The following is a 55,683-nucleotide window of genomic DNA, read 5'->3' as shown; positions in this document are numbered from 1 at the left end:
GGCGATAGCGCTGTGGTCGCCGTGGCCGTCGCATGCCGACGATCTTCCGGCCGTGCCCACGCTCACGCGCCATGTCACCGATCTCACCGGCACACTGAACGCGCAGCAGCTCGACCAGCTCGACGCGCAGCTGACCCAGCTGGAAAAGCAGAAGGGTGCGCAACTGGTGGTGCTGATGGTGGGCACCACCCAGCCCGACGACGTCGACGACTACTCGCTGCGTGTGGCCGAAGCGAACAAGCTCGGTCGCAAAGGCGTGGATGATGGAGTACTGCTGTTTATCGCCAAGAACGACCGGCAGGTACGTATCGAGGTGGGTTATGGCCTGGAGGGCGCCATTCCGGATGCGGCGTGCGCACGCATCATTCGTGAATACATCGCGCCTAAGTTCCGCAACAACGATTACGCCGGCGGGATCGGTGACGCGGTAGGCGCATTGACCTTGCTGATCAACGGCGAGCCATTGCCGCCGCCGGTGCGCGGCAATGAGGTGGAGCAGCGCGGCCGGCCGGATCTGCACGGGTTGTTCTTCTTCGCCATCGTCGCGCTGCTCTTCCTGCGCGGCATGTTCGGACGCGCGCCGGCCTTCGTGCGCGCGCCGCTCGGCGGCCTGGTGGTCGGTGGCCTGTTATGGCTGCTGGCGTCGGTGGGCATCGGCATTCTGGGTGGCGTGCTGGGTGGCCTGTTCATGCTGCTTCCGGCCGGCGCGGGCCGTTCCATCGGCGGCGGCGGATGGGGCGGCTGGGGCGGGGGTGGTGGGTTTGGCGGCGGCGGGGGCGGCGGTTTCAGCGGCGGCGGTGGCAGCTTTGGCGGCGGCGGTGCCTCGGGGAGCTGGTGATGACAAGCATCCAACGACTGCTCGCCAATCTGTGCGACGGCTGGTTCCAGTTGCCCCGGCGTTTTCCGCCGGCACTGCTCGACGATATGACCGCGGCCATTGCCGACGGCGAACCCACTCACTTGGGCGAGGTCCGCTTTGCGCTTGAGTCGCGCCTCTCGCCGCTGGCGGTGCTGGCCGGATTGGACGCCAGCACGCGCGCACGGCAGGTATTCGGCCAGTTGGGCGTGTGGGATACCGAGCACAATTGCGGCGTGCTGATCTATGTGCTGATGAGCGAGCACCATATCGAAATCGTGGCGGACCGCGGCATCGCGCAGCGTGTCAAGGCCGAGGAATGGACGGCTATCTGCGCGGCCATGCAGGACAATTTCGCAGCCGGTCAATGGCGCGCAGGGGCGCTGCATGGCATCACGCAGGTGCATGCCCTGCTGGCGAAGCACTTTCCCAGCCATGGCAAGGCGCGGCCGGATGAATTGCCGGATCGGCCGGTATTGCTTTGATCAATCGCTTGCCGGGCACGTGAACGTATCGTCGCGGTTGGGCAAGTCGCGCTTGACGCGGCCCAGTCGTGCGATCCGTATCACCAGCACCCGCCCGGGTTCGTCGCGCATGCAGAAAAACAGGCTTTTGAACGTGCTGCTGGCGCTTCCATCGGGATTGAACCAGACATAATTCGTGCCCGTGCCCGCTATCGTCAATCCCGCTCGATGAGCATCGCCGCTGTAGCGGGGCGTTCCCATGACTTGGCCCGGATGGTTGGAATCCGCCCGCCCGACCAGCCATCCAGCGTTCCATGCGCCATCGCTGCTGCAGTGTAGAAAATCGTGGCTCGGGCAGAAGATCATGCGTGCCTGCTCGTTCACGGCGAGGCTGCGCGCGTGTTGCAAGGCCACGATGTAATCGGCTTGCGCGCTACGCAATTGATGGCCTTCCAGCATGCGATGAAAGGTGGGTACGGCCACCGCAGTGAGTACCGCCAATACCGCCAGCGCTACCATCTGCTCGATCCATCCGAATCCCCGTGGCGGCTGGACGTTGCCGTGATGCTGCCGGGCGCCGGATCCGGAAGGCGGCGCGGCATGCCCGCGCATCGTAGGCAGGCCAGTCTCTTCCTCAGATGGAAAGGCGCAGTTATCGGGGTTCCAATGATTCATGCCAGCCATGCTAGGCCGCGCTCCCGGCATGTCCACCCGTTGCAGGGCGCGCCACCCGGTCAGGCCCTGCTGACAGGCCTTGTCAGCATGCAACATTTAAAATGCCTGCCCGCGCCCGCACATCACCTCCATGACTGATCGCGACCGTTTCGAACTCGTCTCCGACTACCGACCCTCCGGCGACCAGCCCGAAGCCATCCGGCGCCTGGTCGAGGGCTTCGAGGCCGGGGTGGCGGCGCAGACGCTGCTTGGCGTGACCGGTTCGGGCAAGACCTTCACCATCGCCAACATGGTCGCGCAGGTGCAGCGTCCGACCATCGTGCTGGCGCCGAACAAAACACTGGCTGCGCAGCTGTATGGGGAGTTCAAGGAATTCTTCCCGCATAACGCAGTGGAATATTTCGTCAGCTACTACGACTACTACCAGCCGGAAGCCTATGTCGTCGCGTCCGATACCTATATCGAGAAAGACGCCTCGATCAACGATCACATCGAGCAAATGCGGCTGGCCGCGACCAAGGCGCTGCTCTCGCGCAAGGATTCGCTGATCGTCGCCACCGTATCGGCAATCTATGGCCTGGGCGATCCGGAGGATTATCTTTCGCTGCGCCTGATCCTGGCGCGCGGCGAACGCATCGATCAGCGTGCCCTGATCCGCCAGCTCACCGAGCTGCAATACACGCGCAACGAGATGGAACTGCGCCGCGGTACGTACCGCGTGCGAGGCGAAGTGATCGATGTGTTCCCGGCCGAATCGGAAACCGAAGCCTTGCGCATCGAGCTGTTCGACGGCGAAGTGGAAAATCTGTCGCTGTTCGATCCGCTTACCGGCGAAACCCTGCGCAAAGTGCCGCGCTATACCGTGTATCCGCGCACGCATTACGCCAGTACGCGCGAAAGCGTGTTGAACGCGATCGACACGATCAAGGAAGAACTCAAGGATCGGCTCGAATATCTCTACAAGGAAAACCGCCTGGTGGAAGCGCAGCGGCTGGACCAGCGCACGCGCTTCGACATCGAGATGATGGCCGAGGTCGGTTACTGCCAGGGCATCGAGAACTACTCCCGGCATCTCACACGCCGCGCGCCGGGCGAGCCGCCGCCGACGCTGTTCGATTACCTGCCGGCGGATGCGCTGCTTGTGGTGGACGAATCGCATGTCACCGTGCCGCAGCTTGGCGCGATGTACAAAGGCGATCGATCGCGCAAGGAAACCCTGGTCGAGTTCGGCTTCCGCCTGCCCTCGGCGATGGACAACCGTCCGCTGCGTTTCGAGGAATTCGAGCGCCGCGTGCCGCGCACCGTCTTCGTCTCCGCCACGCCGAGCAAGTACGAACTGGAGAAGTCCGGCGACGCGGTGGTCGAACTGGTGGTGCGTCCTACCGGCCTGATCGATCCGGAAGTGGAAGTGCGCCCCGTGCGCACCCAGGTCGACGACCTGCTGGGCGAAGCCAGGAAACGCATTGCGCTGGGCGATCGGGTGCTGGTCACCACGCTGACCAAGCGCATGGCGGAAAACCTCACCGAGTACTTGAGCGAGCACGATATAAAAGTGCGCTACCTGCACTCGGATATCGAAACCGTCGAGCGCGTGGAAATCATCCGCGACCTGCGCCTGGGCGAATTCGACGTGCTGGTAGGCATCAACCTGCTGCGCGAGGGCCTGGACATGCCCGAGGTTTCGCTGGTGGCGATCCTCGATGCCGACAAGGAGGGTTTCCTGCGCTCCACCGGCTCGCTGATCCAGACCATCGGCCGCGCCGCGCGCAACCTGCGTGGCAAGGCCATCCTGTATGGCGACAACATCACCCGCTCGATGAAAGCGGCGATGGACGAGACCGCCCGCCGCCGCGAAAAGCAGGAAGCCTGGAACGTCGCGCACGGCATTACCCCCAAGTCGGTGGTGCGCCGGATCTCGGACATCATGGAAGGCGCGCGCAGCGAAGTGCCGGGACGCGGCCGCGGCAAGTCGCGCGGCCGTGGCGCCACGGCGGTCGCCGAACCGGCCGCCAACTACGCCGCCCTGAACGCCGATCAGGCCTCGACCATGCTCAAGCGGCTGGAAGCCGAGATGCGCAAGCACGCGGAAAACCTGGAGTTCGAGGAGGCCGCCCGCCTGCGCGACCAGATCCACCAGCTGCGGGAACAGGCTTTGCGATAGGTTTCCGGTTCCGCTAGACTATGCGGCTCGCACGGTCCGCCGGCGAGCCTCGGGCGGTTAGCTCAGCGGTAGAGCACTTCCTTGACATGGAAGGGGTCACAAGTTCGATCCTTGTACCGCCCACCACTTTCTAAGCCTTACGCATCAACGATTTTCGAGATGCTGTCAGGCTCATCAGTTTTCAGGACTGACCCCGCCGTGACCCCGGAAAGCTTGGGCACCAGTACGGCGATCTCCTGCATCCAGCGCCCGCGCAGCCTTGCTTAAATAGTCCGGGTCGAACCTGGCGTAAATCTCCGACGTGCCAGCGCGCTTATGGCCGATCTGCCCGGAAACCTCCCAGGACGGCACGCCGCGGCGCCGCAGCTCTGCGGCAACCGTATGACGCAACATCTTTGGCGCAAACCATGCGGCAGCCGCTCCAGTTCGAACGCGCGCCCACGTCTTCTTGATGCTGTCGATCCACCTGCCGCGCCAGTTGACGTAGTAGTCCAAGCGCCTTAGCTAGCATATTGGTCAATGGCACCACGGGACGGTACTGCCTGGTCTGCTGCCGTCCAGGCGGCTTCGGTCATGGGGGCTGGCGTTGGATGGGTACCGGTGAGCACCACCAGCATCAGCAACTTCGGATGCACCGGTCACCACCCGTACCGCAGCTCCAGCACCAGGGTCATCATGGTGGCAATCAACCGGGCGATGGCACCGTGGTGGGCAATGGTGCGTCATCCAAATCCTCCTTCGGCGTGCGCGGTCCTTTGCCCACTCAGCCCACTGAGGCGTGACTTCGTCGAGATTCGCTACCACCTCCCATACCTCGCGTGCGATGTCCAAAGCCTCGCGATCGTTCACTCGAGGCGTGGCCTCCTTCACCAGCTCTGGAACAACCCCAGTGGTGGATGACGGGACCCAGCGCATGGGCGCCATGTCATAGGCGGGTGCGACGGACAGCAACGGCTTGAAGTCGTTGGACAGAAGGAACGATAGGTTGCCCATGTGCATATCGGTATGCGCAACCAAGTGCCCAATATTGGCCAGGCGTTGCGCGCGCGCTACCTGTTCGACATCGATAGCGCCGCGCCGGTACAAGTACTCCACTGCATTCACCCAGCCATCCCAAGGCTTGGCCTTTTGTGGGGGGATTACCCATCGCGTCCTCAACACTCACGGACGCGCTGCAATTCCCACCGCAATAAGCGTAAAGCTGTCCGGCAAGAAAGAGCGTCCTTCACCATGTTTGTTCGCATCGATCGTCGCGGCCGACAGATAAAGCTGCTGATGCTGGCTATCGAGCGCAAGCGTGCGTGCACTCAACTGGCTGGGAATGGAGGCGCTGACTTCGTAGTGATCGGCATCGTGCTGGCGTATCGCGGTGATATTGCCGCTCTGGCCATTGGAGCTATAGACCATCTGCCTGCTGGGATCGTAGACCACCGCATCCGGCCCCTTGCCTATGTCCACGGTCGCCACGTGCGAACCGTCGAGCGCATTCGTCACCGCCATATGCTCGTTATCGCATACCGAAAACAGGCGATGCCGTGTCCGGTCCAGGGCCAGGCCGCTGGGCGAGTCACATCCCGGTAACGGCCATACGTGCAACACGCGGTCGGCCCGGCTGTCGATCTCGACCAATGACGAGCGATCTTCCAGATTCGCATACACGTGTCCGTTACCGTCGGCCTGGGCGAATTCCGGCTTGCCTGGCAGCGGTACCGTCTGGATCAAGACATTGCGTGCCGGATCGATCACGCTGAACGAATGGCCTTTGCCATTGAAGGTCAGTACATGCTTCGATGCGGAGTCATACACGATCGCATCGGGCTTTTCGCCCAAGCCAGTAATGGTGGCAATCACCTTGAATGTATTCAGGTCAAATACCGTTACGGCGTTGATCAAACCATCGCTGACGTAACCGCGATGCAATGCAGGAGCCAGGGTGATGCCATGCGCGCCGGCGGTGCCATCGATTTGGCCGACCTTGGTCTTGTGATCCACGTCGATGATATCGACTCGCACGCCGCGGCTGACGAAGAGCCGGCGATGCGCCTGATCGAAAGTGAGGTAATCCCAGCTGACCGGTCCTTGCAAAGGCAGACGCCAGACCACGCCGATGGGAGCGGCCGCCACCGGAACAATGCCGGTCACGGCCAGCAGCAACAAGGCCAGGTAATTGGGTTTGGACACGGGAGTTTCCTTCCAGGATGGCCGTTGCAGTTTGCGAGCACACCCTTAGCAACACCTTAAGCCGGCGGGCGGCCGCATCCGTACCGTCGTGGCGCAGATGGTCCGCGGCAATCGCTCCGGAGCCTGCAAATCCATTCCTAAGCTTAGCCAATTAAGCTTTTCCCAATCCTTCTCGACCGATTGAAATGAAACACTTGTGCCAGCTTCCAGGCAGCTTGTTGCTGCTTATTGCCGCAGTGCTTGCCGGATGCGCGAGCTATGCGCCCAAGCCGCTGCCGCGGCAATCGAGCACCGTGGCCAATGCGGCACAGTTGATCGGGGCATCTGCAAGCCAGCAGCCATGGGATCTGCCGACCCTGGAGAAGCTGGTGCTGTTGAATAATCCTGATCTGCGCACGCTCCGTGCCCAGCATCAGATAGCGCATGCGCAAATGCTGCAGGCCGGACTGCTGCCTGATCCGGCCTTCAGCGGCAGCTTGGGTTATTTGCTTTCCGGCCCGGGCGACGCCACCGCATGGGCAGCGTCACTGACCGAAGACGTGACTGCGCTGATTACCCTCAAGCCCCGCCGCGCCGCCTATGAAGCCAATTTCCAGGCCATCGATGCGCAATTGCTGTGGCAGGAATGGCAAATCGTAGCCAAAGCACAGCTGCTGATGGTTGATCTGGTGGAAGGCCGGCGCTTATATCAGGCCCAGTTGGCGGATACGGCGCTACTCGAGCAACGGCGTGCGCGGATTCAGCGGGCGATCGATCAGGGCTTGCTCGATCGCGCCACCAGTGGCCCCGAACTGGCGGTAACCGCCGACGCGGAGGCGACGACGGAAGACCTGGCCCAACATCTGCTGGATCTGCAGCAACAGCTTTGCGCGCTGCTGGGCTTGCGGCCTGATGCCGCGCTGCCGCTACCGTCGACCTTGGTACTGCCGGCATGGAATGCCGGTGACGTTCAACAGGAAGCCGCCACGGTGGCGCAACGCCGGCCGGATCTGATTGCATTGCAACTGGGCTACCGTGCGCAGGAGGCCAATGTGCGCGCGCAAATTCTGGCGCAATTTCCGGGCCTGTCCCTGGGCTATGCCACGGCGAGCGACAACAGCCGGGTTTACAACGCGGGGCCTGCCATATCGTTTCAATTGCCCTTGTTCGACCGCAATCAGCATGGCATCGCCGCGGCTGTCGCCACGCGCGATCAACTGTGGCTGGAGTACGGCAATCGCCTTGCCCAAGCCCATGACGCGATCGCTGCCCTGACCGCGCAATATCAGCTAGGCAGCGAGCAATACCAGCAACTTGCCGTGGCGTTAAGCCGGGATCGCGGCACGCAGCACAACGAGCTTGCGTGGCGCGAAAAGGATATCGATTTGCATACCTATGCTGATTTATCGCATGAAGCCTTTGGCGTGCGTGGCCGTCTGCTCGCTTTGGAACAGGCGCAGATGGAACGACAGATCGCCTTGCAAACGCTGTTGGGAAGCGGCATGCCCGATGCTCTGCCGACCGCGGTAACTGCGCCATGACACGTCTCGCTTTCAAGCTTCTGATGGCCGGCCTGGTTACGCTGTTGGCCGCCTGTCGATCCGATGACACGCCGGAGGCGGCGCCGACCGCCAGCGTGCGTGCGAAACTTATTCGCCAAGGCGACCTGCCGCATATCGTCAGCGCTTATGGGTCGGCGGTAGCGGCCAACGATGCCAGCGTGACGCTCAGCGTGCAGGCAATGGGGCGCGTCGGTCGATGGCTGGTAGCGCCAGGCGCGGCCGTGCACCAAAGACAGGCGCTGCTTCGCTTCGATCTGGCGCCGTCGGCGCTGAGTGCTTACCAGCAAGCGCTGAGTGCGGTGCGTGCCGCCACGTCTGCCCGTGCACATCTCGCTGCCTTGCTGTCCCAGCAACTGGCCACGCGCGATCAGCTTGATCAGGCCGACAAATCGCTGGGCGACGCGGAAACGACGCTGGCCGCGCTGCGCAAGGAACAAGGCGATAGCGCTTCCCTGACGCTATACGCGCCTTGCGATGGCGTGGTGCAGAGTATCGACGCCACGCATGGCGAAGTGCTTGCGCCTGGGGTCGCTTTGCTGACTCTGATTAAAAAAGATGGACTGGTCGCGCAACTTGGCCTGGAACGCTCCGACCAAAACGTGGTGCACGATGGCGATAGCGTCACCCTGCAGAGCATCGAAGGCGCTCAAAGCTGGCAAGGCACGGTGCTTTCGGTGGGCCAGGTGCTTGACCCGCATACCCATCAACTCGACGTGATCGTGTCTGCGCAGGGAACACTGCTTGCGGGAGAGGCCTTGCGCGGAGATATCGTGGCCGGTTCCTGGCATGGCTGGCTGGTGCCGCGCGACGCCGTGCTGGGCGACGACCAGCATGTTCTATTCCAGCTGGATGGCCTGCGCGCGGTGCGGGTGCCGGTCACGCTGGTGGGCGAGTCGGACCATACGAGCGTGGTCAGCGGAGCTATCGACGGCTCGCGTCCATTGGTGGTCGTCGGCGCCGATCAGCTCGATGACGGCATGGCGGTGCGCGTGGATAAGAACGTCACGCCATGAAAACGACGTCCGCTTCCGCGCGCTATGCGCGCGTCATAGTGTTGTGTGCGTGCCTGCTTGGCCTGGCCGGGCTTTATGCCGCCTCGGTCATGCCGGTTGGTCTGTTTCCGCAGGTTTCCTTTCCGCGTGTCGTGGTGGACCTGGATGCCGGCGACCGCCCGGCCGATCAAACCGTGCAATGGCTGACCAGGCCGGTGGAAGAAGCCGTGCGCAGCGTGCCCGGTGTGATCAACGTGCGCTCCGACACCACGCGCGGCTCGGCGCAGATCTCGGTGGATTTTGGCTGGGGCCACGACATGATCGCGTCGACCTTGCTGCTCGACGCCGCGATCGCGCGCATCTTGCCGACACTGCCCGCTGGCACCAGCTACGACGTCAGGCGCATGGACCCGACCGTATTCCCGATCGCCGCTTACGCTTTGCAATCGTCCCATCTTTCCTCGGTGGCCCTGCGCGACCTGGCGATCAACCAGATCGTGCCGCTGCTGGCCTCGATTCCCGGCTTGGCGCAGGTGTCTGTGCAAGGCGGCGGCGTCGCCGAAATCGACGTGGATGCTGATCCGCGTCGGCTGGCTGCTTATGGCCTGACGCTCAATGACGTGGTCAATGCGATCGACAATGCCAATCAGTTGCAGGCGGTCGGACGTGTGCAGGATCGCAATAGTTTGTACCTGGTGCTGGCCGATCATGCGCTGCCGCAAAAAGCCCGTGCCATCGGCCAAGTCGTCATCAAAAGCAGTAGCGCCGGATGGTTGCGTATAAGCGATATAGCCGACGTACATCCCGGTATCGCGCCGCAGTGGATGCAGACCAGCGAAGACGGCAAACCGGCCGTGCTGTTGAACATCTTCCAGCAGCCCGATGGCAATGCGCTGGATATTGCCACGCAAGTGCGCCAGCGGCTGAGCACGCTGGCACTTCCGGTCGGCACGCAGCTGACCCGTTGGTATGACCAGAGTGATCTGGTCGTGGCGTCGGCCAGTAGCGTATTCGACGCGGTGTGGATCGGCACGGGCTTGTCCGCATTGGTGTTGCTGGTATTCCTGCGCAGCTTGCGCATTACGCTGGTGGCGATGTTGACGGTACCGTTGATCCTGGCCATTACCGCATTGTTGTTGAATCTGCTCGGCATGAGTTTCAACGTGATGACGCTTGGCGGTATCGCTGCGGCGGTGGGACTGGTGATCGACGATGTCATCGTGATGGTCGAGCACATGGCTGATCGCGCCACGAAGCATGTTGGTGCATACGAAGCGTCGCGCGAATTCCTGTTGCCGTTAAGTGGTTCCAGCGCGGCCACGCTGATCGTATTCCTGCCGCTGGGACTGCTCGGCGGCGTAACCGGAGCCTTTTCCAAGGCGCTGTCGCTGACCATGGCGTGCGCTTTGTTCGTCTCCTGGCTGATCACCGCCTGGGTGGTGCCGGTGCTGGCTGCGCGCCTGATCGACTTTCGCCGCCTGCAAGCCAGGCCGCAAAGCGACGAAGGAGTGCTGCATCGCGCGCATGCCTGGATATACGACCACCTCCATCGACGACCAGTGATCATGCTGGCCTTGCTGGCCGCCCTGGTCGTAGCCGGCTATGTGGGTTACAGCCGGGTGACCACGGGCTTCATGCCCGATGTGGACGAAGGCGGCTTCGTGCTCGACTACTACACCCGGCCCGGCACTTCGTTGCCGGAAACCGACCGCCAAGCCGCCGAAATCGAGGCGATCTTGCGTCAGCAGCCGGAAGTAGAGACCTTCTCGCGCCGGCTAGGCACGGGCCTGGGTGGCGATCTGGGCCAGTCGTATCACGGCGATATGTTCGTGCGCCTGAAACGCGATCACCAACGCAGCACCCAGGACGTGATGGAGGCAGTGCGTAGCCGCATTGCTAGCGAAGTACCTGCGATACAAGTAGATCTGGCGCAACAGATGGAAGACCTCATCGGCGATCTCACCGCGGTACCGCAGCCGATCGAAGTCAAGCTGTATGCGGCCGATCCCGACAGCCTGCCGGCGCAAGCCCGGCGCGTCGCCAAGGCGTTGCACGGTATCGATGGCGTGGTCGATATCGCCGATGGCCTGCAACTGGCAGGCAGCGCCCTGGATATCCGCGTGGATGCGGACAAGGCTGCCGCCGAAGGTACCACGGTGGCGGCCATTACACAGGCCATCAATACAGCACTGACCGGCACCGTTGCCACGCAATTGCCTGGCGTGCTGCACAGTATCGGCGTGCGTGTGCGCATGCCCGACGCATTGCATTGGCGCATTCCCGATGTTGCCGCCCTGCCGATCGGCGCGCCCGATGGGCATGTGTTTCCGCTCGGCCGGGTAGCGACGCTCACGCCGGTCAATGGGCAACCACAGCAATCGCGAGAAAACCTGCAACCGATGATTGCCGTGACCGCGCGCATCGAGGGCCGCGGCATCGGTGCCGCGATGGCCGATGTGCAAAAAATATTGCGCAAGCCCGGCCTGCTGGATGCAGGCACCCGTTACGAACTGGGCGGTCTTTACCAGCAACAGCAGATCGCTTTTGCCGGCCTGGCGCGCGTATTCGCCATGGCCCTGGCGGCCGAATTCGCGTTGTTGCTGTTGCTTTACGGACGTATATCGCTGGCGATCGTGGTGCTGGGCTGCTCGCTCTTTTCGACCAGTGCGGCTTTCGTGGCGCTATGGCTGAGCGGTGTCGACCTCAATATCACCGCGATGATGGGCCTGACCATGATCATCGGCATCGGCACCGAAATGGCCATTTTTCTCGTGTCGGAATACGTCCGCCTGGAGCAGGCGCTGCCCACTGCCACGGCCCTGCGGCAAGCCAGCCGCAACCGGCTGCGGCCCATTGCCATGACTACTTTGGCGGCGATCTTCGCGCTCTTGCCGCTGGCCTTGGCGCTCAGCCGCAGTGCAGGGTTCCAGCAGCCGCTGGCGATCGTGATCGTCGCCGGCCTGCTCTTGCAATGTCCGCTGGTATTGGTGGCGATGCCCATGCTGATCGGCTGGACGCATCGTGAACCGCAGTAGACAATGGCGCACGGCGATAAGCCTTCGCTAAGCAAAAATGCGTAGAAAGCTCTCTGCGCGGCTCGTCGTCACGACGGCCGCCTGTCACGGAGTGCGTCGTGCACATTACGTTAGTCGAAGACGATCTACAGCTCGGCGCTGCCATAGAAAGCGCGTTGCAGCGCCTGGGCTACGCGGTGACCTGGCTGCGCGACGGACGCACCGCACTGGAAGCCATGCGCGAGGAGGCCGCCGACCTGATCTTGCTCGACCTCGGCCTGCCCGGTAAAGATGGCCTGGACGTATTGCGCGAAGCGCGCCGCCTGAACATTCGCACTCCCGTACTGGTGATGAGCGCGCGGGATGCCTTGCCGGCCCGCATCAGCGGACTCGACGCGGGCGCGGACGATTACCTGATCAAGCCCTTCCACGTCGACGAACTGGCCGCGCGCATCCGCTCCCTGGCCCGGCGCACGCATGGCCTTGCGGACAACCGTATCGAAGTGGGCGCCTTGAAGCTTGATTTAGGTGACATGAGCGTTTCTTATCGCGATAACCCGGTCGAACTGACCAAGCGCGAATTCACCCTGTTGCAGGCATTGATGGAGCGTGCCGGTCGTCTGGTGCGCCGCGAACACCTGAAAAACGCCTTGTACGGACTGGATCGCGAAGTGGGCGACGGTGCGCTGGAAGTGCTGGTGCACGGGCTGCGGCGCAAGCTCGGCTTTGACACCATCCGCACCGTGCGCGGCTTTGGCTACATGATTCCGCGAGACATCGCGTGAGCCGAACCACCAGCATCTCCGGGCGCCTGCTCCGTCTGGTGCTGGGCGTGCTGGCGGTGGTGCTGTTGGGGCTCGGCGGCTTCAGCTTCCTCAAGAGCTACCGCGAGCTGCAGGAATTGGCCGACGGCCGTATGGCGCAGTCGGCGCGCACGCTGCAGGTGCTGATCGAACACGGCGGTGGCGCATCGCTCAAGGGCCTGTATCCACAAAGCATTCTGGTGCCTTCGTCCGAGGCCTCGGACATACGCACTTATCAGGCCGAAGTCGGCTATCAGGTTTACGACCAAAAGGGGCACATCCTGTTGTCGACGGTGAACCTGGCCTCCCTGCCGCCACCACGCAGCGGCGAGGCCGGTTATGCCGACGTGCGGGAAGGCCGCCATCGCTGGCGTTTGTTTACCCAGCCTGCCGACGCGGACCATCTTATTATCCGCACCGGCGAGCGCAACGACAGCCGGCGCGACATCATCAGAGCGCTGTGGATCGAGCATGCCGTGCCGGTGCTGTTCGTGCTGCCGTTGCTCGCGCTGCTGGTGTTCTGGGCGATCAAGCGCGGCCTGAGCCCGCTGCGGAAATTGGCCGAGCTGCTCAGTCGGCGTGAACCGGGAAGCCGCGAGCCGGTGCAATTGGACAATCCGCCACTGGAATTGCAGCCAGTGATCGAAGCGCTCAACGCGCAACTCAAAACCCTGGAAGACGCCCTGGAGCGCGAGCGCCGCTTCAGTGCCGATGTGGCGCACGAACTGCGCACGCCTATCGGGTCAGCCATGGTCAACATAGACAACGCCGAGGCCACCCTCGACTCCGGTGATGCACGCAAGGCCATATGCGGCGCACGCGACAGCCTGGTATACCTGGCCCGCCGCACCGAGCAGTTGCTGGCGCTGGCGCGTATCGATTCCGCCAAAAACGATTTACGGCAAGTCGATCTGGTGATGATCGCTGGCAATATCATCGAAGAACTCGCTCCGGTGATTGCGCAAAGCAAGGTCGATATGAGCGTCGGCTTTTCCAGCCAAGCCATTTTCGTAAACGGACATGAAGCGGCTTTGGGTGCATTGCTGCGCAACCTGATCGAAAACGCCTTGCGCCACGTACCCGGCGGCGGCCGGGTCCAGGTAACTATCACGCAGGAAGAAGCTTTCACGCACATCGATGCGATCGACGATGGCGAAGGCATCCCGCCCGAACGACGCGAAGCCGTATTTACCCGCTTTCACCGCGAACGAGGCACTCAGGGCGAGGGCTATGGCCTGGGGCTGTCGATCGTGCAGCGCGCCGCCAAGCTGCATCACGCCAGCGTGGAATTGCTCGATTCGCCGCTCGGGCACGGGCTTCGCGTGCATGTGGCTATTCCCAGAAAGAACATCTAGGGCTGCTGATCAACGCCAAATGCTGCTCCATGCGGCTTTTCAAATATCGTTGAAAAACTGATAAGGCAGGGAAGGTTGGCCAGGCATTGATCAGCATTGGCTTTTTGTTTGAGCGTACTTGCGTTGAATCGCCACCGTAGCTCCGACGATAGGTAATTAGTCGGCGCAGCGCCGCAAGTTCTCCACTCTCATGCGCACACTATCCGGACAAACGATCGGGTCGTCGGACCGAATGGCCTGTCCGTGCCCGCAACACGGGCGGCATTGATATTCGTTTGAGATTGCTTACGCCCTCGTGCCCCGGCCGGGACAATGCGCCCCGTTCCCCCTCCAAAACTCCTCTCCGGGATTCGTCATGAAGATCGAACTGTCCAGTCCGATGCTCGAAGCCATGTCTGTTTTACGTCCAGGCCTGTCGCCTGGCATTGCCGCGGCTGGCGACGGCGGCGCAGGTGCCCAGGCTGGCACCGGTTTCGCGCAGGCCATGAAGCTCGCCATTTCGCATGTCGACGGCCAGCAGCACGCCGCCAACCAGAAGGTTGCCGCGGTCGAGACCGGACAGAGTGACGACCTGATCGGCGCCATGCTTTCCAGCCAGGAAGCGAACTTGTCGTTCTCCATGATGATGCAGGTGCGCAACAAGCTGATGGCCGCGTTCGACGACATCATCAAGATGCAAGTCTGAGCGGCGGCCTGAGCCATGTTCGCGAAACTTAAAACCAAGGCCGCCGGGTTTGCTACCGGCATCCGGCTTCCGGCGTCGGCCACGCTGATGAAACTGTTGCCGATCGTAGTGCTGGCGATCGGCCTGACGGCGCTGGCGATGATGTTCCTGTGGCGCAGCGATGCCAGCTACAAGCCATTGTTCGGCGCGCGCGAGGACGTTGCCGCGGCCGACACCATGACGGTGCTCGATGCCGAGCGCATTCCTTATCGCATCCATCCGCAAAGCGGCCAGGTACTGGTGCCCGAATCCAAGCTCGGCCGGGCGCGCATGCTGCTCGCCGCCAAGGGCGTGGTGGCCAAATTGCCGGATGGCCTGGAGCAAGTCGACAAGAGCGACCCGCTCGGTGTCAGCCAGTTCGTGCAGGACGTGCGGTTCCGTCGCGGCCTGGAAGGCGAATTGATCAAGAGCGTCATGAGCCTCGATCCGGTCGAAACGGCGCGCGTACACCTGTCGATCGCCAAGTCGTCGTCATTCATTCTGAGCGACGGCGACAAGAGTTCGGCGTCGGTGGTGCTCACGCTCAAGCCGGGCCGCAAGCTGAGCAAGGAGCAGATCGCCGCGATCGTCGGCATGGTATCCGGCAGCGTGGCCAACCTGGATCCTGCGCGGGTCGCGGTGATCGACCAGGCCGGCAACTATCTGTCCTCCACCATCGATCCGAACGATCCCAGCGTGGCCGACAGCGAAATCGGTGCGCGCGTGCGCGAGGAAACCTTGCGCAACATCCGCGACCTGCTCACCCAGAGCCTGGGCGAAGGCAACTTCAAAGCCAGCGTGATGGTGGAAACGGATAACGACCGCATCGAGGAAATGCACGAACAATACGGTGACAAACCGCTGATCACCAACGAGGCGACGCGCGATGAACAGGATCACGGCCAGGCGGCGCTGGGCGTGCCCGGTTCCTTGTCCAATCGTCCGGCGTCGGCGGGCAATGCGCCGGCCGCCAGCGAAAAGGCCATGCCGCGCTCGCAGAAAAACGCCATCACCCGCCAATACGTGTATGACCGCAACGTGGTGCAGATCAAACGCAGCCCATCGCGCGTGAAGCGCGTGAGCGTGGCGGTGGTGCTGAACAACAGCGCCTCGCCGGATGGCAAGGCGTGGACGCCCGAACAATTGGGCCGCATCGAAAACATTCTGCAGAGCGGCATCGGCATGGATGACGCACGCGAAGACCAGCTCACCGTTTCCGCGCTTGATTTCCATGTGCCCAAGACCGAGGCCGTGCTGCCATGGTGGAAGCAGCCCGAGAACCTGCTGACCATGGGTGGCTATGCTGGCTACGGCGTGCTCGCGCTGCTGCTCTTCCTGCTGGTGCTGCGGCCGCTGATCAAGATCCTGCGCCAGTGGGTTGCCAACCAGAATCCGTCAGTGCCGACGTCATCGGCACCTGTCGTGGCCGAGGCCAGGGCGGCCGAATCGACTGCGCCAGCCACGCCCGCGCCTTCGCCGCTCGACGAAGACGAAATTCCGTTGCCGCCGATCGGCTCCAGCGCCGACGTATTGGTCGAGCATTTGAAGGTGCTCGCTTCGCAGGCGCCAGAGCGCGTCGCCGATGTCATCAAACCGTGGATCCGCAAACATGGATAACTCCCATAGCAACAGCCTCGGCCATGCGTTCGCCGGTGAAGCGGGCGTGGAACTGAGTTCGGTCGAACGCGCCGCCATTACCCTCTTGAGCATGGGCGAGGAAGCCGCTTCAGCCGTATTGCGCTGCCTGTCGCGCGAAGAACTGCTCGACGTGACGCTGGTGATGGCGCGCATGAACGGTGTGAAGGTCGATGCGGTGCAAGACACCTTGCAGACCTTCTTCGACGCTTTCCAGGAGCAAAGCAGCGTGCGCGGCGCTTCGCGCCAGTTCCTGCAGCGTTCGCTGGACCTGGCGCTGGGCAGTGTGATTGCCAACAACGTACTCAACCATATCTACGGCGATGTGATCGGTCCGAAGATGGCGCGTTTGCAGTGGGCGCAACCGCAATGGCTGGCCGACCGCCTGGCGCGCGAACACGTGCGCATGCAGGCGATGTTCCTGGCGCTATTGCCGCCCGAACAGGCCAGCCAGGTGATCCATGCGCTGCCGGCGGAAAGCTGCGACCTGGTGTTGCTGCAAATCGCACGCTTGAAGGAAATCGATCACGAACTGCTGCGCGACGTGGAAGCCGTGGTCGACGCCTGCATCGAAAATCTCGGCACGCAAAGTACCGCGGTGGAAGGGGTGCGCCAGGTCGCCGACATCATCAACCGCATGCCGGGCGACCGCGCGCAAGTCGTGGAACTGCTGCGTGCGCACGATCCGGACGTGGTATCCGAAGTCGAAAGCCATATCTATGAATTCGGCATCCTGGCCTACCAGAGCGAGGCAACTGTCGCCGCGATCCTGCAAGAAGTGCCGTTCGAACAGTGGGGCATCGCGTTGAAGGGTGCCGATCCGAAGGTGCAGGAGACATTGATGCGCTCGATGCCGCAGCGCCAGGTGCAGTCGTTCGAAGAAATGTTGCGCCGGACTCCGGCCATGCCGCTCAGCCGCGTCGAAGAGGCGCGCCGCGACATCATGGACCAACTGCGCGAGCTTGCCGGCGAAGGCGAGATCACGCTGCAGCTGGTGGCCGAGGACGTCGTGTGATGACGTCCTATCGCCGGCATGCTTTTCCATCTCTGACGCGCGTGCTCGCTGGCGAGGACGCGCCGGTCGAGGTGGCCGTCGCCGAGCTGGCGCTGAGGGACGACATGCTGGAAGAGCACCGGCAGGCCGGCTACGACGAAGGCCGTGCCGCTGGCTATGCCGAGGGTGTCCGCAGCGGTAGCGAAAGCGCCGCGCGCGATGCGCAGGCGGCGCTGGAGGCCTTGAGTGAACCGCTCGATGCCCTCGTGGCCGGTTTTGCGCAATGGCAGCGCGACGATCGGGTTGCCGCACGCGAACAGATCGCGGCATTGGTCGAGCAGGTCGCCAGGCAGGTTGTGCGCCTTGAACTCGAAACGCATCCGGAACAACTGCTCGCCTTTGTCGATGAAGCCCTGGCGGACCTGCCCAGACCGGTCGAGACCATCGAGGTGCGCCTGCATCCGGACGAATACCAGCGGGTGCTGAAAGCCGCGCCGAGGCGCGCCAAGCGCTATGGCCTGGCGCCCGATCCGAAATTGGCGCCAGGCGAATGCCGCATCAGCGCCGGCCAGCGCGAGCTGGACGTGGGCTGTGCGCAGCGCCTCGCCATTTGCATGGAACAGATCCATGGCGTGTTGCACACCGACCCCGTGCAGGAGGATGCATGATCCGTTCACTGAGCCGGCTTAAGCTCGACGACGTTCCGGTCGCTCGTGAAGTAGGAAGGCTCAGCGGCGTATCGGGCATCCTGCTGGAAGCCACCGGTTACGCCTTCGAGACCGGACAGCACGCACGCATCGAAACAACCTCCGGCGAATGGCTGGACGCCCGCGTGGTGGGTTTCCGCAACAACGTGTCGTATCTCATGCCCTTTCGCAAGCAGGCCGGCCTGGTCGCCGGCGCCCGCGTGGTGGCAGACAGCGGCGAGCGCCGCCTGACGATCGGTCCGGCCTGGCGCGGCCGCATCATCGACGGGCTCGGCGAGCCGATCGACGGTCTTGGGCCGCTGCTTGGCGAGCAACCGCTTTCGCTGCGCCCGCCGCGCGTCAATCCGATGAAGAAGCAGCCGGTGCGTGGCGTGCTGGATGTAGGCGTCCGCGCGATCAACGGCATGCTGACGCTCGGTCGTGGACAGCGCGTGGGTTTGTTTGCGGGCAGCGGCGTGGGCAAGAGCGTGCTGCTCGGCATGATCACCCGCCAGACCGAAGCCGACGTGGTGGTGGTCGGCCTGATCGGCGAACGCGGACGCGAAGTGCGCGAGTTCATCGAGCACTCGCTGGGCCCGGAAGGTTTGAAGAAGGCAGTGGTGGTGGTGGCGCCGGCGGACGAATCGCCGTTGATGCGCCTGATGGCAACCGAACTGTGCCATGCCATCGCCGCGCATTATCGCGATGCCGGCGGCAACGTGCTGTTGCTGGTCGATTCGCTGACGCGCTATGCGATGGCGCAACGCGAAATGGCGCTGGCGCTGGGCGAGCCGCCCGCGACGCGCGGTTACCCGCCATCGGTATTCGGCCTGTTGCCGCAACTGGTGGAAAGCGCCGGCAACGGTGAAGGCGCAGGCAGCATGAGCGCGATCTACACCGTGCTGGCCGAAGGCGACGATGAACAAGACCCGGTCGTGGACACCGCGCGCGCAATCCTTGACGGGCACATCATGCTGTCGCGCGATCTCGCCGCGCAGGGCCATTATCCGGCGATCGATGTAGCGCGCTCGGTCAGCCGCTGCATGACGCTGGTGACGTCCGGCGCGCATCAGCAGGCCGTGCGCGAATTGCGCGAGCTGCTCAATCGCCATGCGCAAGTACGCGACCTGATTCCGCTTGGCGGTTACGTAGCGGGCGCCGATCCGCACACCGATCGTGCCGTCAGCTTGCACCCGCGCATGGCGGCGTACTTGCAACAAGGCATGCACGAAGCCGCGCCGCTTGCTGACGCGATCGCGCAGATGGAGGCGTTGCTGGCATGAGCATGCAACGCACTGTCGACAGTCTCGCGCGCCTGGTCCAATTGCGCGCGCACGATGTGGATCGGTTGACCGGCGAACTGGCCAATCGCCAGGCGCTGCGCATGCGCTACCAGGACAACCTCGAGCGCATGGAACACCTGCTCGACACGACGGCGGCCGGCGACAGCGGCTGCCCGGCCTTGGCGAGCAACAGCGCGCACTACAAGTCATCGCTGTGCGACTTGATTGCTGCGCATCGCCAGGATCTGGCGCGTCACGACGCGACGATCGAAGCCAGCCGGCAAGCACTGACCCAGGCCGCGCTCAAGCATGAGTGCCTGGAACGCGCGCTGCAAGGCAAGCGCCAGGTGCTGGAACGCCAGCGGCATCGGCACGAACAGAAACAACAGGACCAGCTCGCCGTCCAGGCCTGGTGCCGTAATCACTCCCACTCCCGCGTTCACTTATCCAGCGAAGCCCAGCCATGATCGTCGATCCCAATACCCCCACGGAAAACGCGCTGTATTTCACCGAATTGTTCATGAAGAACGCCTTCGACCGGCTTGATGCGCAAAAGAAGGATGCTACCCGCGCCGCCGAGGCACTGGGCAAGCTGCGCGGCGCGTTGTCTTCGTTCCAGACCGCGCTTACCAAACTGTCCTCGATGGGCAGCGTGATCAGCTATCAGGGTCTGTTGTCGAATCCGGCGATGGGCAGCGTATCGGTTGGCGCGAGCGCGCAGGCCGGGAGTTATGCCTTCTTCGTGGAACAGCTGGCCACCGCGCATCAGTTGTCGGTGGCCGGTATTCCGGCAACACCGGTCGACGAGGCCGGCACGCTGACCATCGAGCTTGGCGACGGCTCCAGCTTCGACGTCGATCTCAGTGCGGCCAAGGCCGATGCCAACGGCAATGTCTCGCCAGCCGAGATGGCGCGCATGATCAATGAGGCTTCCGGCAACCGCGGCGCGGTCAGTGCTTCAGTCGTCACCGTGGGCGGCGAACAGCAATTGGTACTTACTGCCGGCCAGTCCGGCAAAGATGGTGAGATCACGCTCAATACCAGCGGGATCGGCAACGATGGCTTGCGCAATGCGCTGGATGGCGCCAACGAAATGATCGCCGCGCAGAATGCGGTGTTTTATCTCGGCGGCGAAGGCGGCACGCGCATCGAGCAAAGCTCCAATACCTTCACCGGGATCCAGGGTGTCAGCGTCACCTTCAATACCGCCATGCGCCCTGGCGATGCGGCATTGCTGCTTACCGTCAATCGCGATGGCGCATCCACCGAAGAGAACCTGCAGTCTTTCATCGAGGCGTACAACGCGCTGAAGAAAATCATCGACGAACTTGCCTATGCCGGCAACGGTACGCCCGGTTCGGCCGGCCCGATGGCGGGCGACGCCGGCGTGCGTGCCTTGCAGCAGCGCATGAACGACATCCTGCGCCAATCCGTGGATGGCACGCGCCTGCTCGACTTCGGCATCACTGCCGATCGCGACGGCAAGCTTTCGCTCGATGCCGACAAATTCAAGGGCGCGTTGAGCGCGGACCCCGCCGGGCTCGACAAGCTGTTCGGCGATGGCAAGGCCGGCTTGACCGGCAAGTTCGGCGATTACCTCGATGGTTGGCTATCGAGCGCCAACGGACAAATCAAGAGCCGGGAAGACTCGGCCAAGAAAGTTCAGGATCTTTTGAGCAAGCGCGAGACCACGCTGCAAGCTCAATACCATCGTGTTTATGAGCGTTATGTCGTGCAGTTCAATCGCTATCAGCTGATCGACCAGCAGATGAAATACACGCTCGAACTCTTGGATGCCCTGAAACCAGATAGCGGGAAGAAATAACCATGGACCCTATGGGTTACGGCCAATACCGTAGCGCCAGCCTCAATACCCAGGTCGCCGGCGCCTCGCCGGTGCAACTGGTGCTGGTACTGATGAACGGCTTGCTCGACGAGATGGTGCGCGTGCGCGCCCACATTGAGCACCTGCGCTATGAGGAGAAGGGCCGCAGCATCAACAAGTGCATCGACATGTTCGCGGCGCTGACCAGCTCGCTCGATTTCGAGCTGGGCGGCGAAGCCGTGACGCAACTGGGACGTCTCTACGATTACTGCACGGCACGTTTGAACCAGGCGGGCTGCCAGCTCGACACCGGCATGGTGGAGGAGGTCATCGGCCTCGTCACCACCTTGCGCGATGCCTGGCAGAAGGTCGAGGACCGCAGCGCATGAAACACACGCCTGTTTCCAGCCGCTTGAACCTGGGTGCCGCACGGTTGCGCGAAGCCACCGCCGTGCGCGATTGGCAAGCCGTAGCGAAGGAAGATCGCGACCTGCGCGCACTGGCCAGCAAGCTGGCCGCGCATGCCCATTGGCAGGCCGCCGAATACCGCGCGCTGGATAGCGTAAGGGCGGAAATGCGCGCCACCTTGGCGCTCATCGCGCAAGAGCGGCGCCAACTTGCCGACGAGATGACCGATTTCAACCGGAATCGCTCGGCACGGGTCGCTTACGCGCTGCACGGCGACATGTCGGAAGGCGCGGACCTGTGAATCTTTCATTCGCCCGCACCGGCGCGTTGCCCGTGGCAGTCCGGCAGGACAGCGCCAAGCCGGCCATGGCGCCACCGTCTGCCGACGCCCCGACATGGCAGGACATGCACGCCTTCCTGCTCGGCGAACGGCTGGGCGATACGTCGCCGGAAACGCCGGCGCCGGCCGCAGGTGCTCAAGAAGAGCAAGCCATCGGCCGGGAATGGGAGCAGGCCGATGCATGCACGCCGAACGATGCGTCGGTCATCTTTCCAGTGACACCGGCCGACATTCCGTTCACCACGGCGGCGGCGCAGCCATCCGGCCCCATGCTCGACCTGCCGGGCGGTAACGAGGGCGACGCATGCGAGCGTGTTGCGGAGCCTGGTAACGTTGATCCGCAGGTGCAAGCCAAAGCCGCGACGCCGCAGCAGTTGGCTCTCGCCGACGACCGCCATCTATCGTTGGCGTCGTTCGCACCCGCGTCGATGGCGCCTGCATTCGCAGAAACTTCCATGGCACGGCCAAACGCGGATGGCGCGGTGCGTGCGGTGCTTTCACGTGCGGTGTCTCCGACGCGCGACGGCACTGAACGGACCGCTTCGCTGCCGTCCACGGTCAACGTGCGCGCGGCTGCGGAGCCGTTGCCGCTGGCTTCCTTCACGGCTTTTCCAACGGTCTCGGAAAGCGCGGCCGCGAAGGCACATGCGCCGCCCGCCACCATGGCGCCGGAGCAAAAGCTGCTTGGTGCGCTGGGCGAGCGCATCAGCATGCAAGCCGCACAGGGCACGCAGCAGGCGGTAATCCGCCTGGACCCGCATTTGTCCGGCAGCGTGCGCATCGAACTCCGGCATGAAGCCGGCGCGTTGCACGTGCATATCAGCGCCAGCCGCGCCGAAGTGGCGCAGCAGTTGCAGGCGATCGGCGATGGCCTGCGGCAGGAATTAAGCAATCGCCAGTTCAACGATGTGACAGTGCAAATCCACCACGGCCGCAACGCCGAACACGGTGGCCGTGGCGGACAGCCGCAACCGGATCACGACCGCGAAGCGCCTCATCGGCAGGCGCCAGGCCGGGCCTGGGCCACCGATTCATCCGACGAAGCCTTTGACATGGCGTGGAAGCGCGTCGCCGAAACAAGAGGATATCGAACATGAAAACCAAGGTAGCAATACTGGGCATAGTGGCGGCGCTGGCCGCCGGTGGCGTAGCCACCGCGTGGCTGGACGGTACCGGACCGTTTGCCAAGTCCGATAAAGGCAACACCACGGGCGTCGCCTCCGACGGAAACCATGCCGTGGCGAGCGCCGATTCGCGTTTCGTGACGCTCGACAAGCTGATCGTCATGTTGCACACGCCGAATGCGGCGCGCGCGCATTATCTGGCGTTGGACCTGGTATTCCAGACCGACGCCAAAAAAGAAAAGCAGGTAAAGGAACAACTGCCGCTGCTGCGCAGTACGGCGTACCACGCGCTTTCGGGCTTCAGCGTGGAAGATATCCGCGGCATGGACGTGGACCAGCTTTCTTCCGTGTTGCAGAAGGCCTATGTCGAGGTCTACGGCGGAACGGGCGCGGTGCCGTTCTACAGCGTGCAAGTCGACAAGCAGATGCTCGAATAAGGCCGCTGCCGGTATGGACAGTTACGTCGACAACATGGCGGATAGCGCCGTCGCGCCATCCGGCGGCTGCGGTTACGGCAACGTGCAGCGTGCCGGCCAGGCGATGAGCAGGGCCGAGGAACAGCGCTGGCTCCTGACCTATACGCCGCTGGTCAAGCGGGTCGCGCGCAGCCTGGCCTCGCAGGCGGGTGGCGTGCTCGACATCGAGGACATGGAACAGATCGGCCTGATCGGCCTGCTCGAGGCGCTGCGCCGCTACGGCGAGCCGGACGATGGCTTCGGCGGCTACGCCTCGCTGCGCGTGCGCGGGGCGATGCTGGACGAACTGCGTCGCCTCGACTGGCGTCCGCGCAGCACGCGGCAATCCGCGCACAAGTTGCGCCAGGCCGAACGCGAGCTGCGCCGCAAGTTGGGGCGCGAACCGAGCCGAAGCGAGTTGTGCGGTGTCCTGGGCATCTCGCCGGAGGAACACGACCAGCTGGAACTGGCCGACAACGCGCAGGCCTTCGCCAGCTTCGACGAGATTTTCGCCAAGCACGGCGAGGTGGCTGGCGTGCAGGCGGGGCCGGAACAGGCAGTGGTCAATCAGGCCAGCATCGCCGCGGCGCTGCGGGCGCTGGATGCGCGCGAACAGCAAGTGATCCAGTTGTATTACGAATACGAATTGAACCTGAGCCAGATCGCGGAAGTGCTCGACCTGACCGCGGCGCGGATCTGCCAGATCAACAAGAGTGCGCTCGGCAAGATGCGAGCGGTGCTGATGCGCGATTGACGCATCCCAGAAGGAAAACCAACCATGCAGCAGATAATCGGCATTTTCATCGTAGTGGCCTGCGTCTTCGGCGGCTTCCTGTTCATGGGCGGCAGCTTCGACGTGCTGTGGCAGCCGATCGAGATCCTCATCATCCTCGGCGCTGCGCTCGGCGCGCTGGTGCTGGGCAACCCGGCCCATGTGCTAAGTGAATTGCTGGGCCAGCTGCGCAAGATCGTCACCGTCGGCAAGCCCGGCGCCAAGCTGGAATTCGAGCGTCAGCTGTTGATGCTGATGTACGAATTGCTACAGGTGGGCCGCGACCTGAAGGCGCTCGACGCGCATGTCGAGTCGCCCTACGAAAGCCAATTGTTCCAGCGCTATCCGATGGTGCTTGCATCGCCCAAGCTGCTGGCGTTCATCGTCGACAACTTCCGCCTGATGGCGATGGGCAAGATCAGCGCGCACGAACTGGAGGGCGTACTGGACCAGGAGCTGCAGGCGATCCACGGCGATCTGGAGCAGCCGTCCAGGTCGTTGCGCAAGATTTCCGATGCCATGCCCGGCTTCGGCATCATCGCCGCCGTGCTCGGCGTGGTCATGGCGATGAACAGCGTGGCCGACGGCGCCACTGCCGGCATCATCGCGCACAAGGTAGGCGCGGCCATGGTCGGCACCTTCCTGGGCGTATTCATGTGCTACGGCGTGCTCGATCCGCTTAGCAACATGATCCAGCAGGTGGTGAAGAACGAAGTATCGGAACTGGAATGCGTGAAAGTGGTGCTGGTGGCCTATGCCGGCGGCAAGCCGCCGTTGCTGGCGGTTGACGCGGGACGCCGCCTGGTGCCGCTCAGCAGCAAGCCCAGCTTCGTGCAGATGGAAGGCTGGATCCGCCAGCTGGGCGGAGCGCCGGCGTGAGCGCGGTGACTCCCAAGAGCAGCCGTCGCCACGAGGAAACCATCGTCAAGAAAGTTTCCCGACGCGCACAGCATGAAGACCATGGCGGCAACTGGAAAGTGGCGTTCGCCGACTTCTGCCTTGCCTTGCTGTGCCTGTTCCTGGTGCTTTGGGTGCTGGGTGCGCGCGACGAGGAAGAAGTGCGGCGCAAGTTCGGCGTCAGTGTTGTCTACGATGGTGGGACCGGCATTTTCGATGGCGATTCCGCACGCCCGGTGCCGCCCGCCGTGGTCGAGCCGCTGGCGGACGCCGCCCTTGCGCAGGACAGCGGTGACGACGCCGCGCCACGCCAGTACGAGACCAGAGAGGATTTGAAAAAGCTCGCGGCCACGGTGGAAAGGCTTGGCCGCGAAGCCAATCTGGAGAACAACCTGCAAGCCGTGGTCACGCCCACGGGCCTGCGCGTGATCCTGCACGACACGCATCGGCGCGGCATCTTCGAATTCGGCAGTGCCGTGCCGGACCAGCGCTTCGACCAGCTGATGCAGCGCATGGGCCAGTTGTTCGCCCAGGTCGGCAATTCGCTGCTGGTGGTCGGACATACCGATGCGGTGCCGTTCCGCAACCCGGCCGTGCGCTCCAACTGGCATCTTTCCGGCGAGCGCGCGATGGCGGCGCGCACCAGCCTGATGCAGGGTGGCATGCCGATCAGCCATCTGTTGCAGGTGGTCGGCATGGCCGATCGCGCGCCGATGGATACCGACGATCCGCATGGCGCGATGAACCGCCGGATCGAGTTCCTGGTGCTGACGCGCGAGCGCGCGAAGATGATCGAGCAGATGTTCGGCGCGCCGCAGTCGGTGACGCCGCTGATCGAAGGCGTCGATGCCGTCCAGTCGCGCGATGGCGGGGCGGCTGAAGATGCATGATGCAAACACGACGGATTTAAAAAAGTATCGCAACCGGTCGTCTTGTCGGGATATAGCGAGTTCTTCTCTCAACGACACGAACGCCAGGCAGGCAAGGTAACCCTCATGCAAATCACGTCCACCTTCAACCCGACCGCCATCCCCAGCATCGCCGCCAAGGCGGCCGAGGCGGCAGCTCCGGCGCCTGTTTCCACGTCCGCGCCGAACAGCATCCGCGCGGAGCACGATCTCGCGGCCCTGCGGCTCGCCCAAGATGCCGTGCGCCAGGCGGCCCCCGATTTCGACGTCAGCCGCGTGGCGGACATCAAGGCCGCGATGCAGCGCGGCGAAATCCGCTTCGATGCCGACCGGGTCGCGGGCCTGATCATGTCCGTGCACGGCGGCAAAAGGTAAAAGCCATGCTCAAGCGCGCGCTCGAAGATCTCGATAGCGAGGTGAACGCCTACCGCAAGCTGTCCGGCATGCTCGATGAGCAATTCCAGACGGCCAGGCAACTGGACACCGCTTCGCTCGCGCGCGTCAGCGATGCCATCGCCCGCGAAGTGAGCCGGCTCGAACGGGGCCAGCGGGATCTTTCCCAGCGGCTGGCCGCCGCCAACGCGCAGGTGCGCCGCTTGCCGGCCGCGCGTAGCAGGCTGGCGCAGCTGGCGCTGGAAAAGCGTTGCGCGGAACTCAAGCGCCTGGCCACGCAATGCAAGGCCTTGACCTTGCGCAACGGACAGCTGCTGGCCTGCCAGCACGACACCATGCAACGCTTACTGCTTGGGGAGCGTCACACTTATGCTCCGGGTTGAATCCTCGCCGTTCGGCGTCGACCAGGGTTTCGACGATATCGCGTTGCCGCTGGGCCGCCCCGCCGATAGTGCGGGCGGCTTTTCATCGGCTTTTGGCGCGCTGCAGGCGGACATTCGCGACACCATCGAAAACGGCTTTGCCTCGTCATCGCCAGCAACACTGGCGGTCGGTTCGTTGCCCTCGCAGCTCGATGCCGGCAGCAGCGCGTGGCTGGCCACGTATCTGGCGGACCACCGTTCGGCATCGGTCGAGCGCTCCGCTGGTGACGGTGCAACCGCAAGCGAAGCGCAGCGTTTGGCTTTTCTCAACGAGATCGGGCCGTGGGCGGAACGTGCCGGCGCGCAGCTGGGCACCTCGCCGCACATCATCGCCGCGCACGCGGCGCTGGAATCCAACTGGGGCTTGCAGCCGGTGGCGTCGAACGGGCGCAGCGTCTATAACCTGTTCGGCATCAAGGCTGGCGCCAGCTGGAGCGGTGCATCGGTCAACACGATGACGACCGAACACATCGATGGCAAGCAAGTACGGTTGCCGCAGCGCTTTCGCGCTTACACCAATTACGCCGGCGCGTTCAATGACTACGCCAGCTTGTTGAAAGACAATCCGCGTTATGCGGCGGCGTTGAACGCCGGCAATGATGCGCACGCTTTCAGCCGGGGCCTGAAGCAGGGCGGTTATGCCACCGATACCGCTTACGAAGAAAAGCTGGTGAAGGTCGCGCGCCAGGTCGAGCGCATGACGCGCGCGGGCGGCTGAGCCGCCGCTTTTCCTGATCGCTTCGCCAAGGGCGCGGTATAACCAGCTACGTTGCACTTTGGCGGCGTAACTACGACACGACGAAGCCCGGCAAACACTTGCATAGTTTGTCGGGCTTCGTCGTATCCGCGCGCTGTTTTTACGCGACATAAAAAAAGTCGATGGAAGTGAAAATTTTTTCCATGGCGCTTAAAGTTTTCCATCGATGGTCGTTTTATATCCCTGTGACCAGCACGGTCGCATTAACCCCTAATCGAATACATCTACTCCCTTAGAGGAAAAACGATCATGTTGAGCTTGCACACCAATACTTCGGCGCTGTCGATCCAGAAGAACCTGGCCACCACGCAGTCGAAGCTTTCCACCTCGATGACCCGCCTGGGCACCGGCTACCGCATCAATTCGGCCAAGGACGACGCGGCCGGCCTGCAGATCGCCACGCGCCTGAACGCGCAGACCAGCGGCATGAAGGTCGCGATGCAGAACACCCAGAACGCTACCTCGATGCTGCAGACGGCCGAAGGCGCCTTGGGCGANGTGACCAACATCATGCTGCGCATGAAGGACCTTGCCACGCAGGCCGCCGATGGCTCCTCGAACGAGGACGACCGCGGCGCGCTGCAAGCCGAGTTCGACGCGCTGGGCGCGGAGCTGTACAACATCGTCAGCCGCACGTCCTACGGCGGCCAGAAACTGCTCGATTCCACCGACGGCGTACTGAAAGACAAGGTGACCTTCCAGATCGGCGCAAGCAGCGCGGAGCAGCTGGATCTGGACGTGTCCACGAACCTGTCCAGCTTGGACACCAAGCTGCAAGCATTGAGCGCGAGCTACAGTGATACTCCGCCCGCTAGCGCGGGAACGGAAATCGCCGATGGTTCCGACGCGAACAGCATGATCGACAAGATCGGCGAGGCGCTTGACGCGGTGGGTACGCTTCGTTCCGCGCTGGGCGCGGTGCAGAACCGCCTGGAACACACGAACAACAACCTGGCGAACATGGTAGGCAACACGACTGACGCGGAAGGCCGCATCATGGACGTGGACTATGCGTCGGAAAGCGCGAACATGTCCTCGCAGCAGATCCTGCTGCAGGCCAGCACGGCGATGCTCAAGCAGGCCAGCAGCATGAACCAGATGGTGCTGTCGCTGATCCAGTAATCGGCAAGCAAGGGTTCCATGGAAGGTTTTTTCCAGCGTGTTGATGGTTCCATGGAAGGAAAAGCCGGCCCCTCGGGGTCGGCTTTTTTACTTTTCTTCCTCCCTGAAGAAGAGAGGAAAAAAGCATCGCGTGCCGTTCTTCCTCTCCCCTTCGGGGAGAGGATCGACGTGAGGGGCCGGTACCTGCGCGAAGGATGGGCGGAGCATGCATGCACGCCACCCTTTCCCGCGAGGTTGTCCCCTCACCCCAGCCCTCTCCCCGAAGGGGAGAGGGGAGCGAGAGCGCGGCGTGCTGTTCTTCCTCTCCCCAAAGGGGAGAGGGCGCGAGCGATGCGGCCGCCCATTTAGATTGGCTTGAGATTGCTTACCCGACCCGGTGCCCGCGCCGAGAATGGCGGCCTATCGCGTCAACGAACAGGCCACCTGTCGATGTCTCAGCGTTCCTCCACCTCCATCGCCGCTCGCCAGCATATCGTGCTGGATCCGTGCACGCTCGGCCGGCCCTTTCATTTGCTGGACGCCTTCAACCAGCGCCTTGGCCGCCAGCTGTCGCGTCATTTGAGTGGCCGTTTCAATCATCGTCATCGCGCATCGTTCGCCGTGGCGCAGGTTGCCATCGGTTCCTATGTGACGGGGCAGGGCGATGCCGCATGGCGTGCCTACACCACGCCGGCCGGTGCGCTGGCGGTGCGGCTGGACCGCCGATTGTTGCTGGCGATGCTGGGTTATCACTACGGCGACAAAAGCACGATTGACGAACGCATGCCGGAGACCGAGACCGAGCAGCGTTTTGGCGCGGCGACCAGCCTGGCTTTGCTGGATGTGTTGCGTGCTTGCGTAACGCCATCGAGCGATGGCGGTTTTACGCCCGAGCCGTTGCGCACGCCGGAGATCGGCGACCGCGTGATCCGGGTCGAGATCCAGGAGCGCGCCCTGGGCCTGACCGGCCTGCTGGAAATCGCGCTGGACGATGCATGGCTGAGCCTGATTTTCGCCAGCGCCGTGCCGCGCCGCGCGGTCGCGACGCCAACTGCCAAGACCGAAACGCCACTGCCCGCGCGCCTGCCGATCACGTTGTCGGCCCGCATGCTGACCAAGGAAATCCTGCTGGATGACGTGATGCGCCTGGCGCCCGGCGATGTGATGCCGGTGCGCTTGCCGGATACCGCCGAGGTGCTGGTCGGCGACACGCGCCTGTTCCAAGCCACCATCGTCGAGCACGGCGGTTCGCTGTGCCTCACCCGCTTTGAAAACCTCGAGTAACCCTTTATGAGCATGGAAAACGTGGAAGACCTGGACCTCAATTTCGACGAGCTTGGCCTCGAAGACGCCGCGGTATCCGCGCCGCCGCGCCGGAATGCCATGCGCATGCTGCGCAAGATTCCGGTTCGGCTCACGCTGGAAGTGGGCGCGGCCACGTTGCCGCTATCGGATTTGGCCGCGCTGGAGAACGGCTCGGTCGTCGAGCTGGATCGACTGGCGGGCGAGCCGCTGGCGATCAAGGTGAACGGTACGCAGATCGGCCGTGCCGAAGTAGTCGTCTCCGGCGAGAACTACGGCTTGAAGATCGTCGAGCTGGACGATCTCGGAGCATTGGCCTCATGAATCGCTGGCTGCGCAAAGGCGTCTGGATGACTCTGGCAGTGCTGGTGCCCGGATTGTTGATCGCGCAGCCGGCACTGGCCGAACCGCTGGCCGTGACCATCGAGGGTGCCGGCGACAAGCCGTTTACGGTCAAGACGCAGATCCTGATCCTGATGACGCTGCTCGGGCTGGTGCCCGCGCTGTTGCTGACCATGACCAGTTTCCTGCGCTACACCATCGTGTTGTCCCTGCTGCGCCAGGGTCTCGGCCTGCAGCAGGGCTTGCCGCAACGGATCATCACCGGCGTGGCGCTGGTGCTGACCATGCTGACCATGCGTCCGGTGGCGCAGGAAATCTGGGACAAGGCGGTGGTGCCTTACGACCAGGATCGCATCAGCATGCAGGAGGCATTGCGCACGGCGGAACATCCGTTGTCGAAATTCATGCTGGCGCAGACCAACAAGGCCACGCTGGCGCAGATCGCCAAACTGGCGCACGCGCCGGAAGTGCAGGATCCGATGGAGCATGCCTTCGTGGTCAAGCTTTCCGCGTTCCTGCTCAGCGAATTGAAAACCGCGTTCCAGATCGGCTGCATGCTGTTCATCCCGTTCCTGCTGATCGACATCATCGTGGCCTCGATCCTGATGGCGATGGGCATGATGATGCTGTCGCCACTGGTGATATCGCTGCCACTCAAATTACTGCTGTTCGTGCTGGTCGATGGCTGGTCGCTCACCGTCAGTACGCTGATCAGCAGCGTGAAGGGTTTCTAGCCATGACGCCGGATATCGCTGCGGACATTGCCATCGACGCCTTGCGCCTGGTCATGCTGATCGTGATGGTGCTGATTACCCCGGGCCTGATCGTGGGCGTGTTGGTGAGCCTGTTCCAGGCCGCCACGCAGATCAACGAGCAGACCATGAGCTTCCTGCCGCGCCTGCTGGTGACGCTGGTGGCGATCGGCTTGTCCGGCTATTGGGTCAGCGACAAGCTGATGCAGTACACCGTGAATATTTTCCAGCGCGCTTCGCAGCTGGTGGGTTGAGGCCCGGCATGGAAGCGCTGATGCAGCAATTGCCAGCGTTGGTCGCGGCCGTGATCTGGCCGTTCTGCCGTTTCGCCGCGGCATTCGCCGCCGCGCCGATCCTGGGCGAGGCGATGATCCCGATGCGCGGGCGCGCGCTGATCGCGCTGGCGCTGGCGGTGGTGTCGCAGCCGGCGATGCCGGCCATGCCCGCCGTGGATCCGGTGTCGTTGCCGGGCGTGGCCTTGATGGCCGAGCAGGTCATGATCGGCGGCCTGCTCGGATTTGCCTTCCATCTGGTGCTGTCCGGGCTGATGGTGCTGGGCACGATGATTTCTTCGCAGATGGGTCTGTCGATGGCGATGATGAATGATCCGGTCAACGGCGCGCCTAGCGATGCGATGTCCAGCCTGCTGTACGTCTTGTTCGTGCTGCTGTTCTTTTCGATGGACGGTCATCTGGTGGTGACGCAGGTGCTGGCGCGCAGTTTCCAGATCTGGCCGGTCGGCGGCACCGGGCTGGATGCGGCCTCGCTGCAACGCATGGCCCACGGCGTGGGCTGGGTGTTCGCGGTCGCGCTGATGATGGCCTTGCCGGTGGTGTTCGCCATCCTGGTGGTGCAGATGGGCATGGGTTTCCTCAATCGCGTGGCGCCCACGCTCAATCTGTTTTCGCTGGGCTTTTCGATCACCACGGTGTTCGGCTTGTTGCTGGTCACGGCGCTGTTGCCGGCGGTGCCGGAACATTTCGGCCGCATGATGACGCACGTGCTCGACCTGCTCGACAGCCTCGCCGCACGGGGGGCCAAGGCATGAGTCAGGCATCCGCCGGCGACAAGACCGAGAAAGCCACCCCGCAAAAACTGCGCAAGGCGCGGGAAGAGGGACAGGTCGCGCGCTCCCGCGACGTGGGGACGGCAGTGGGCTTGTTCGTCGCGCTCAAGATCCTGATCGTGATGATGCCAAGCTGGCTGGGCGATTTCCGGCGCGTATTCGCGCTATCGCTGGCGCGTTTCGACGGCGCCGGCCTGGATGGCGTGCAGAATGCCAGTTCGCTGATGTTTCCCAGCATCCTGGTGCTGATAGCGAAGATGGTGCTGCCATTGCTGGCGGTGCCGCTGGGCGTGGTCGCGGCGTCGCTGGTGCCGGGCGGCTGGGTCTTCGCACCGAAGAATCTCATGCCGAAGTTCGGCAAGCTCAACCCGATCGCCAACCTCAAGCGCCTGGTCTCGGCCAAGCATTACGTGCAACTGGCGGCGACCGTGCTGAAGGCGGCGGCGATCGGTACGGTGCTGTGGTACCTGTGCGCGGCCAACGTCAACGCTTTCGTGCGCCTGCAGGGCGCGCCGTTGGCCGACGCCCTGCGCGGCGGGGCTACCTTGCTGGTGGACTCGGTGCTGGTGCTGAGCGCGATACTGATCCTGTTTTCGCTGATCGACCTGCCCATGCAGCGGCTGCTGTACATGCGCGAGCAGCGCATGAGCAAGCAGGACATCAAGGAAGAGCACAAGAACAACGAGGGCCGGCCGGAAGTGAAGAGCCGCATCCGCCAGTTGCAGCGGCAGCTGGCGCGGCGGAGCATCCGCAAGGCCGTGCCCGACGCGGACGTGGTGGTGGTCAATCCCACGCACTATGCCGTCGCCCTGAAATACGACGAAGCCAGGGCGCAGGCCCCCTACGTGCTGGCCAAGGGCATCGAGGAAACCGCGTTGTTCATCCGCCAGGTGGCGCGCGAACACAAGGTGGAGATTCTGGAGCTGCCGCCGCTGGCGCGCGCCATCTACCACAGCAGCCAGGTCAACCAGCAGATTCCCGCGGCGCTGTATCGCGCGGTGGCGCAGGTGCTGACCTACGTGCTGCAGATCAAAGCTTTCCGCCAGGGGCAGCGCGCGCTTGCGCCGACGCTGCCCGGTGATTTCGACATTCCCCAAACGTTGTCCGATCCGCATCCGCCATGAATATCATGACTGCTTTCGTCGCCGGCCTGCGCCGGCAGAAATTCGCCGCGCCCATCGCCTTGTTGATCATCCTGGGCATGTTGATCCTGCCGCTGCCGCCGATGCTGCTGGACGTGCTGTTCACGTTCAACATCGCGTTGGCGATCGTGGTGATCCTGGTCAGCGTCACGGTCAAGAAGCCGCTGGATTTCTCGGCCTTCCCGACCGTGATCCTGGGCGCCACGCTGATGCGCCTGATGCTCAACGTGGCCTCCACGCGGGCGGTGTTGCTCAACGGCCATAACGGCACCGACGCCGCCGGCCATGTGGTCGAAGCATTCGGCAACGTGGTGATCGGCAGCAACTTCGTGGTCGGCCTGGTGGTGTTCGTCATTCTGATGATCATCAACTTCGTGGTGGTCACCAAGGGTGCCGAGCGCATTTCCGAGGTATCGGCGCGTTTCACCCTGGATGCGTTGCCGGGCAAGCAGATGGCGATCGATGCCGATCTCAATGCCGGCCTGATCACCCAGGAACAGGCGCAGCGGCGCCGCGCCGAAGTGTCCACCGAGGCGGATTTCTACGGTGCGATGGACGGCGCGTCGAAGTTCGTGCGTGGCGACGCCATCGCCGGCATCCTGGTGTTGATCATCAACATGCTCGGCGGCGTGACCATCGGCATGACCATGTACGACCTGAGCGCGGCCGAAGCCTTCCATCTGTTCGGCTTGCTTACCATCGGCGACGGCCTGGTGGCGCAGATTCCCGCGCTGCTGCTGTCGGCGGCCGCGGCGATCATCGTCACGCGCATCAGCGCGGACGGGGATTTCGAACAGCAATTGAGCCGGCAGTTGCTGGCATCGCCGAATGTGATGTTCGGCGCCGCGGGCCTGCTGTTCCTGCTGGCGCTGCTGCCGGGCATGCCGGCGCTGACCTTCCTGGGATTCGCCGCGCTGCTGGGGTTTGTCGGCTGGCGCATGCAGCGCCAACAACCGGTGGCCGAAGACCAGGCTACGCGCGACGTCGAGGCGGCGTTGCTGGCGCCGAGCCAGCCCACCCTGGATTGGAGCAGCTTGCCGTATGTCGAGCCGGTGGCCGTGTCGCTGGGTTACAAGCTGGTGGGCCTGATCGACGAAGCGCAGGGCGCCGCGCTGACCAAGCGCCTGCGCGGCATGCGCCAGAGCCTTTCCGAAACGCTGGGTTTTCTGGTGCCGCCGATCGGCGCGCGCGATGACCTGGGCCAGCCGCCTTCGCAATATTCCATCATCCTCAGCGGCACCGTGGTAGCGCAGGCGCAGGTGCATGCCGATCGCCTGATGGCGATCCCGTCGCCTTCCGTGTACGGCGAACTCGATGGCGTACCAGGCGTCGATCCGGCCTATGGCATGCGCGTGACCTGGATCGAGCCCGGCGAAAAGGCCCATGCGCTCGGCTTGGGATACCAGGTGGTCGATGGTGCCACGGTGATCGCCACGCATGTATCCAAGGTCGTGCAAGATCATCTGCCGGAGCTTTTCAGCTACGACAACGTCACCGCGATGCTGGAGCGCCTGAAGGCCTTGGCGCCCGCGTTGAGCGAGGCGCTGGGCAAGTGCATGACGCATAGCCAGCTGCGCAAGGTATTCCGCTTGCTGCTTACCGAGCAGGTATCGCTGAAGGATATCGAATCGATTGCCGCTACCCTGGTGGAAGCCTCCGAGGCCACCAAGGAGCCGGTATTGCTGGTAGCGGAAGTGCGTTGCGCGCTGCGCCGCCAGATCGTGGCATCGATCGCCGGTGCGCAACCGGAAGTGAAGGGCTTCAGCCTGACTCCGGAGCTGGAGCGCTTGCTGCTGGGCGACCTGAGTCGCGCCGAACAGGCCGGCGGCCGCATGGTGCTGGACAGCTATCCCATCGATCCCAATGTGCTGGCCCAATTGCAGCTCAACATGCCGGCGGTGCGCGAGCAGCTCAAGCAGCAGGGCGCATCGCCGTTGTTGCTGGTGATCCCGCGCCTGCGCCCGATCCTCGCTCGCTATGCGCGCTTGTTCGCGTCAGGCTTGCATGTGCTGTCGTACAACGAAATTCCGGAAACCAGGGAAGTAAGCATCGTGGGTACGTTGGGCTGAGGTCGTTCTGCGCTGGAATGGACCGCGCGTGCTTTGTCATTGCCACCGGTCAGGCAGCGCTGCTGCAAGCTTTTCCTTCTCTCCCTCTCTGCACTGGCGCGCGCGAGCACATGGATGGGCCCGGCTTTGAGGAGCGAGGATAGGACCGGGGGAAGGGGTAATCGTGTCTAAGACCAGTCCTAAATACTGTCACCGAAACGCCTGGTCATGGGCTATCAATCCCAGGGAACGGCGCCAATTCACGGTTTTCTCAACAATCTGTTGAGATTTTAGGCTGGGTCTTATGTCTGTGGCCGACTCGTATTATTACGATTCTTGCGTGCCGGATAGCGACTCCGCCGTCCGGAGGTTTCTCTTCAACTCCTTGAGGACACGACCTTGCGTATCGCCATTCTCGAAGACACCGTGAAACAGGCCCACTCGGTCGCCAACTGGTTGCACCGGGCCGGCTACGAAAGCGTGATCCGCCACGAAGGCAACAGCTTCGTGACCATGCTCGAGCAGCAACCGGCGGACATGCTGCTGCTGGATTGGGACGTGCCCGGCAAGTGCGGTATCGAGGTGCTCAAGTGGGCCCGTGCCACCCGTGCGCACGCCGGCGTGCCGATCATCATGCTTACCCAGCACGACGACGAAGGCAGCATCGTGCAGGGCCTGGACAGCGGTGCGGACGATTACCTGGTCAAGCCGGCCCGCGAGGCGGAACTGGTCGCCCGCATCCGGGCGCAGGCGCGCAAGTATTATCCGGACGCGCTGCGCGAGAGAAAGCTCAGAGTGGGGCGCTATACGCTCGATGCCGATGCGCGCAGCGTATTGGTGGACGGCGTGGACGGACAGAAACTGGTGAATCTGTCGGCGCGCGAATTCCAGCTGGCCATGTACTTCTTCCGCCATGTGGGTTGCGTGGTGACCAAGGAGCAATTGTGCGAAAAGATCTGGGGCGAGAACGATCGCAAGTACGACGCGACCCTGGCCACCTACGTGAGCAAGCTGCGCAATACGCTGCAGTTGCGTTCCAAGAACGGTATGCTGATTTCCACGGTGTATAACCACGGCTATCGCCTGGAGGAGTTGCCGCAGGCGGGCCGCCGGCAGGCGCCTGCGCCCGGCACGCGGGCTTCGGCGGCGCGCGCGGTGCCGATGTATTGATCTTCGCGTTCGATCGATCTTGCCCCCATCGCAAGGCTGGAGGGCGGGCCGCACAGATTTCGTGAGAGGGGGTGCCATCGGATGTTGCCGCTTCGAGCCATCGTTCGCCGTCTTTCCCGCACCGCCAAGGCGAGAATTCTTTTCATCGGCTTCGTGCTGGTGCTGGCGGCGCTAAGCGGGCATCCGCTTGGCGCGAGCATGTCCGGCGCGCTCGACAAAGTGCTGTTCGACCTGTCAACGCGCTGGTTCAGCCATCCGGGCACGCAACAGGTTGCCGTGGTGCTGATCGACGGCAAGACGCTGCGCGAATACGGCACCGACGGCCTGACCGCACGCACCGGCGAACTGCTCGAACGCCTGGACCGCGCCGCCAGCGTCACGCTCGACTATGCGCTGGCCTCGGATACGCATACCGGCGAACTGGCCGCCGTCATGGCGCGCAACGGCAACGTGGTGCTGCCGGTATCCGGCAATGCGCTGGAACAATCGGCCGACGCCTTGCCGACCTTGTTGCGGGCCCAGGCGGCCGGGCGCGGGCAGCGCCACTTCACGGTCGGCCATTACGGCGCGGTCAACGGTTTCGTGCCGTACCTGCCCCCGGCGCAGGGCGCAACCCCGAATATCGTGCTCGAAGCCATTCGGGTGGCCGGTGCGCAACATGCCAGGCCGCAGGCGCATCAGCGCGCTTATGCCTTATCGGTGGCGGCCACGCGCAAGGATGCCGTGCTGGTGATGATGAGCGATCCTGCGCATGTGCCGCAGTACTCGTTTTCCGACGTCATCGACGGCCGCGTGCCGGCGGATGCTTTTGCCAGCAAGATGGTATTCGTCGGCGATGCCGTCGGCGAGGATGCGGGTTTCCGGATTTCATCGCTGCATATGGATGCGGTATCGCGCGCGCAGCTGGATGCACTCGTGGCCGATGCCGTGGTCAGCGGCAATATGGCCAGCGAACTGCCCGTTTATATGGCGATTCCCATTTATCTGGCCATCGCGCTGGGCATGGTGCTGATCTGCCTTCTGGTCCGCGGCGGCTGGATGCACGCCGCCGCTTATGCGTGGGGCGTGCTGATGCTGCTGCTGCCGATGCTGTTGCTCGGCAGCCTGCATCGTTGGCTGGGGCTGGGACTTCTGCCTTTGGTGTGCGTGCTGATCTATGCGCATTTCGCCTGGGAGCGGTTGCGTCGAACGCAGAATCTGCTGCAGCGTGAAATCGGCAAGCTGCGCGCCATTCGCGCCACGGTCGGCGTGGCGGCCGCGGGGGGCGCTGCGCCGCCGCCCATGCAAGCCCGGCGCGACCCGCTGGAGCAGATCCGCCATGCCATGCGCGAAATCCGCGCCTGGCAAAGCACCTTCGTCAGCATGATCAATCAGCTGCCGTATCCGGTGTTCGTGGTCGACAACGGGCAGGTTTCGGTCTGGAACGCCAAGGCTGCCGAAATGATGGCTGCGCCGGGAGAAGACGGCATGTCATTGCCCGAAGTGCAACGCCTGGTCGCCACCCATTGCAGCGGCGAGGAAAGCGCCAGCGAGGAAGTCACGCTCGGTGGACGCGAGCACATGCTGCTTTACGTGCCCTATGCCAGCGCCGATAGCTCGCTGCACCCCGGTGTGGCGGAAGGGCGGGCATCGTTCCTGGCGTGCCTGATCGATATTGCCGGCATCAAGGAGGGCGTTACGCACGATCGCCAGGCATTGCGCCATATCGCGCACGATCTGCGCAGTCCGCTGTCGACCATTCTTTCACTGATCGAAGAGCGCGCCGAAGGCCATCGGCGCGATGCTCCGCCGGACCGTGCTTTTCTGGATGATCTGCGGCGCCAGGCCGATTATTCCCTGCGCGTCGCCAAGGATTTCCTGCAGCTCTCGCGCGCCGAACAGTTGCGCCGCGACGCTTTCGCGCCGGTTGCCTTGCTGGATATGGCGGCGGAAGCCATCGACCAGCTATGGCCGGCCGCCGAGAACAAATCGATCGAGTTGATCGGTCCGGAATGCGGGCTCGACGATACCCTGCTGCGCGGCAATGCGGACATGCTGATACGTGCCTTGGTCAACGTGATCGACAACGCCCTCAAATACTCGCCGCCGCATACCACGATCACGCTGCGAATCGTCGACGATGGCGATAGCGGCATGCTGCTGCATATCGTGGACCAGGGTATCGGCATTGCCGAGGAGGACCTGGCGCACCTGTTCGATCCGTTCTTCCAGGTAGCGGGCAAGCCGGAAGTGGACATGGGAGTGGGACTGGGCCTGCCGTTCGTGAAGACCGTGATCGAGCGGCACGGTGGTTCGATCACGGTGGCGAGCCAGCCTGGCCAAGGTACGGACGTGCGCATCGCGCTACCGCGCGCGTGACAGCTTGACGCGCCATGCGGTGCTTTCCGTTTCGGCTGGGGTTGCCCCTCACCTCGGTCCTCTCCTCGCTCCTCAAGCCGGGCACATCCATGTGCTCTCCCTGCGTGTCCCGGAGGGGAGAGGAAGAAAAGCAGGCGTGCTTGCGGGCTTGCTCTCTCTCTCTCTCCGCAGGGGAAGAAGAAAAGCAGCGGGCTTGCTCCCTCTCCCCTCCGGGGAGAGGGTTGGGGTGAGGGGCTGGCTTGCCCCGGCCCCCGTTTCCAAGCTGCTTTTCGTCATGGCGCGCCGCAAGCCTCGCCCTTGGTCCCTTTTCCCTGACGCAAACGAAGATTTGCGCCAGGCCTCGCTCAGCCAATCACGGATCGCACGCGATAATCGTTGAGTCCGCGCAGCGCCGCGCCGATGGTGGTGAAGCGCTGGAAGTCGTTCGTTTGCTCCAGCATGGCGTCGAAGGTCGCGGCAATCTGTGCCGCCTCGCCGGTTTGTACGTCGCGGTCAGGCCGAATGGCCGAATGGGCGTGGGCCAGCATGCGGTCCAGACTCTCCCGGACCTGTTGCAGGTGGTCGAGCGCATGCACGGTGCTGCGCAGCGTCTGGCGCCGCTCGGCAGCATTGCCGATTTGCCAGGCGGACGGATCGATCGGCGGCTTGATCGCTTCGGCTTGCGCACGACTGGGACGACCGCCCGGAAAGCGATGGCCGTTGCCCTGGATCATCAGGTGTTGTTGCAACTCCGGCCAGCGGCTTTCCTGGGTATCGAAGGCCAGTTCGCGCTCCTCGTTGACGCTGGCATTGATGCCGCTGGCAGCCAGCGCGTAGTCAACGCGGCGCGCCCATTCGTGGTCCGAGCGATAGCGACCGTCGATCGGTAGCGATACCGAGGGTTTGCCCGCGCCACGCGGATATACGGTGAGCACTTCTGCGCGCTCGTTCTGCAAGGCTTCCAGCGTCAGGGCGTGCACGCGGAAGCTCTGCCGTGCGCTGCCTTGATCGTCGAATACCAGGTCCGGGCCAAGCGCGCCGCCAGTGGCGCCGTGGCGCGTCTGCCACTGGGCCTGCACCCGGTCGAGGCTGGCTTGGACATTGGAGGATGCGCTGGCGCCACGGCCGGCGCTGCCGCTCAACGCGGCTTTCAGTTCTTGCAGCGAGGCGAGCGTCTGTTCGATGAAGACGATCGAGCGCTGCGCATAAGTTACCTGACGATTGACGTGTTCCTGCTGCGCGGCGAATTCGGTGCGCCGCGCGGCGCTTGCGTGGCGTCGCGCCGCTCCGGATGGAGCGCTCTTTGCCGGACCGAGCGTGGCGGCATCGACCGGCCTGGCCTTGCCCGTGCCGGTCAGCGCGCCGTGCCCGATGCCGCTGCTGGAAAGCTGCACGTTCATCGCGGGAATCAGCGCAGGATCGCGTCGAACGGCGACAACTGCATGATGCGGCCGTAAACCTGGTAGCTGGCTTGCACCGCGACGACATAGCTATTGAGGCGATCGTAGGCCTCGACGAAATCGAGTTCGCCGATCATCTGCGCAGCCTGTCCGTTGGCGACTTCCATCGAAGCGTGATGATCATCCATCAGCTCCAGCGTATTCTGTGCGCCGCCGAGCATGGCGATCTTGCTGCTGATAGTGCCGATGCCGTCGTTCATGGCCTCCAGGCACTCGACCAGTTGCGCGCGGGTGGCGGGATCGTTGACGTTGACGTCCGGATCTTCCAGCAGCGCTAATGCTGCATCCAGCTGGTTGAGCATGTCTTCCATGCCGTCGGCGGACACGTTGGCCGATTCGGTCACGCCCTGGCCGACGACTACCTGCTGCTTGTCGGTATTGCCGCTGAAGCTATAACGCGAGCCTGGCGGTGCGTCGGGATCGTAGCTGATGGCGGGGGTGTCGGACTTGGTGCCGGAAAAGAGGTAGCGGCCTTCGCCGTCGGTGGCGTTGGCTTCGGTGAGCAGGTTGTCGCGCAGCGTGCGCAGCGTGATGGCCATCGCGTTGAGGTCGCCCGGCGCGTTGGTGCCGTCGGCGGCCCACACCATCATGTCATGGGCGGAGTGCACGTTTTTGAGCATGCTGTCCAGGCGCAGTTCGTTCTGCTGCATGCGCAGCGATAGCGAACCGATATTGTCGCGGTACTGGCCGAGCATGGTCTGGTCGCGATCGATCAGCAGCAGCTGCACGGCGGCGATCGGGTCGTCGGAAGGACGCTGCACGCGATAGCCGCTGTTGATCTGCGCCATCAGGTCGGCCACTTTGCCGTTGGATTTCTGCAGCGAATGAAGCATGGTGTTGCTGAAGTAGCCGTTGGTGATACGCATGGCGCAAAGTCCCGTCAAAGCATCTGCAAGGTGGATTCGAACAGCTGGTTGGCGACCGAGATCACCTTCATGTTCGCGTTGTACATATTGAGGAAGTCGGAAACCTGCACGGATTCTTCTCCCTCGTTGATGTCGCTCACCGAGCGCCAGTCCAGTTCGGCTTGTGCACGGACTTCGTCCGCGCGCGCCAGTGCATTCTGGTTGAGCTGGCTGGCGGAGCCGAGCTTGCCGATCAACATGGTGCATGCATCGCCCAGCGACACTTCGCCCACGCCAGGCAGGTCGATCTTGTCCTTGCGCAGTTCGATCAGGGCGAGCAGGTTGGCGCTGTTGCCGGGCTCGGTCGGGCTGTTGGAGAAGCCAAGGTCGGCCTGGGTCAGGTCCGGATTGATCGAGATCAGGCCGGAGCTGCCATCGAATTGGAACAGCGGCTTGCCCTGTTCGCCGTGAGTGCCATAGCCGGCCGCGAGCTGGGTATTGACGCGATCGGCCAGTTCAGAGGCCAGCTGCTTGTTGGCTTCCAATAGCGGCAGCAAGGTTTGTTCGGTGTACTGGCTCAGGCCGCCAAGCATGCCGCCGACACGCTCACCGTCCAGCGGATAGCGGGTGCCCGCCAGTTCGAGTTCCAGGTTGAAAGTGCCGTCGGCGTTGCCGGCCACGCTGAGCTTTCCGGCCATGTCGCCGGCGACCAGCGGCGGGCCATTGGCAAGCGATACGTCGATCGTGCCATCGGGCTGGCGCAGCACCTGTACGTCGATGAGCGCAGACAGGCGATCGATCGCCTGATCGCGCTGGTCGAGCAGCTCGGAAGGCACCTCGCCAGTGGCCTGCACTTGCTGGATCTGGCGATTGAGGTCGGCAATCGTGCCCGACAACATATTGGCCTGGTCGGCGGTGGCCGAGCTTTGCTGGCGCGCGGTATCGAGCTGGCGCAGCATGGTCTGGCGCAGGCTGTTGAAGCTCTTGGCCATGGCGTCGGCGGCCGAGATCACCTGCTGGCGCAACGCGGTATTGGTCGGGTCGGTGCTGACTTCGTCCAGGGCGCCGAAGAATGCATCGATCCCGGCCTTGACGCTGCCTTTGTCCAGGCCCATCACTTCTTCCAGTTGCTTGTAGTACGACTCGGCCGCCGCGTATTGGCCAAGCGGCGCATTGCTCGCCCACAACTGCTGGGTCTTGTAGCTGTCGTTGAAGCGGATCAGCGAGCCCACTTCCACGCCGCCGCCGATGCGCGGGACCAGCAGGACGCCCTGGCGCGAATAGCCTGCGGTGAGTTGGTTGGAGATGTTGCGGGCCGACATGCCGAGGCCGGCCTGGGCGGCAAGCATGCCGGACATGCCGATGTGGGTGATATTCATGGGAGTGATCCGTTTGCGTGAGTGATGGCTGGCGTCGCGTTCTGCATGGGCGTTGTCGCCGCATCCTTTGGCAGCATCTGCGCGACGATGCTGTCGGCGATGCCGAATGCGCGTTGCGCCGCGATGTCGTCCGCGACCAGCCGATAGGCGTGGTCGAGCAGCCCCGCGCCCGGCTTGCTGCCGGCGCCGGCCTGGTCCGGACTGAGTTGTTCGGTGGCCTTGCGCATTTCGCCGAGCAGGTGCGCGATGAACATGCCCTCGAACTTCACCGCCGCATCCTCGAGTTTCTGACGATAGGCGGCATCGCCGGGCCGGGCGGCGCGCGGCTCGAGCGCTGGCGCCATGTCACGTTGGAGCGATACGGCAGTCATCAGATCACCTCCAGTTCGGCGTTCAGCGCACCGGCCTCGGACAGGCCCTGCAGGATGGCCATCAGGTCATCCGGCGTGGCGCCGATGCTGTTGATGGTGTCGACGATCGCTTGCAGGCTGGCGCCATTCTTCCATTGGAAGGCGTTGCCGCCGCGCTGCGAGATGTCGATCGACGACTGCGGCGTCACGGCGGTCTGGCCGTTGCCGAGCGCTTCGGGCTGGCTCACATTGAAGCTTTCGTCGATCGATACCTTGAGCGCGCCGTGCGATACCACGGCAGGCTTCACGGTGACACCTTGACTGATAACGACCGTGCCGGTGCGCGAATTAAATACGACCTTCGGCGCGTCGCCCGCCGGTTCGATCGCGATGCGATGGAGGCGCGCGACGAACGCGGAGCGGCTGCCGGCGTTGGCTGGCACGGCGATATCCACCGAGGTGGCATCCTCGGTGCTGGCGATAGCCACTCCGAAAGTGCGATTGATCGCGTGCACGATGTTCGTTGCGGTCTGGAAATTCGGGCGCTTGAGGTTCAGGCGCACGGTGGGTGTGCTGGCGAAGTCGCTTTCGATCTCGCGCTCGACGGTGGCGCCGTTCGGAATGCGGCCCGCGGTCGCGGTGTTGATGGTGACGCTGGAACCGCTGCGGCCGCTGGCGGCCACGCCCGGGACTACCACGTTGCCCTGCGCCAGCGCATAGGTTTCGCCATCGGCCGCGCGTAGCGGCGCCATCAGCAGCGTGCCGCCACGCAGGCTTTTGGCGTCGCCCAGCGACGACACGGTGATGTCGATCGTCTGGCCTCGCCGATAACCTGGCGGAAAGCTGGCACTGATCATCACCGCCGCCGTATTGCGCGCGCGCAGCTGGGCGTTGTCGGGCATGCGCACGCCGAACTGGTTGAGCATGTTCTTGATCGACTGGCTGGTGTATTTGGCCTGGCTGCCGTCACCGGTGCCGGCAAGGCCGACCACGATGCCGTAGCCGGTAAGCTGGTTTTCGCGCACACCTTCCACGTTGACCAGCTGACCCAGCGTCTGGGCGTGGGCCAGGCCGGTGCAGCAAAGCAAAGCGAGACTGAGCATGTAGCGAATCATCGGCTTGGTTTCCGTAGCGAAGCCCCGTTTACAGGGGCATCCATTTGCTGTTGAAGAAGCGCGTCAGCAAACCGGGCTGGTTGGCATCGGCGAGCGAACCGCGGCCGGAATACTGGATGCGGGCATTGGCGATCTGCTGCGAGGAGACGCGATTGTTGGTGTCGATGTCGGCGGCGCGTACATAGCCGGACAGGCGCACCACTTCTTCCCCCTGGTTCAGGGTGAGGCGTTTTTCGCCGCGTACTTGCAGCAGGCCATTGGGCAGCACGCGCTGCACGATCACGCTTACCGAACCGCGCAGGGCGTTCTGCTGCGAACTGCTACCGCTGCCGCTGAAATCGCGCTTGAAGCCCAGCTCGGTATCGGTCGGCAAGGTACTGCCCAGCAGCTTGCCGGCCTTGGCGCCGACATTGCTGTTCTTGCCGATGCTGGTGCCGCTTTGCTTGCTGGCTTGCGTGGATTCCTGCAGCACCACGGTCAATACATCGCCGGCACGAAACGCGCGGTTGTCGGAGGTCAGCGACCATGCCGAGTTCGGCACCATCACGCCGCCGCCCTGGCCCTTGCCGACCTCGAACGCGGTGTCGGGCATGTCGTCGTGCTCGGGCAGGGCGGTGTTGATGCGCATGCCGGCGCAACCGCCCAGGCCGAGCAGCGAAACGGTCAACAGTACGATGCGCAGCATGTTCATCAGCGCGCGGCCTGCGCCAGGCTCTGCATCATGCTGTCCGATGCGGTAAGCACCTTGGTGTTCATTTCGTAGGTGCGCTGGGCGGCGATCATCTCGACCATTTCTTCCACTGCCTGCACGTTGGAGCCTTCCAGCGCGCCCTGCTTGATCTTGCCAAGCGACTCGACGCCCGGCTCGCCTTCGGTCGGCGCGCCGCTGGCGGCGGTTTCCTGGAACAGGTTGTCGCCGGTGGCCAGCAAGCCGGCCGGATTGACGAAATTGGCCAGCATCAACTGGCCGATTTCGGTGCCCTGCGGGGCGCTGGCGGTGACCACCGAGACCACGCCATTTTCGGCGATGGTGATCGAGGTGGCTTCCTGCGGGATGGTGATGGCGGGCAGGATCGGCAGGCCCTGCATGTTGGTCAGGCGGCCTTCCTGGTCCTGGCGCAGCTGGCCGGCGCGGGTATAGGCGGTTTCGCCATTGGCCAGCTCCACTTGCAGGAAGCCGTTGCCGACGATGGCCACGTCGAGCGCCTGGCCGGTAGTCTGCTGCGAACCGCTGGTATGCACTTTCTGGGTGCCGACCACGCGCGTGCCGTTGCCGATCTGCACGCCGGCGGCGGTACCGTTGTCGCCGTTCTGTGCGCCGGGCTGCTTTTCGGTGCGATAGAACAGGTCTTCGAACACCGCGCGGTCGCGCTTGAAGCCGACCGTGTTGACGTTGGCGAGGTTGTTGGCAATCGTCTGCAAGCGCGTATCTTGGGCCTGCAGGCCGGTCTTGCTGATCCAGAGTGCGTGGTTCATGGCGTGGTCTCTCTATTCATCCAACCGTGCGGCAATAGATAGCCGCTATTTGATTTTTCGCGTTCGTGACGAACGCATGCATTCAACAGTGCGGCGATGGATGGCCGCTTTTTGATTTTTGCGTTCACGGACGAACGCATGCATTAAGAACGAATCAGGCGGTTGCCGCCCTCGGCCATCTCGTCGGCGGCCTTGAACAGCCGCATTTGCATCTCGAACGAGCGGGTGAGCTGCATGGTCTGCATCATTTCTTCGACGGCCGAGACGTTGCTGCTCTCGACATGGCCGGGAGCGACGGCGACGGTGTCATCGGCGGGGTAATCCATGCCTGAGCGCGCGACGAGCAGGCCTTTTTCGTTCTTCACCAGATCGGCAGCCTCGGGCTTGACCAGCAACAGCTTGTCCACCACCTGCATGGCCGTTTCGCCTTCCGCCTGCACGGACACGGTGCCATCGTTGCCAATGGTCACCGCGCTGTGCGGCGGCAATACGATCGGGCCGCCTTCGCCGCGCACCGCATAACCATTGCTGGTCAACGTGCCCTCGGCATCCATCGTGAAGCTGCCCGCGCGGGTGTAGGCGGTGCCATCCTCGGCGTCCACCACGAAGTAACCTTCGCCTTGGATCGCCACGTCCAGCGCACGACCGGTCTCGCTGAGCTGGCCGGACGCATGCGTGATCGCGTTTGCGCCCAGGCGCGCCTGATGGCGGGCATCGTAGCCGTAGCCCTGCACGGTGGCGGTTTCCGATACCGCCATATCGGCGCGGAAACCAGCCGTCTGCGCATTCGCCAGATTGTTGGCGCGCACGGCCAGCGAGCGCTGGGCGTGATCGGCGCCGCTCATGGCGGTGTAGATAAGCGCGTCCATCGGGTTACAGCGCCTGCATCAGCGTGCGCATCATTTCGTTTTCGGTGGTAAGCACCTTGGAGTTGGCCTGGTAGTTCTGCTGCGCCGCCATCAGCGTTACCAGCTCGCCGGTCATGTCCACGTTCGACTGCTCCAGCGCGCTCACCTGCAGCTTGCCGGCCAGGCCGGTGCCCGCGGTCGAATAGATCGGATCGCCGGTTTCGGTGGAGGCCTGCCAGGCGGAACCGTCGACCGGCATCAGGCCGTTTTCGTTCGGGAAATTGGCGATGGCCAGCAGGCCGGCCGCCACCTTGACCCCGTTGCTGTACTGCACCTGGATCGAGCCGTCAGCCGCCAGCGACACGCCGGTGGCCTGACCCGAGGCATAGCCGTCGGCGCGATTGGTGGTGGTGGTCATCGCGCCGGCGTACATGCTGGTGCCGGCGTAATCGATGCCGATCGACATCGGCGATGCGCCATCGGGCGTACCCAGCGGCACGGTGACGGAGCCGATCGGCGTAACCATGTTGCCGTCGGTATCGAAGCGCATGCGGGTTGGCAGGCCGACCTGGCCGCCATCCATCGCGTAATACACGGCGACGTCGTTGCCGGGGCCTTTGACGAAGTATTGCGTTACCGTGTGTTCGCGGCCGAGCGAGTCGAACACGCGAGTCACCTGCATGCCGTTGTAGGACTGCGGATCGTCGGGCGAGAACGCATTCGCCGGCTGCTCCCAATCGGCCGACATGTTGCCGGCGAAATCGAGGTGGCTGCTTGCCTCGGCGCCGATGGAGCCGCTCGGCACGCTCAAGTCGCCGATGTTGCCGTTGCCGCTCGGGTCGTAGCCCTGCACGCGGCGGCCGAATGCATCGACGACGTGGCCGGACTTGTCGATGTCGAACATGCCCACGCGCGAATACAGCATGGAACCATCGAGGTCGCGGCTGACGAAGAAGCCACGGCCCTGGATGGCGGCATCCAGGCTGCGGCCGGTCGTCAGCAGGTTGCCGCCAATGTCCATCGACTGCGAAGTAGAACCGACGTAGACGCCTTGCGGGCCGCCCGCCATGTAGGAGGAGGCAAAATTGGAACGGCCGGATTTGAAACCGAAGGTGCCGCTGTTGGCGATGTTGTTGCTGATCGAGTCGAGCTGGCTATTGACGGCTTTGATGCCGGACAGGGCAATGTTGAGGCTCATGTCTGTTCCTTGAAGGTAAAGAGGTTGGCGCTGTTCGGGCGGCCGAGGAAGCGGGTGATATCGGCGGTGCTGATGTCGCCGATGCCGGCGACGCTGAGGATGACCCGGCCGTCCGCGCCGAGCCGGACGCCTTGCAGCTCACCCTGGATTTCGGTGCGCACTTTTTCGCCGGTGTTGGTATCCACGCGCATGGCGTATTTGCCGGGCGGCAGGCCGAGTTCTTCCGGATCGATCGCGAAGCCGACTTCGCCAGCTTCTTGCGCACCCAGTTCGATGCGATGCTCGGTGCCATCCGGACCGGTCAGCACCAGCGTTACTTCGCTGGCGTGATCTTCCAGCACGAAGCCGCCGTTGACCGTCTCGCCGTCCAACTGCACGGTATCGGCCGCCACCATGACTTGCGAGCCGACCTGCGAGCCGAGCGTGACCACCAGCATGCTTTCTTGCATCGCGGCGGCGGCGGCGGTAAGGCTGGCCATCTGCTGCATGGCTTCCACCTGGCTCAATTGTGCGAACTGAGTGACGAACTGGCTGGCTTCCATCGGCGCCAGCGGATCCTGGTTCTGGATCTGCGCGACCAGCAGCGTGGTGAACATGTCCGAGATGCTCTTGCCGTCATTGCTGCTGGGCGTATTGGTGTCTATCGCCGTATCGGCGGCGCTGTAGAGCGAATTGGTGATGTCCATGGTCAGCCTTGTCCCATCTTCAGCAGTTCCTGCTGCATGCCGTTGACGCGGGCGAGCACTTCGGTATTGGTGGAGAAGGCGCGCGAGGCGGCCATCATGTCGGTCATTTCTTCGACGGCGTTGACGTTGGAATAAAAGACCATGCCGTTTTCGTCGGCCATCGGATGGCCCGGCTCGTGGCGCGCATTCAGCGGTTCGCGGCTATCGATGACATCCAGTACCTGCACGCGCGCGCCGGCGCCGCTGAAGATCGATGCGAATACCGGCTTGCGGGCGCGATAGGCACTGTCTTCCGTGCCGGCCGTCCCGGCGTTGGCAAGATTGCTGGCGACGGTATTGAGACGCACGGTCTGTGCGCTCATCGCGGAACCGGCAATCTGGGCGATATCTCTAAAGCTCATGGTCAGGCATTCCCGTTGATGGCATCGGCCAGACCCTTGAGCTTCATGTTGAGGAAGGTCAGGCTGGTCTGGAAGTCGACGGCGTTTTGCGCGAATTCGGCTTGCTCTACGCCGAGTTCCACGGTGTTGCCGTCTTGCGAGGGGTGGTTGGGTACGCGATACAGCGCACGATCCGAATCGAAGCGCAGACCTTGCTGTGCGCCGTTCATCGCGTCGCGCAGGCTGGCGCGAAAATCGATATCGCGTGCCTGGTAACCCGGCGTGCTGTCGTTGGCGAGATTGGACGCGAGGATCCTGGTGCGTTCCGCACGCAGTTTCAGTGCGGCCGGATGCACGCCTAGCGCCTGTTCAATGCTCAGTCCCATCGTGCTGCTTTCCTCGTTGCGGTTTCGAACGAGCGTGATGGTACGGGCGGGCTTTGCCTGCCCTGGCAAATCTAAAAAGATCCTGAGCGTTGCCGGAGCGGTACCCCTCGCATAATGGGCGACCTGTCCACCCCATTCTTTAAGGGCCTCGCTCATGGCTATCTTTTCATCGCTACGTTTCGCCTCGATTATTGCTGTGCTCGCTGTCGCGCCGATCCATGGCGCAATCGCTGGCGAGGCAGAGGAACTGGTATCGCGCGCGGCACGCAATTGGCTGGCGGACTGGGCCAAGCAGGAGCGATTGCCGGATGCGCAGATCGACGTCGTGGTCCTGCCCAATCGCCGGCCCGCGCCGGCCTGCGGATCGGCGATGAAGATTTTTCCGGCCGACACCTCGCAGTTGTCACGCTTGCGTTTCGCGGCGCGTTGTCCGGACGGCCGTGCGGAAACGTATACGGTTCGTGCCGCGGTGCGTACCAAAGTGTTCGCGGTGGCCGCGGCCGTGCCCGCCGGCAAGGCGATTGGCGAGGACGATTTGAAGCAGGTCGATTACGACATCGCCTTGGCGCCCGATGCCCTGCGCGATGCGGATGAAGTGGCCGGCCGTGCCAGCCAGCGTCCATTGCGCGCCGGACAGGTCGTGCAGCGGCGTTTCCTGAAGGCGGGCGAGGGTGTGCGACGCGGCCAGGCCGTGCAAATCGTGTCGCGCCAACATCGCTTCCAGATCCATGCCGCCGGTACGGCGATGCAAAAAGGCGATGGCGACGCGATGGTGCGAGTACGCAATGATGCGACTGGCAAATTCTTCATGGCGCGCGTGGTCGGCCCCGGCGTGGTCGAGCCGGTGGCCGGAGCGGCGATAACCGGGCCCGCTGGTTCGTTGCGCGAGGACTGACCGGCGAGCGCTGCCGGTCATGGTTCGCCGCCATCATCATTTACTCTGCAAGGCGCATCTGCGCGACCTGTCCGCTATTGCAGTCGGTGCTTTCATCCGGCGACCAGGCTAATAAGTCGCAGGCTTTATGCGGTTTTGCGCACACGCATTCGCGTACCATCAAGCCTCGCTTCTTGCTCGGGACTGTCCATGACGTATCTCTGGATCAAAAGCCTGCACGTCTTGTTCGTGATGGCCTGGATCGCCGCGGTGTTCTATCTGCCGCGCATCCTGGTGAATATCGCCGAGGCGGGCGGGGCGGCAGTGGTGAAGGCGCGCTTGGAGCTGATGGCGCTGCGGCTTTATCGCTTCGGCCACATGATGTTCGGGTTGGCGTTCGTATTCGGCCTCGCGCTTTGGCAAGGTTGGCGCCTGTTTCCGAATGCCCTGCCGCACTGGGGCGAGATCGGCTGGTTGCATGCCAAGCTGGGCCTGGTCGTGGTAATGCTGGTCTATTACATATGGAACGGGCGATTGGCAAAGCGCAGCGTGAAGGGCGGTGCGCTGCCGTCGCCGCGCACATTGCGCCTGCTCAACGAACTGCCGGTGATCCTGTTGCTCGGCATCATTTTCCTGGCGATCGCCAAACCGTTCTGACCTGGGCTTGTTCACGCCATTGGCGCGGCTACGCGCGAATAGTGACCAGGCACTATAGTCAGGCGAGGTGGTGATAGTCGCGGTACCAGTCGACGAATCGCTTGACGCCTTGCTCGATGGAGGTATCCGGCGCGTAGCCCACGTCGCGGCGCAAGGCGGATACGTCGGCCCAGGTATCCGGCACGTCGCCGGGCTGCATCGGCAGCAGGCGTTTTTCGACGGTGCGTCCGAGGTTTTGTTCCATCAACTCGATGAAGCGCATCAACGGCACCGGCTGATCGTTGCCGATGTTGTACAGGCGATAAGGGGCGTTCGACGTGCCGGGATTCGGCTGCATGGGATCGTAGGCCGGGTCGGCTTGCGCGGGGTGGTCCAGGGTGCGGATGACACCTTCGACGATGTCGTCCACGTAAGTGAAGTCGCGGCTGTGGTTGCCGTAATTGAAGACGTCGATCGGCTCCCCGCGCACGATGCGCTCGGCGAACAGCATCGGCGACATATCCGGACGCCCCCAGGGTCCATATACGGTAAAGAAGCGCAGGCCGGTCGTGGGCAGGCCATACAGGTGGCTGTAGGTATGCGCCATCAGTTCATTGGCCTTCTTGCTGGCCGCGTACAGGCTCACCGGGTGGTCAACCGCATCTTCCACGCTGAAGGGCAATTTGCGGTTGGCGCCGTAGACGGAGCTGGACGAGGCATAGACCAGGTGCTCCACCTTGCCATGCCGGCACGCTTCCAGCACGTTAACGAAGCCGACGAGATTGCTCTGCACATAGGCTTGTGGATTGCGCAGGGAGTAGCGCACGCCAGCCTGAGCGGCAAGATTCACCACCCGTTGCGGCTGGAACGCGGCAAACGCCTGGCCGATCGCCTCGGCATCGGCCAGGTCCGCGCGCAGGTGGGTGTAGTTCGGATGCATGGCGAAGCGCGCCAGACGCGCCTCTTTCAGCGCCGGATCGTAATAATCATTGTGATTGTCGATGCCATGGACTTCATCGCCCCGGGACAACAGACGTGCCGTGAGGGCAGCGCCGATGAAGCCGGCCGCGCCGGTAACCAGTACACGCATCGAAAATATCCTTGGAATGGCCTGCTCTATTGTATAGCTGGGCCAATGTGGCGGAATTGACACGGCCGGTGCGCTAAACTAGCGTTCGACTCCTGATTTGAAGACATGAGGGTGGCCTGCGCCCAGGCGCCGGTCGAGTGTGCGACATGGCAACTACCTGCTTCCAGCGTTGATACCGCCACGCCTTGTGCTTTCACAATGGGCGCCTGGCGCCTTTATTTTTGTCCGCTGTCCGGACGGGCTGTGGAAAAGCGGGCAGAACCGAATTCTTTAAAGACACACGCCACGGATGTGGCGTAACAGGTATGGATTATGTTTGAGATCACGCTACCCGACGGCAGCAAGCGCCCCTTCGATCATCCGGTGACGGTGCAGGATGTGGCTGCCTCCATCGGCGCCGGCCTGGCCAAGGCCACCCTGGCCGGCAAGGTGGACGGCAAGCTGGTGGATGCCAGTTTCCCGATCGACCACGATGCCAGCCTGGAGATCGTCACCGAAAAAAGCCCCGAGGCGCTGGACATCCTTCGCCATTCCACCGCGCACTTGCTGGCGCAGGCCGTGCAGCGCCTGTTTCCGGGCGCGCAGGTAACGATCGGCCCGGTGATCGACAACGGGTTCTATTACGACTTCGCCTACGAGCGCCCCTTCACGCCGGACGACCTGGCGAAGATCGAAGTGGAAATGGAAAAGATCGTCAAGGAACAACTGCCGGTAACGCGCAGCGTGAAATCGCGCGACGAAGCGGTGGCGTTTTTCCGCGGCCTGGGCGAGGCATACAAGGCGCAGATCATCCAGAGCATTCCCGCCAACGAAGATCTCTCGCTCTATACGCAGGGCGAGTTCACCGACCTGTGCCGCGGCCCGCACGTGCCGAACACCGGCAAGCTGCGCGCGTTCAAGCTGATGAAGGTGGCTGGCGCGTACTGGCGCGGCGACTCCAACAACGCGATGCTGACGCGCATCTACGGTACGGCGTGGTTGAACGACAAGGACCTCAAGGCCTATCTGCACCAGCTCGAAGAAGCCGAGAAGCGCGACCATCGCAAGATCGGCAAGGCGCTGGACCTGTTCCACCAGCAGGAAGAAGCGCCGGGCATGGTGTTCTGGCACCCCAACGGCTGGGCGATCTGGCAGGTGGTAGAGCAATACGTGCGCGGCGTTTATCGTGCCAGCGGTTACCAGGAAGTGCGCGGTCCGCAGATCATGGACGTGAGCCTGTGGAAAAAATCCGGCCACTGGGACAACTATCAGGAAAACATGTTTTTCACGGAGTCGGAAAAGCGCACCTATGCGCTCAAGCCGATGAACTGTCCCGGCCATGTGCAGATCTACAACACGAACCTGCATAGCTATCGCGACCTGCCGATCCGCTACGGCGAATTCGGCGGCTGCCATCGCAACGAGCCTTCGGGCGCGCTCCACGGCATCATGCGTGTGCGTGCGTTCACCCAGGACGACGGTCACGTCTTCTGCACGGAGGAGCAGATTGAATCGGAGGTCACTGCGTTCCACCAGCAGGCCATGAAGGTGTACGCCGACTTCGGCTTCGACGACATTGCATTGAAGATCGCCCTGCGCCCGGACAAGCGCATCGGCAGCGATGAGGTATGGAATCGCGCCGAGGCCGCCTTGCGCGCCGCCTTGCGCTCGGCCGGCGTGACCTGGGAAGAGCTGCCGGGCGAGGGCGCCTTCTATGGCCCCAAGATCGAGTACCACATGAAGGACTCGATCGGCCGTGCCTGGCAGGTCGGCACCATGCAGGTGGATTTCATGATGCCCGAGCGCCTGGGTGCCGAATACGTCGACGAACATAGTCAACGCAAACATCCAGTTATGCTGCATCGGGCGATCGTGGGCTCGATGGAGCGCTTCATCGGCATCCTGATCGAGCACCATGCCGGCAACCTGCCGGCGTGGCTGGCGCCGGTGCAGGCGCAGGTCTTCAGCATCACCGACGCCCAGTCCGAGTATGTCCGGCAGGTAACGCAAACCCTTGTCGATAAAGGCTTCCGGGTGCATGCGGATTTGCGCAACGAGAAGGTCGGCTATAAAATCCGCGAACATACGTTGCAGAAAGTACCCTACCTGCTTGTGGTCGGTGATCGCGAAAAGGAGTCGGGGACTGTTTCCGTGCGTACACGTTCGGGTGAGGATCTGGGCAGCATGCCGCTAGCCGGCTTCATCGAACGTCTGGAAGCCGAGACGCGGCACTGATTGCCGCCCGGCCAAATTCAACATCTTCTGGAGGATAGTGGTATCGCCACCACAGAAACTAAGGGCAACCGTCGCAACCATGAAATCCGCGTGCCGCGCGTGCGCGTGATCGGACCGGATTCCGAGCAGCTTGGCATCCTCACCCGCGACGAGGCGCTGCGTGCCGCCGAGGAAGCGGGCCTCGACCTGGTCGAGATCCAGCCCAACGGCGATCCACCGGTCTGCCGCATCATGGACTACGGCAAGTTCAAGTTCGAAGCCCAGAAGAAGGCCCAGGCCGCCAAGAAGAAGCAGAAGCAGGTCGAGATCAAGGAAGTGAAGTTCCGTCCGGTCACGGACGTGGGCGACTACCAGATCAAGCTGCGCAACATGCTTCGCTTCCTGGAAGAGGGCGACAAGGTCAAGGTCACCATCCGCTTCCGCGGCCGCGAGATGTCCCATCAGGATCTCGGCCAGAACCTGGCCAAGAAGATCCAGGAGGACGTCGGCGAGAACGGCGTCATCGAGTCCTTCCCGCGGTTGGAAGGGCGCCAGATGGTGATGATGATCGGGCCGAAGAAGAAGTAAGGCCTGACGGTATCGCCATGAGTGCCGTAACTCCCTCTCTCCGGAGGGGAGAGGGTAGGGTGAGGGGCCAATTTAGCCCCAGCCCGGCTGGTCAGCAGTTTTTCTTTTGAGCAATCGTGCCCTGTGCTCGCTTCTTAAGAGCCTCATTGGCGGCGTGGCCCCTCACCCAATCCTCTCCCCGGAGGGGCGAGGGAGTCATGGTGCCTTTGGGTTTCGAGGTTCGGTGGCTGGCATTGCCCACCCATTCTCCGTATAATTGACGGTTCGACCCGCAAGGAAGGGTCGTGAACCGATCGTGGCAGGACGGAAAGCGTGGCCCTCGAGGTCGCCGCCAGATCAGTCAGAAACCGGGGTCCAACCCCCATCAAGGACATTTCCATGCCCAAGATCAAGACCAATCGCGCGGCGGCGAAGCGTTTTCGCAAGACCGCGTCCGGCAAATTCAAGGCCGGCCATGCGTTCAAGTCGCATATCCTGACCAAGAAGTCGACCAAGCGTAAGCGCAACCTGCGCGCCACCAACCACGTCAAGGCATGCGACACCAAGGGTGTAGCACGCATGTTGCCGTATCTCTAAGGCGAGGACTGAACCATGGCTCGTGTAAAGCGTGGCGTTACCGCCCGTCGTCGTCACAAGAAAATCATCGGCCGTGCGAAGGGCTACTACAACGCCCGTCGCAAGGTCTTCCGCGTTGCCAACCAGGCCGTCATCAAGGCTGGTCAGTATGCGTATATCGGCCGCAAGCAGAAGAAGCGTCAGTTCCGCGCCCTGTGGATCGTGCGTATCAATGCCGCCGCCCGCCAGTTCGGCCTGTCCTACAGCCGCCTGATCAACGGTCTGGCTAAGGCCGGCATCACGGTCGACCGCAAGGTCCTGGCTGATATCGCCGTGCACGACATCAAGGCGTTTGGCGCCATCGCGGAAAAGGCGAAGGCCAGTCTGGCCGCTTGATCGCCGAACACCGGCGATATGATGTGAATCAAGCGGGGAGAAGGCCATACGCCTTCTCCCCGTTTTTGTTTAAGTAATGCTCTTTGCGTTGGCTTCCTCTCCCCTCGGGGAGGGGATCGAGTTGAGAGGCCAAGGCTTGCCCCGGCTTTCATCGAAGCATGCTTCGAACCAGGCTCAGCGCAAAATTGTCCCCTCATCCCAGCCCTCTCCCCTTAGGGGAGAGGGGACAAAGCGAGATTGCATCGATGGAAGATCTGGATACTCGCGCCACCCAGGCGCTGGCGGAAATCGCCAAGGCCGATACGCTCGATGCCCTTGACGCGC

General features: G+C 63.3%; 58 protein-coding genes and 1 tRNA gene (2 of these 59 running past the window's edge). 43 read left to right on the top strand and 16 right to left on the bottom strand.

Annotated features, from left to right (window positions below; genetic code table 11):
- Both ISP15_RS09350 and ISP15_RS09345 read left to right on the top strand, forming a co-directional pair.
- Positions 1-838 carry the 3' portion of a TPM domain-containing protein gene (locus ISP15_RS09350; protein WP_404546995.1) on the top strand. It extends 35 nt beyond the left edge of the window, so the window shows 838 of its 873 coding nt (coding positions 36-873); its start codon lies beyond the left edge, outside the window; its stop codon occupies positions 836-838.
- The gene (locus tag ISP15_RS09345) at positions 838-1,341 is read left to right on the top strand and encodes a TPM domain-containing protein (protein ID WP_404546994.1); all 504 of its coding nucleotides are present in this window, start codon (positions 838-840) and stop codon (positions 1,339-1,341) included. Before ISP15_RS09350 ends, ISP15_RS09345 begins: the two co-directional genes overlap by 1 nt.
- Here the strand turns inward: ISP15_RS09345 and ISP15_RS09340 are convergent, their stop codons facing one another.
- Positions 1,342-1,995 carry a GspH/FimT family pseudopilin gene (locus tag ISP15_RS09340; protein WP_404546993.1) on the bottom strand — a complete coding sequence of 218 codons (654 nt, stop codon included), beginning with the start codon at positions 1,993-1,995 and terminating at the stop codon, positions 1,342-1,344.
- A 130-nt stretch (positions 1,996-2,125) separates the two neighbouring features.
- Between ISP15_RS09340 and uvrB the strand changes: the two genes are divergently transcribed.
- The gene (uvrB, locus tag ISP15_RS09335) at positions 2,126-4,156 is read left to right on the top strand and encodes an excinuclease ABC subunit UvrB (protein ID WP_404546992.1); all 2,031 of its coding nucleotides are present in this window, start codon (positions 2,126-2,128) and stop codon (positions 4,154-4,156) included.
- 51 nt (positions 4,157-4,207) lie between these two features.
- Positions 4,208-4,282 (top strand) — tRNA-Val (locus tag ISP15_RS09330).
- A 48-nt stretch (positions 4,283-4,330) separates the two neighbouring features.
- Here the strand turns inward: ISP15_RS09330 and ISP15_RS09325 are convergent.
- Positions 4,331-4,651, bottom strand: coding sequence for a hypothetical protein (locus ISP15_RS09325; RefSeq protein WP_404546991.1), 321 nt, complete (start codon positions 4,649-4,651; stop codon positions 4,331-4,333).
- A gap of 666 nt (positions 4,652-5,317) precedes the next feature.
- A complete protein-coding gene (locus ISP15_RS09320) occupies positions 5,318-6,337 on the bottom strand; it encodes a YncE family protein (RefSeq protein WP_404546990.1) in 1,020 nt (339 codons plus the stop codon).
- A 185-nt stretch (positions 6,338-6,522) separates the two neighbouring features.
- Here ISP15_RS09320 and ISP15_RS09315 point away from each other — a divergent pair, with 185 nt between their 5' ends.
- From ISP15_RS09315 to ISP15_RS09160, 32 genes are all read left to right on the top strand, one after another.
- Complete coding sequence (locus tag ISP15_RS09315; protein WP_404546989.1) at positions 6,523-7,857, top strand: TolC family protein; 1,335 nt, start codon at positions 6,523-6,525, stop codon at positions 7,855-7,857.
- On the top strand, positions 7,854-8,891 hold the full coding sequence (locus ISP15_RS09310; protein ID WP_404546988.1) for an efflux RND transporter periplasmic adaptor subunit: 1,038 nt from the start codon (positions 7,854-7,856) through the stop codon (positions 8,889-8,891). Before ISP15_RS09315 ends, ISP15_RS09310 begins: the two co-directional genes overlap by 4 nt.
- Complete coding sequence (locus ISP15_RS09305; RefSeq protein WP_404546987.1) at positions 8,888-11,905, top strand: efflux RND transporter permease subunit; 3,018 nt, start codon at positions 8,888-8,890, stop codon at positions 11,903-11,905. The genes ISP15_RS09310 and ISP15_RS09305 overlap by 4 nt, the downstream gene beginning before the upstream one ends.
- 98 nt (positions 11,906-12,003) lie before the next feature.
- A complete protein-coding gene (locus ISP15_RS09300) occupies positions 12,004-12,669 on the top strand; it encodes a response regulator (RefSeq protein WP_404546986.1) in 666 nt (221 codons plus the stop codon).
- Positions 12,666-14,042, top strand: a complete 1,377-nt coding sequence (locus ISP15_RS09295; RefSeq protein WP_404546985.1) for a sensor histidine kinase — start codon at positions 12,666-12,668, stop codon at positions 14,040-14,042. Before ISP15_RS09300 ends, ISP15_RS09295 begins: the two co-directional genes overlap by 4 nt.
- Before the next feature lie 355 nt (positions 14,043-14,397).
- Positions 14,398-14,727: a flagellar hook-basal body complex protein FliE gene (gene fliE, locus ISP15_RS09290; protein ID WP_404546984.1), complete on the top strand. Its 330-nt coding sequence runs from the start codon at positions 14,398-14,400 to the stop codon at positions 14,725-14,727.
- 15 nt (positions 14,728-14,742) lie between these two features.
- On the top strand, positions 14,743-16,362 hold the full coding sequence (fliF, locus tag ISP15_RS09285) for a flagellar basal-body MS-ring/collar protein FliF (RefSeq protein ID WP_404546983.1): 1,620 nt from the start codon (positions 14,743-14,745) through the stop codon (positions 16,360-16,362).
- Positions 16,355-17,395 (top strand): FliG C-terminal domain-containing protein, encoded by a 1,041-nt coding sequence (locus ISP15_RS09280; RefSeq protein ID WP_404546982.1) that lies wholly within the window; start codon positions 16,355-16,357, stop codon positions 17,393-17,395. The genes fliF and ISP15_RS09280 overlap by 8 nt, the downstream gene beginning before the upstream one ends.
- Positions 17,395-18,042, top strand: coding sequence for a FliH/SctL family protein (locus tag ISP15_RS09275; RefSeq protein ID WP_404546981.1), 648 nt, complete (start codon positions 17,395-17,397; stop codon positions 18,040-18,042). The genes ISP15_RS09280 and ISP15_RS09275 overlap by 1 nt, the downstream gene beginning before the upstream one ends.
- Positions 18,039-19,343 carry a FliI/YscN family ATPase gene (locus ISP15_RS09270; RefSeq protein ID WP_404546980.1) on the top strand — a complete coding sequence of 435 codons (1,305 nt, stop codon included), beginning with the start codon at positions 18,039-18,041 and terminating at the stop codon, positions 19,341-19,343. The genes ISP15_RS09275 and ISP15_RS09270 overlap by 4 nt, the downstream gene beginning before the upstream one ends.
- Positions 19,340-19,810 carry a flagellar FliJ family protein gene (locus ISP15_RS09265; RefSeq protein ID WP_404546979.1) on the top strand — a complete coding sequence of 157 codons (471 nt, stop codon included), beginning with the start codon at positions 19,340-19,342 and terminating at the stop codon, positions 19,808-19,810. Before ISP15_RS09270 ends, ISP15_RS09265 begins: the two co-directional genes overlap by 4 nt.
- Entirely contained in the window at positions 19,807-21,168 is a 1,362-nt protein-coding gene (gene fliD / locus ISP15_RS09260; protein WP_404546978.1) for a flagellar filament capping protein FliD, read from the top strand. The genes ISP15_RS09265 and fliD overlap by 4 nt, the downstream gene beginning before the upstream one ends.
- A gap of 2 nt (positions 21,169-21,170) precedes the next feature.
- Positions 21,171-21,557 carry a flagellar export chaperone FliS gene (fliS, locus tag ISP15_RS09255; protein WP_404546977.1) on the top strand — a complete coding sequence of 129 codons (387 nt, stop codon included), beginning with the start codon at positions 21,171-21,173 and terminating at the stop codon, positions 21,555-21,557.
- On the top strand, positions 21,554-21,877 hold the full coding sequence (locus tag ISP15_RS09250) for a hypothetical protein (protein ID WP_404546976.1): 324 nt from the start codon (positions 21,554-21,556) through the stop codon (positions 21,875-21,877). Before fliS ends, ISP15_RS09250 begins: the two co-directional genes overlap by 4 nt.
- Positions 21,874-23,013, top strand: a complete 1,140-nt coding sequence (locus ISP15_RS09245; protein ID WP_404546975.1) for a flagellar hook-length control protein FliK — start codon at positions 21,874-21,876, stop codon at positions 23,011-23,013. The genes ISP15_RS09250 and ISP15_RS09245 overlap by 4 nt, the downstream gene beginning before the upstream one ends.
- Positions 23,010-23,477 carry a flagellar basal body-associated FliL family protein gene (locus ISP15_RS09240; protein ID WP_404546974.1) on the top strand — a complete coding sequence of 156 codons (468 nt, stop codon included), beginning with the start codon at positions 23,010-23,012 and terminating at the stop codon, positions 23,475-23,477. Before ISP15_RS09245 ends, ISP15_RS09240 begins: the two co-directional genes overlap by 4 nt.
- Before the next feature lie 13 nt (positions 23,478-23,490).
- The gene (locus ISP15_RS09235; RefSeq protein ID WP_404546973.1) at positions 23,491-24,249 is read left to right on the top strand and encodes a FliA/WhiG family RNA polymerase sigma factor; all 759 of its coding nucleotides are present in this window, start codon (positions 23,491-23,493) and stop codon (positions 24,247-24,249) included.
- 24 nt (positions 24,250-24,273) lie between these two features.
- Positions 24,274-25,146, top strand: coding sequence for a flagellar motor stator protein MotA (motA, locus tag ISP15_RS09230; RefSeq protein ID WP_404546972.1), 873 nt, complete (start codon positions 24,274-24,276; stop codon positions 25,144-25,146).
- Positions 25,143-26,054, top strand: coding sequence for a flagellar motor protein MotB (locus tag ISP15_RS09225; RefSeq protein ID WP_404546971.1), 912 nt, complete (start codon positions 25,143-25,145; stop codon positions 26,052-26,054). The genes motA and ISP15_RS09225 overlap by 4 nt, the downstream gene beginning before the upstream one ends.
- A gap of 105 nt (positions 26,055-26,159) precedes the next feature.
- Entirely contained in the window at positions 26,160-26,447 is a 288-nt protein-coding gene (gene flgM, locus ISP15_RS09220) for a flagellar biosynthesis anti-sigma factor FlgM (RefSeq protein ID WP_404546970.1), read from the top strand.
- A gap of 5 nt (positions 26,448-26,452) precedes the next feature.
- Positions 26,453-26,848, top strand: coding sequence for a hypothetical protein (locus tag ISP15_RS09215; protein ID WP_404546969.1), 396 nt, complete (start codon positions 26,453-26,455; stop codon positions 26,846-26,848).
- Positions 26,835-27,605: a glycoside hydrolase family 73 protein gene (locus ISP15_RS09210; protein ID WP_404546968.1), complete on the top strand. Its 771-nt coding sequence runs from the start codon at positions 26,835-26,837 to the stop codon at positions 27,603-27,605. The genes ISP15_RS09215 and ISP15_RS09210 overlap by 14 nt, the downstream gene beginning before the upstream one ends.
- 288 nt (positions 27,606-27,893) lie before the next feature.
- Positions 27,894-28,766 (top strand): flagellin N-terminal helical domain-containing protein, encoded by an 873-nt coding sequence (locus ISP15_RS09205; RefSeq protein ID WP_404546967.1) that lies wholly within the window; start codon positions 27,894-27,896, stop codon positions 28,764-28,766.
- A gap of 429 nt (positions 28,767-29,195) precedes the next feature.
- Positions 29,196-30,029, top strand: coding sequence for a FliM/FliN family flagellar motor C-terminal domain-containing protein (locus ISP15_RS09200; protein WP_404546966.1), 834 nt, complete (start codon positions 29,196-29,198; stop codon positions 30,027-30,029).
- A gap of 6 nt (positions 30,030-30,035) precedes the next feature.
- Positions 30,036-30,371: a flagellar motor switch protein FliN gene (gene fliN / locus ISP15_RS09195; RefSeq protein WP_404546965.1), complete on the top strand. Its 336-nt coding sequence runs from the start codon at positions 30,036-30,038 to the stop codon at positions 30,369-30,371.
- A complete protein-coding gene (gene fliP / locus ISP15_RS09190) occupies positions 30,368-31,123 on the top strand; it encodes a flagellar type III secretion system pore protein FliP (protein WP_404546964.1) in 756 nt (251 codons plus the stop codon). Before fliN ends, fliP begins: the two co-directional genes overlap by 4 nt.
- Positions 31,124-31,125: 2 nt before the next feature.
- The gene (locus tag ISP15_RS09185) at positions 31,126-31,395 is read left to right on the top strand and encodes a flagellar biosynthetic protein FliQ (RefSeq protein WP_404546963.1); all 270 of its coding nucleotides are present in this window, start codon (positions 31,126-31,128) and stop codon (positions 31,393-31,395) included.
- Positions 31,396-31,415: 20 nt separating this feature from the next.
- On the top strand, positions 31,416-32,189 hold the full coding sequence (fliR, locus tag ISP15_RS09180) for a flagellar biosynthetic protein FliR (RefSeq protein WP_404546962.1): 774 nt from the start codon (positions 31,416-31,418) through the stop codon (positions 32,187-32,189).
- On the top strand, positions 32,186-33,331 hold the full coding sequence (gene flhB, locus ISP15_RS09175; protein ID WP_404546961.1) for a flagellar biosynthesis protein FlhB: 1,146 nt from the start codon (positions 32,186-32,188) through the stop codon (positions 33,329-33,331). The genes fliR and flhB overlap by 4 nt, the downstream gene beginning before the upstream one ends.
- Entirely contained in the window at positions 33,328-35,418 is a 2,091-nt protein-coding gene (locus ISP15_RS09170) for a flagellar biosynthesis protein FlhA (RefSeq protein WP_404546960.1), read from the top strand. Before flhB ends, ISP15_RS09170 begins: the two co-directional genes overlap by 4 nt.
- Before the next feature lie 378 nt (positions 35,419-35,796).
- Positions 35,797-36,567, top strand: coding sequence for a response regulator transcription factor (locus ISP15_RS09165; RefSeq protein ID WP_404546959.1), 771 nt, complete (start codon positions 35,797-35,799; stop codon positions 36,565-36,567).
- Between the two features lie 81 nt (positions 36,568-36,648).
- A complete protein-coding gene (locus tag ISP15_RS09160; protein ID WP_404546958.1) occupies positions 36,649-38,925 on the top strand; it encodes an ATP-binding protein in 2,277 nt (758 codons plus the stop codon).
- Between the two features lie 344 nt (positions 38,926-39,269).
- Here ISP15_RS09160 and ISP15_RS09155 read toward each other — a convergent pair whose 3' ends face one another.
- The 12 genes from ISP15_RS09155 to flgB form a co-directional block, all read right to left on the bottom strand.
- Entirely contained in the window at positions 39,270-40,304 is a 1,035-nt protein-coding gene (locus ISP15_RS09155) for a hypothetical protein (protein ID WP_404546957.1), read from the bottom strand.
- 8 nt (positions 40,305-40,312) lie between these two features.
- On the bottom strand, positions 40,313-41,230 hold the full coding sequence (gene flgL / locus ISP15_RS09150) for a flagellar hook-associated protein FlgL (protein ID WP_404546956.1): 918 nt from the start codon (positions 41,228-41,230) through the stop codon (positions 40,313-40,315).
- A gap of 14 nt (positions 41,231-41,244) precedes the next feature.
- Complete coding sequence (gene flgK, locus ISP15_RS09145; RefSeq protein WP_404546955.1) at positions 41,245-42,588, bottom strand: flagellar hook-associated protein FlgK; 1,344 nt, start codon at positions 42,586-42,588, stop codon at positions 41,245-41,247.
- Positions 42,585-42,932 carry a hypothetical protein gene (locus tag ISP15_RS09140; protein WP_404546954.1) on the bottom strand — a complete coding sequence of 116 codons (348 nt, stop codon included), beginning with the start codon at positions 42,930-42,932 and terminating at the stop codon, positions 42,585-42,587. The genes flgK and ISP15_RS09140 overlap by 4 nt, the downstream gene beginning before the upstream one ends.
- 26 nt (positions 42,933-42,958) lie before the next feature.
- A complete protein-coding gene (locus ISP15_RS09135; RefSeq protein ID WP_404546953.1) occupies positions 42,959-44,053 on the bottom strand; it encodes a flagellar basal body P-ring protein FlgI in 1,095 nt (364 codons plus the stop codon).
- Between the two features lie 28 nt (positions 44,054-44,081).
- Positions 44,082-44,744, bottom strand: coding sequence for a flagellar basal body L-ring protein FlgH (gene flgH / locus ISP15_RS09130; RefSeq protein ID WP_404546952.1), 663 nt, complete (start codon positions 44,742-44,744; stop codon positions 44,082-44,084).
- A complete protein-coding gene (gene flgG, locus ISP15_RS09125; protein ID WP_404546951.1) occupies positions 44,744-45,529 on the bottom strand; it encodes a flagellar basal-body rod protein FlgG in 786 nt (261 codons plus the stop codon). Before flgG ends, flgH begins: the two co-directional genes overlap by 1 nt.
- A gap of 143 nt (positions 45,530-45,672) precedes the next feature.
- A complete protein-coding gene (gene flgF, locus ISP15_RS09120) occupies positions 45,673-46,398 on the bottom strand; it encodes a flagellar basal-body rod protein FlgF (RefSeq protein ID WP_404546950.1) in 726 nt (241 codons plus the stop codon).
- Positions 46,399-46,402: 4 nt separating this feature from the next.
- Positions 46,403-47,575 (bottom strand): flagellar hook protein FlgE, encoded by a 1,173-nt coding sequence (locus ISP15_RS09115; RefSeq protein ID WP_404546949.1) that lies wholly within the window; start codon positions 47,573-47,575, stop codon positions 46,403-46,405.
- The gene (locus ISP15_RS09110) at positions 47,572-48,261 is read right to left on the bottom strand and encodes a flagellar hook capping FlgD N-terminal domain-containing protein (protein WP_404546948.1); all 690 of its coding nucleotides are present in this window, start codon (positions 48,259-48,261) and stop codon (positions 47,572-47,574) included. Before ISP15_RS09110 ends, ISP15_RS09115 begins: the two co-directional genes overlap by 4 nt.
- Before the next feature lie 2 nt (positions 48,262-48,263).
- Complete coding sequence (gene flgC, locus ISP15_RS09105) at positions 48,264-48,662, bottom strand: flagellar basal body rod protein FlgC (protein ID WP_404546947.1); 399 nt, start codon at positions 48,660-48,662, stop codon at positions 48,264-48,266.
- A 2-nt stretch (positions 48,663-48,664) separates the two neighbouring features.
- The gene (gene flgB / locus ISP15_RS09100; protein WP_404546946.1) at positions 48,665-49,027 is read right to left on the bottom strand and encodes a flagellar basal body rod protein FlgB; all 363 of its coding nucleotides are present in this window, start codon (positions 49,025-49,027) and stop codon (positions 48,665-48,667) included.
- Positions 49,028-49,181: 154 nt separating this feature from the next.
- Here flgB and flgA point away from each other — a divergent pair, with 154 nt between their 5' ends.
- Positions 49,182-49,922 carry a flagellar basal body P-ring formation chaperone FlgA gene (gene flgA, locus ISP15_RS09095; RefSeq protein WP_404546945.1) on the top strand — a complete coding sequence of 247 codons (741 nt, stop codon included), beginning with the start codon at positions 49,182-49,184 and terminating at the stop codon, positions 49,920-49,922.
- Between the two features lie 189 nt (positions 49,923-50,111).
- Positions 50,112-50,558, top strand: coding sequence for a CopD family protein (locus ISP15_RS09090; protein ID WP_404546944.1), 447 nt, complete (start codon positions 50,112-50,114; stop codon positions 50,556-50,558).
- Between the two features lie 58 nt (positions 50,559-50,616).
- Here the strand turns inward: ISP15_RS09090 and ISP15_RS09085 are convergent, their stop codons facing one another.
- Positions 50,617-51,627 (bottom strand): NAD-dependent epimerase, encoded by a 1,011-nt coding sequence (locus tag ISP15_RS09085; RefSeq protein ID WP_404546943.1) that lies wholly within the window; start codon positions 51,625-51,627, stop codon positions 50,617-50,619.
- Between the two features lie 312 nt (positions 51,628-51,939).
- Here ISP15_RS09085 and thrS point away from each other — a divergent pair, with 312 nt between their 5' ends.
- The 5 genes from thrS to pheS form a co-directional block, all read left to right on the top strand.
- Complete coding sequence (gene thrS / locus ISP15_RS09080) at positions 51,940-53,841, top strand: threonine--tRNA ligase (RefSeq protein ID WP_404546942.1); 1,902 nt, start codon at positions 51,940-51,942, stop codon at positions 53,839-53,841.
- A 42-nt stretch (positions 53,842-53,883) separates the two neighbouring features.
- Positions 53,884-54,408, top strand: coding sequence for a translation initiation factor IF-3 (gene infC / locus ISP15_RS09075; RefSeq protein WP_404547071.1), 525 nt, complete (start codon positions 53,884-53,886; stop codon positions 54,406-54,408).
- Positions 54,409-54,786: 378 nt separating this feature from the next.
- Entirely contained in the window at positions 54,787-54,984 is a 198-nt protein-coding gene (rpmI, locus tag ISP15_RS09070) for a 50S ribosomal protein L35 (RefSeq protein WP_019467379.1), read from the top strand.
- A 15-nt stretch (positions 54,985-54,999) separates the two neighbouring features.
- Positions 55,000-55,359 carry a 50S ribosomal protein L20 gene (gene rplT / locus ISP15_RS09065; protein ID WP_128898432.1) on the top strand — a complete coding sequence of 120 codons (360 nt, stop codon included), beginning with the start codon at positions 55,000-55,002 and terminating at the stop codon, positions 55,357-55,359.
- 245 nt (positions 55,360-55,604) lie between these two features.
- Positions 55,605-55,683: the 5' portion of a phenylalanine--tRNA ligase subunit alpha gene (pheS, locus tag ISP15_RS09060; protein WP_404546941.1), read on the top strand. It continues 917 nt past the right edge of the window; 79 of the gene's 996 nt are visible here — the first part of the coding sequence; its start codon is at positions 55,605-55,607; its stop codon lies off the right edge, out of view.

This window comes from Dyella jejuensis (genome assembly GCF_044904675.1).
In the GTDB taxonomy this organism is placed as follows: Bacteria; Pseudomonadota; Gammaproteobacteria; order Xanthomonadales; family Rhodanobacteraceae; genus Dyella_B; species Dyella_B jejuensis.
Note: the sequence above shows the minus strand (reverse complement) of the source record. Positions and strands in the feature narration are given on the sequence as shown.

Bases quoted from the DNA above. Each gene is read 5' to 3' on its own strand.
- fliN (WP_404546965.1), top strand. From the start codon at position 30,036: ATGAGCATGGAAAACGTGGAAGACCTGGACCTCAATTTCGACGAGCTT.
- thrS (WP_404546942.1), top strand. From the start codon at position 51,940: ATGTTTGAGATCACGCTACCCGACGGCAGCAAGCGCCCCTTCGATCAT.
- ISP15_RS09210 (WP_404546968.1), top strand. From the start codon at position 26,835: ATGCTCCGGGTTGAATCCTCGCCGTTCGGCGTCGACCAGGGTTTCGAC.
- uvrB (WP_404546992.1), top strand. From the start codon at position 2,126: ATGACTGATCGCGACCGTTTCGAACTCGTCTCCGACTACCGACCCTCC.
- rplT (WP_128898432.1), top strand. From the start codon at position 55,000: ATGGCTCGTGTAAAGCGTGGCGTTACCGCCCGTCGTCGTCACAAGAAA.
- ISP15_RS09345 (WP_404546994.1), top strand. From the start codon at position 838: ATGACAAGCATCCAACGACTGCTCGCCAATCTGTGCGACGGCTGGTTC.
- ISP15_RS09275 (WP_404546981.1), top strand. From the start codon at position 17,395: ATGACGTCCTATCGCCGGCATGCTTTTCCATCTCTGACGCGCGTGCTC.
- ISP15_RS09305 (WP_404546987.1), top strand. From the start codon at position 8,888: ATGAAAACGACGTCCGCTTCCGCGCGCTATGCGCGCGTCATAGTGTTG.
- ISP15_RS09110 (WP_404546948.1), bottom strand. From the start codon at position 48,261: ATGGACATCACCAATTCGCTCTACAGCGCCGCCGATACGGCGATAGAC.
- ISP15_RS09235 (WP_404546973.1), top strand. From the start codon at position 23,491: ATGGACAGTTACGTCGACAACATGGCGGATAGCGCCGTCGCGCCATCC.
- ISP15_RS09250 (WP_404546976.1), top strand. From the start codon at position 21,554: ATGAAACACACGCCTGTTTCCAGCCGCTTGAACCTGGGTGCCGCACGG.
- flgK (WP_404546955.1), bottom strand. From the start codon at position 42,588: ATGAATATCACCCACATCGGCATGTCCGGCATGCTTGCCGCCCAGGCC.
- ISP15_RS09240 (WP_404546974.1), top strand. From the start codon at position 23,010: ATGAAAACCAAGGTAGCAATACTGGGCATAGTGGCGGCGCTGGCCGCC.
- ISP15_RS09155 (WP_404546957.1), bottom strand. From the start codon at position 40,304: ATGAACGTGCAGCTTTCCAGCAGCGGCATCGGGCACGGCGCGCTGACC.
- ISP15_RS09160 (WP_404546958.1), top strand. From the start codon at position 36,649: ATGTTGCCGCTTCGAGCCATCGTTCGCCGTCTTTCCCGCACCGCCAAG.
- ISP15_RS09185 (WP_404546963.1), top strand. From the start codon at position 31,126: ATGACGCCGGATATCGCTGCGGACATTGCCATCGACGCCTTGCGCCTG.
- flgC (WP_404546947.1), bottom strand. From the start codon at position 48,662: ATGAGCTTTAGAGATATCGCCCAGATTGCCGGTTCCGCGATGAGCGCA.
- ISP15_RS09170 (WP_404546960.1), top strand. From the start codon at position 33,328: ATGAATATCATGACTGCTTTCGTCGCCGGCCTGCGCCGGCAGAAATTC.
- fliF (WP_404546983.1), top strand. From the start codon at position 14,743: ATGTTCGCGAAACTTAAAACCAAGGCCGCCGGGTTTGCTACCGGCATC.
- flgF (WP_404546950.1), bottom strand. From the start codon at position 46,398: ATGGACGCGCTTATCTACACCGCCATGAGCGGCGCCGATCACGCCCAG.
- ISP15_RS09280 (WP_404546982.1), top strand. From the start codon at position 16,355: ATGGATAACTCCCATAGCAACAGCCTCGGCCATGCGTTCGCCGGTGAA.
- ISP15_RS09200 (WP_404546966.1), top strand. From the start codon at position 29,196: ATGTCTCAGCGTTCCTCCACCTCCATCGCCGCTCGCCAGCATATCGTG.
- ISP15_RS09310 (WP_404546988.1), top strand. From the start codon at position 7,854: ATGACACGTCTCGCTTTCAAGCTTCTGATGGCCGGCCTGGTTACGCTG.
- ISP15_RS09135 (WP_404546953.1), bottom strand. From the start codon at position 44,053: ATGATTCGCTACATGCTCAGTCTCGCTTTGCTTTGCTGCACCGGCCTG.
- fliS (WP_404546977.1), top strand. From the start codon at position 21,171: ATGGACCCTATGGGTTACGGCCAATACCGTAGCGCCAGCCTCAATACC.
- fliR (WP_404546962.1), top strand. From the start codon at position 31,416: ATGCAGCAATTGCCAGCGTTGGTCGCGGCCGTGATCTGGCCGTTCTGC.
- fliP (WP_404546964.1), top strand. From the start codon at position 30,368: ATGAATCGCTGGCTGCGCAAAGGCGTCTGGATGACTCTGGCAGTGCTG.
- flgG (WP_404546951.1), bottom strand. From the start codon at position 45,529: ATGAACCACGCACTCTGGATCAGCAAGACCGGCCTGCAGGCCCAAGAT.
- ISP15_RS09085 (WP_404546943.1), bottom strand. From the start codon at position 51,627: ATGCGTGTACTGGTTACCGGCGCGGCCGGCTTCATCGGCGCTGCCCTC.
- ISP15_RS09090 (WP_404546944.1), top strand. From the start codon at position 50,112: ATGACGTATCTCTGGATCAAAAGCCTGCACGTCTTGTTCGTGATGGCC.
- flgA (WP_404546945.1), top strand. From the start codon at position 49,182: ATGGCTATCTTTTCATCGCTACGTTTCGCCTCGATTATTGCTGTGCTC.
- ISP15_RS09315 (WP_404546989.1), top strand. From the start codon at position 6,523: ATGAAACACTTGTGCCAGCTTCCAGGCAGCTTGTTGCTGCTTATTGCC.
- fliE (WP_404546984.1), top strand. From the start codon at position 14,398: ATGAAGATCGAACTGTCCAGTCCGATGCTCGAAGCCATGTCTGTTTTA.
- ISP15_RS09215 (WP_404546969.1), top strand. From the start codon at position 26,453: ATGCTCAAGCGCGCGCTCGAAGATCTCGATAGCGAGGTGAACGCCTAC.
- ISP15_RS09340 (WP_404546993.1), bottom strand. From the start codon at position 1,995: ATGAATCATTGGAACCCCGATAACTGCGCCTTTCCATCTGAGGAAGAG.
- ISP15_RS09270 (WP_404546980.1), top strand. From the start codon at position 18,039: ATGATCCGTTCACTGAGCCGGCTTAAGCTCGACGACGTTCCGGTCGCT.
- flhB (WP_404546961.1), top strand. From the start codon at position 32,186: ATGAGTCAGGCATCCGCCGGCGACAAGACCGAGAAAGCCACCCCGCAA.
- ISP15_RS09265 (WP_404546979.1), top strand. From the start codon at position 19,340: ATGAGCATGCAACGCACTGTCGACAGTCTCGCGCGCCTGGTCCAATTG.
- ISP15_RS09115 (WP_404546949.1), bottom strand. From the start codon at position 47,575: ATGAGCCTCAACATTGCCCTGTCCGGCATCAAAGCCGTCAATAGCCAG.
- rpmI (WP_019467379.1), top strand. From the start codon at position 54,787: ATGCCCAAGATCAAGACCAATCGCGCGGCGGCGAAGCGTTTTCGCAAG.
- flgM (WP_404546970.1), top strand. From the start codon at position 26,160: ATGCAAATCACGTCCACCTTCAACCCGACCGCCATCCCCAGCATCGCC.
- flgH (WP_404546952.1), bottom strand. From the start codon at position 44,744: ATGAACATGCTGCGCATCGTACTGTTGACCGTTTCGCTGCTCGGCCTG.
- ISP15_RS09140 (WP_404546954.1), bottom strand. From the start codon at position 42,932: ATGGCGCCAGCGCTCGAGCCGCGCGCCGCCCGGCCCGGCGATGCCGCC.
- flgL (WP_404546956.1), bottom strand. From the start codon at position 41,230: ATGCGTATCACCAACGGCTACTTCAGCAACACCATGCTTCATTCGCTG.
- flgB (WP_404546946.1), bottom strand. From the start codon at position 49,027: ATGGGACTGAGCATTGAACAGGCGCTAGGCGTGCATCCGGCCGCACTG.
- motA (WP_404546972.1), top strand. From the start codon at position 24,274: ATGCAGCAGATAATCGGCATTTTCATCGTAGTGGCCTGCGTCTTCGGC.
- fliD (WP_404546978.1), top strand. From the start codon at position 19,807: ATGATCGTCGATCCCAATACCCCCACGGAAAACGCGCTGTATTTCACC.